The sequence below is a fragment of the Pseudomonas sp. MF6747 genome, from assembly GCF_963890955.1.
GTDB lineage: Bacteria > Pseudomonadota > Gammaproteobacteria > Pseudomonadales > Pseudomonadaceae > Aquipseudomonas.
Genome location: NZ_CAWPSZ010000012.1, coordinates 1 through 57671 on the forward strand (window position 1 = coordinate 1; position 57671 = coordinate 57671).

45 protein-coding genes and 3 pseudogenes (1 of these 48 running past the window's edge) are annotated in these 57671 nt (G+C 56.3%); 20 read left to right on the forward strand and 28 right to left on the reverse strand.

Annotated elements, in window-relative coordinates:
- Positions 1-64 precede the first annotated feature (64 nt).
- The 5 genes from AACW30_RS12745 to aqpZ all read left to right on the forward strand — a co-directional run bounded on the left by AACW30_RS12745 (position 65) and on the right by aqpZ (position 5210).
- Positions 65-988 (forward strand): LysR family transcriptional regulator, encoded by a 924-nt coding sequence (locus AACW30_RS12745; RefSeq protein WP_106576381.1) that lies wholly within the window; start codon positions 65-67, stop codon positions 986-988.
- A gap of 14 nt (positions 989-1002) precedes the next feature.
- Positions 1003-1806, forward strand: coding sequence for an alpha/beta fold hydrolase (locus AACW30_RS12750; RefSeq protein ID WP_106576380.1), 804 nt, complete (start codon positions 1003-1005; stop codon positions 1804-1806).
- Between the two features lie 3 nt (positions 1807-1809).
- A complete protein-coding gene (locus AACW30_RS12755; protein ID WP_106576379.1) occupies positions 1810-2373 on the forward strand; it encodes a peptidylprolyl isomerase in 564 nt (187 codons plus the stop codon).
- 82 nt (positions 2374-2455) lie between these two features.
- Positions 2456-4288, forward strand: coding sequence for an ABC transporter ATP-binding protein (locus AACW30_RS12760; RefSeq protein ID WP_124418203.1), 1833 nt, complete (start codon positions 2456-2458; stop codon positions 4286-4288).
- Between the two features lie 220 nt (positions 4289-4508).
- Positions 4509-5210 (forward strand): aquaporin Z, encoded by a 702-nt coding sequence (gene aqpZ / locus AACW30_RS12765; RefSeq protein ID WP_106576377.1) that lies wholly within the window; start codon positions 4509-4511, stop codon positions 5208-5210.
- Positions 5211-5220: 10 nt separating this feature from the next.
- On the opposite strand, the gene AACW30_RS12770 is transcribed toward aqpZ, so the two are convergent.
- Positions 5221-6345, reverse strand: a complete 1125-nt coding sequence (locus tag AACW30_RS12770; RefSeq protein ID WP_200622661.1) for a GNAT family N-acetyltransferase — start codon at positions 6343-6345, stop codon at positions 5221-5223.
- Between the two features lie 281 nt (positions 6346-6626).
- Between AACW30_RS12770 and AACW30_RS12775 the strand changes: the two genes are divergently transcribed.
- Positions 6627-7949, forward strand: a complete 1323-nt coding sequence (locus tag AACW30_RS12775) for a putative porin (protein WP_106576375.1) — start codon at positions 6627-6629, stop codon at positions 7947-7949.
- 119 nt (positions 7950-8068) lie between these two features.
- Here the strand turns inward: AACW30_RS12775 and AACW30_RS12780 are convergent, their stop codons facing one another.
- The 5 genes from AACW30_RS12780 to aceK form a co-directional block, all read right to left on the reverse strand.
- A complete protein-coding gene (locus tag AACW30_RS12780) occupies positions 8069-8302 on the reverse strand; it encodes an anti-sigma factor family protein (protein ID WP_106576374.1) in 234 nt (77 codons plus the stop codon).
- Positions 8296-8910: an RNA polymerase sigma factor gene (locus AACW30_RS12785; RefSeq protein WP_200622663.1), complete on the reverse strand. Its 615-nt coding sequence runs from the start codon at positions 8908-8910 to the stop codon at positions 8296-8298. The genes AACW30_RS12780 and AACW30_RS12785 overlap by 7 nt, the downstream gene beginning before the upstream one ends.
- Positions 8911-9038: 128 nt before the next feature.
- Positions 9039-10160, reverse strand: coding sequence for a beta-ketoacyl-ACP synthase III (locus AACW30_RS12790; RefSeq protein ID WP_106576372.1), 1122 nt, complete (start codon positions 10158-10160; stop codon positions 9039-9041).
- A gap of 326 nt (positions 10161-10486) precedes the next feature.
- The gene (gene hrpA, locus AACW30_RS12795; protein ID WP_200622665.1) at positions 10487-14398 is read right to left on the reverse strand and encodes an ATP-dependent RNA helicase HrpA; all 3912 of its coding nucleotides are present in this window, start codon (positions 14396-14398) and stop codon (positions 10487-10489) included.
- 124 nt (positions 14399-14522) lie between these two features.
- Positions 14523-16232 (reverse strand): bifunctional isocitrate dehydrogenase kinase/phosphatase, encoded by a 1710-nt coding sequence (gene aceK / locus AACW30_RS12800; protein WP_106576370.1) that lies wholly within the window; start codon positions 16230-16232, stop codon positions 14523-14525.
- 402 nt (positions 16233-16634) lie between these two features.
- On the opposite strand from aceK, the gene AACW30_RS12805 reads away from it, so the two are divergent.
- Both AACW30_RS12805 and AACW30_RS12810 read left to right on the forward strand, forming a co-directional pair.
- The gene (locus AACW30_RS12805; RefSeq protein ID WP_442793471.1) at positions 16635-18245 is read left to right on the forward strand and encodes a methyl-accepting chemotaxis protein; all 1611 of its coding nucleotides are present in this window, start codon (positions 16635-16637) and stop codon (positions 18243-18245) included.
- Between the two features lie 64 nt (positions 18246-18309).
- Positions 18310-19213, forward strand: a pseudogene (locus tag AACW30_RS12810) (DMT family transporter).
- Positions 19214-19280: 67 nt separating this feature from the next.
- On the opposite strand, the gene AACW30_RS12815 reads toward AACW30_RS12810, so the two are convergent.
- The 8 genes and pseudogenes from AACW30_RS12815 to AACW30_RS12850 form a co-directional block, all read right to left on the reverse strand.
- Positions 19281-20231: a WxcM-like domain-containing protein gene (locus AACW30_RS12815; RefSeq protein ID WP_200622671.1), complete on the reverse strand. Its 951-nt coding sequence runs from the start codon at positions 20229-20231 to the stop codon at positions 19281-19283.
- 40 nt (positions 20232-20271) lie between these two features.
- Positions 20272-21156 (reverse strand): glucose-1-phosphate thymidylyltransferase RfbA, encoded by an 885-nt coding sequence (rfbA, locus tag AACW30_RS12820; protein WP_200622682.1) that lies wholly within the window; start codon positions 21154-21156, stop codon positions 20272-20274.
- A gap of 2 nt (positions 21157-21158) precedes the next feature.
- Positions 21159-22055 carry a dTDP-4-dehydrorhamnose reductase gene (gene rfbD / locus AACW30_RS12825; protein WP_200622686.1) on the reverse strand — a complete coding sequence of 299 codons (897 nt, stop codon included), beginning with the start codon at positions 22053-22055 and terminating at the stop codon, positions 21159-21161.
- A 122-nt stretch (positions 22056-22177) separates the two neighbouring features.
- Positions 22178-22849: pseudogene (locus tag AACW30_RS12830) on the reverse strand (ABC transporter permease); the annotation flags it as partial.
- Complete coding sequence (gene rfbC, locus AACW30_RS12835; protein ID WP_119742193.1) at positions 22849-23394, reverse strand: dTDP-4-dehydrorhamnose 3,5-epimerase; 546 nt, start codon at positions 23392-23394, stop codon at positions 22849-22851. The pseudogene AACW30_RS12830 and the gene rfbC, both read right to left, overlap by 1 nt.
- On the reverse strand, positions 23394-24278 hold the full coding sequence (gene rfbA / locus AACW30_RS12840; RefSeq protein ID WP_200622694.1) for a glucose-1-phosphate thymidylyltransferase RfbA: 885 nt from the start codon (positions 24276-24278) through the stop codon (positions 23394-23396). Before rfbA (AACW30_RS12840) ends, rfbC begins: the two co-directional genes overlap by 1 nt.
- Before the next feature lie 2 nt (positions 24279-24280).
- Complete coding sequence (rfbD, locus tag AACW30_RS12845) at positions 24281-25180, reverse strand: dTDP-4-dehydrorhamnose reductase (protein ID WP_200622697.1); 900 nt, start codon at positions 25178-25180, stop codon at positions 24281-24283.
- Between the two features lie 570 nt (positions 25181-25750).
- A complete protein-coding gene (locus tag AACW30_RS12850) occupies positions 25751-26611 on the reverse strand; it encodes a DMT family transporter (RefSeq protein ID WP_200622699.1) in 861 nt (286 codons plus the stop codon).
- 421 nt (positions 26612-27032) lie between these two features.
- Between AACW30_RS12850 and AACW30_RS12855 the strand changes: the two genes are divergently transcribed.
- Positions 27033-27821 (forward strand): CPBP family intramembrane glutamic endopeptidase, encoded by a 789-nt coding sequence (locus AACW30_RS12855; protein WP_200622701.1) that lies wholly within the window; start codon positions 27033-27035, stop codon positions 27819-27821.
- Positions 27797-28905, forward strand: a pseudogene (locus AACW30_RS12860) (IS256 family transposase). The gene AACW30_RS12855 and the pseudogene AACW30_RS12860 overlap by 25 nt, the downstream one beginning before the upstream one ends.
- Before the next feature lie 258 nt (positions 28906-29163).
- Here AACW30_RS12860 and AACW30_RS12865 read toward each other — a convergent pair.
- The 13 genes from AACW30_RS12865 to AACW30_RS12925 form a co-directional block, all read right to left on the reverse strand.
- Positions 29164-29907 carry a hypothetical protein gene (locus AACW30_RS12865; RefSeq protein WP_200622702.1) on the reverse strand — a complete coding sequence of 248 codons (744 nt, stop codon included), beginning with the start codon at positions 29905-29907 and terminating at the stop codon, positions 29164-29166.
- A 470-nt stretch (positions 29908-30377) separates the two neighbouring features.
- Positions 30378-32456: an ArnT family glycosyltransferase gene (locus tag AACW30_RS12870; protein WP_234452452.1), complete on the reverse strand. Its 2079-nt coding sequence runs from the start codon at positions 32454-32456 to the stop codon at positions 30378-30380.
- Between the two features lie 26 nt (positions 32457-32482).
- Complete coding sequence (locus AACW30_RS12875) at positions 32483-32821, reverse strand: EamA family transporter (RefSeq protein WP_200622703.1); 339 nt, start codon at positions 32819-32821, stop codon at positions 32483-32485.
- Positions 32821-33864 carry a glycosyltransferase family 2 protein gene (locus AACW30_RS12880; protein WP_200622704.1) on the reverse strand — a complete coding sequence of 348 codons (1044 nt, stop codon included), beginning with the start codon at positions 33862-33864 and terminating at the stop codon, positions 32821-32823. Before AACW30_RS12880 ends, AACW30_RS12875 begins: the two co-directional genes overlap by 1 nt.
- 312 nt (positions 33865-34176) lie before the next feature.
- Positions 34177-35295 (reverse strand): glycosyltransferase, encoded by a 1119-nt coding sequence (locus AACW30_RS12885; protein ID WP_200622705.1) that lies wholly within the window; start codon positions 35293-35295, stop codon positions 34177-34179.
- 145 nt (positions 35296-35440) lie between these two features.
- Entirely contained in the window at positions 35441-36634 is a 1194-nt protein-coding gene (locus tag AACW30_RS12890) for a glycosyltransferase family 4 protein (RefSeq protein WP_234452459.1), read from the reverse strand.
- An 8-nt stretch (positions 36635-36642) separates the two neighbouring features.
- Positions 36643-37596, reverse strand: a complete 954-nt coding sequence (locus AACW30_RS12895) for a GDP-mannose 4,6-dehydratase (RefSeq protein ID WP_200622708.1) — start codon at positions 37594-37596, stop codon at positions 36643-36645.
- 95 nt (positions 37597-37691) lie between these two features.
- Positions 37692-38726 carry a GDP-mannose 4,6-dehydratase gene (gene gmd, locus AACW30_RS12900; RefSeq protein WP_200622710.1) on the reverse strand — a complete coding sequence of 345 codons (1035 nt, stop codon included), beginning with the start codon at positions 38724-38726 and terminating at the stop codon, positions 37692-37694.
- A gap of 91 nt (positions 38727-38817) precedes the next feature.
- A complete protein-coding gene (locus AACW30_RS12905) occupies positions 38818-41310 on the reverse strand; it encodes a glycosyltransferase family 4 protein (RefSeq protein WP_200622713.1) in 2493 nt (830 codons plus the stop codon).
- Entirely contained in the window at positions 41310-43853 is a 2544-nt protein-coding gene (locus AACW30_RS12910) for a methyltransferase domain-containing protein (protein WP_200622715.1), read from the reverse strand. Before AACW30_RS12910 ends, AACW30_RS12905 begins: the two co-directional genes overlap by 1 nt.
- A complete protein-coding gene (locus tag AACW30_RS12915; RefSeq protein WP_200622717.1) occupies positions 43846-45168 on the reverse strand; it encodes an ABC transporter ATP-binding protein in 1323 nt (440 codons plus the stop codon). The genes AACW30_RS12910 and AACW30_RS12915 overlap by 8 nt, the downstream gene beginning before the upstream one ends.
- A complete protein-coding gene (locus AACW30_RS12920; protein WP_119742162.1) occupies positions 45165-45959 on the reverse strand; it encodes an ABC transporter permease in 795 nt (264 codons plus the stop codon). The genes AACW30_RS12915 and AACW30_RS12920 overlap by 4 nt, the downstream gene beginning before the upstream one ends.
- Positions 45960-46092: 133 nt before the next feature.
- Positions 46093-47535, reverse strand: coding sequence for a mannose-1-phosphate guanylyltransferase/mannose-6-phosphate isomerase (locus AACW30_RS12925; RefSeq protein WP_119742160.1), 1443 nt, complete (start codon positions 47533-47535; stop codon positions 46093-46095).
- Positions 47536-47997: 462 nt separating this feature from the next.
- Between AACW30_RS12925 and AACW30_RS12930 the strand changes: the two genes are divergently transcribed.
- A complete protein-coding gene (locus AACW30_RS12930) occupies positions 47998-49563 on the forward strand; it encodes a methyl-accepting chemotaxis protein (protein ID WP_200622719.1) in 1566 nt (521 codons plus the stop codon).
- A gap of 102 nt (positions 49564-49665) precedes the next feature.
- On the opposite strand, the gene AACW30_RS12935 is transcribed toward AACW30_RS12930, so the two are convergent.
- Complete coding sequence (locus AACW30_RS12935; RefSeq protein WP_124418218.1) at positions 49666-50358, reverse strand: alpha/beta family hydrolase; 693 nt, start codon at positions 50356-50358, stop codon at positions 49666-49668.
- 79 nt (positions 50359-50437) lie between these two features.
- Here AACW30_RS12935 and ccoN (AACW30_RS12940) point away from each other — a divergent pair, with 79 nt between their 5' ends.
- The 9 genes from ccoN (AACW30_RS12940) to ccoG form a co-directional block, all read left to right on the forward strand.
- Positions 50438-51871 (forward strand): cytochrome-c oxidase, cbb3-type subunit I, encoded by a 1434-nt coding sequence (ccoN, locus tag AACW30_RS12940; RefSeq protein WP_106576352.1) that lies wholly within the window; start codon positions 50438-50440, stop codon positions 51869-51871.
- Between the two features lie 10 nt (positions 51872-51881).
- Positions 51882-52490, forward strand: coding sequence for a cytochrome-c oxidase, cbb3-type subunit II (gene ccoO / locus AACW30_RS12945; protein ID WP_065909614.1), 609 nt, complete (start codon positions 51882-51884; stop codon positions 52488-52490).
- 3 nt (positions 52491-52493) lie between these two features.
- On the forward strand, positions 52494-52694 hold the full coding sequence (locus AACW30_RS12950; protein WP_106576350.1) for a cbb3-type cytochrome oxidase subunit 3: 201 nt from the start codon (positions 52494-52496) through the stop codon (positions 52692-52694).
- The gene (gene ccoP / locus AACW30_RS12955; protein WP_200622723.1) at positions 52691-53638 is read left to right on the forward strand and encodes a cytochrome-c oxidase, cbb3-type subunit III; all 948 of its coding nucleotides are present in this window, start codon (positions 52691-52693) and stop codon (positions 53636-53638) included. The genes AACW30_RS12950 and ccoP (AACW30_RS12955) overlap by 4 nt, the downstream gene beginning before the upstream one ends.
- Before the next feature lie 348 nt (positions 53639-53986).
- Positions 53987-55429, forward strand: a complete 1443-nt coding sequence (gene ccoN / locus AACW30_RS12960; protein WP_106576348.1) for a cytochrome-c oxidase, cbb3-type subunit I — start codon at positions 53987-53989, stop codon at positions 55427-55429.
- On the forward strand, positions 55429-56037 hold the full coding sequence (gene ccoO / locus AACW30_RS12965) for a cytochrome-c oxidase, cbb3-type subunit II (RefSeq protein WP_078738505.1): 609 nt from the start codon (positions 55429-55431) through the stop codon (positions 56035-56037). The genes ccoN (AACW30_RS12960) and ccoO (AACW30_RS12965) overlap by 1 nt, the downstream gene beginning before the upstream one ends.
- 5 nt (positions 56038-56042) lie before the next feature.
- On the forward strand, positions 56043-56228 hold the full coding sequence (locus AACW30_RS12970; protein WP_003193169.1) for a CcoQ/FixQ family Cbb3-type cytochrome c oxidase assembly chaperone: 186 nt from the start codon (positions 56043-56045) through the stop codon (positions 56226-56228).
- Positions 56225-57202 (forward strand): cytochrome-c oxidase, cbb3-type subunit III, encoded by a 978-nt coding sequence (gene ccoP / locus AACW30_RS12975; RefSeq protein WP_106576347.1) that lies wholly within the window; start codon positions 56225-56227, stop codon positions 57200-57202. Before AACW30_RS12970 ends, ccoP (AACW30_RS12975) begins: the two co-directional genes overlap by 4 nt.
- 337 nt (positions 57203-57539) lie before the next feature.
- Positions 57540-57671, forward strand: partial view of a cytochrome c oxidase accessory protein CcoG gene (gene ccoG, locus AACW30_RS12980; protein WP_200622729.1) — the 5' end (the start) only. The gene runs 1284 nt beyond the window's last position; only the first 132 of its 1416 coding nucleotides appear in the window; its start codon is at positions 57540-57542; the stop codon falls past the right edge of the window.

A 57671-nucleotide genomic window follows, 5' to 3' on the forward strand; every position in this document is an offset into this window, starting at 1 on the left:
ACAGAATTTTCTCATTCGGCAGTCTCCAATAAGGACCGCCAGCTTAGGACAAGAGGAGCTCATCTTGAAAGCGCCCCGCGTTACCCTCGATCAATGGCGCACGCTGCAAGCCGTGGTCGACCACGGCGGCTTCGCCCAGGCGGCTGAAGCGTTGCACCGTTCGCAGTCTTCGGTGAGTTACACCGTCGCTCGCATGCAAGACCAACTCGGTGTGCCGCTGCTGCGCATCGACGGGCGCAAGGCGGTGCTCACCGACGCCGGTGAAGTGTTGCTGCGCCGCTCGCGGCAACTGGTGAAAAACGCCAGCCAACTGGAAGACCTTGCCCACCACATGGAACAGGGTTGGGAGGCTGAAGTGCGGTTGGTCGTGGACGCCGCCTACCCCAATGCACGCCTGGTGCGCGCCCTCACCGCCTTTATGCCGCAAAGCCGTGGCTGCCGCGTGCGCCTGCGTGAAGAAGTGCTGTCGGGCGTCGAAGAGTTGCTGATGGATGGCATGGCCGACCTGGCGATCAGCGGGTTCATTATCCCCGGCTACCTGGGCACGGAAATGAGCGATGTGGAATTTATCGCCGTGGCCCACCCGGACCATTCGCTGCATCGTTTGAACCGTGAGCTGAGCTTCCAGGACCTGGAAAGCCAGATGCAGGTGGTGATCCGCGACTCCGGCCGCCAGCAACCGCGAGACGTGGGCTGGCTTGGCGCCGAACAGCGCTGGACCGTCGGCAGCCTGCCCACCGCCGCGACATTCGTCAGCAGCGGCCTGGGCTTTGCCTGGCTGCCCCGACACATGATTGAGCGCGAACTCAAGGATGGCCTGCTCAAGCAGCTACCCTTGGAAAAAGGCGGCAGCCGCAACCCGACGTTTTATCTGTACGCGAACAAGGACAAACCCCTGGGCCCAGCCACACAGATCCTCGTGGAATTGCTGCGCACCTTTGACACCGCTCCCCTGGACGCGCCTTACGCCGCTCCCCAGCAAGCCTGAAACGGAGTTCATGCATGGCCTGGTTCGACCATGAAGGCTGCAGCCTGCATTACGAGGAATACGGCCACGGCAGCCCGTTGATCCTGATCCACGGCCTGGGCTCCAGCAGCCAGGACTGGGAACTGCAGATTCCGGTGCTGGCCCGCCATTACCGCCTGATCGTGGTGGATGTGCGCGGCCACGGGCGCTCCGACAAACCTCGCGAGCGCTACAGCATCAAGGGTTTCACCATCGACCTGCTTGCCTTGATCGAACACCTGAACCTGCCGCCTGCTCATGTCGTGGGCCTGTCCATGGGCGGCATGATCGCCTTCCAGTTGGCGGTGGACGAACCTGGCCGGGTCAAGAGCCTGTGTATCGTCAACAGTGCGCCTGAAGTCAAAGTGCGCAGCGCCGATGATTATTGGCAGTGGGCCAAGCGCTGGAGCCTGGCGCGAGTGCTCAGCCTGGCCACCATCGGCAAGGCTCTGGGTGATCGGCTGTTCCCCCAACCGCACCAGGGCGACCTGCGGCGCAAGATGGCCGAACGCTGGGCAAAAAACGACAAACGTGCTTATCTCGCCAGTTTCGACGCGATTGTGGGCTGGGGCGTACAGGAACAACTTTCCCGGATCACCTGTCCAACCCTGGTCATCAGCGCCGACCACGACTACACACCCGTGGCGCAAAAAGAAATCTATGTAAAACTGCTGCCCGATGCGCGACTGGTGGTGATCGAGGATTCCCGCCATGCCACGCCTTTGGATCAACCCGAAGTCTTTAACGCTACCTTGCTCGATTTTCTAAAGACAGTCGAAACCACTACCCAGGATCACTGACCCATGTTGAAAAAAATCGCCTTCTTTGCCGGTTCTGTTTTGTTCGCCGCCAACCTGATGGCCGCCGAGCCCGCCAAGGCGCCTCACGTCCTGATCACCACCACCAATGGCGACATTGAAATCGAACTGGACCCGGTCAAGGCGCCGATCAGCACCAAGAACTTCCTGGCCTATGTCGACAAAGGCTTCTACACCAACACGATTTTCCACCGCGTGATCCCGGGCTTCATGGTCCAGGGCGGCGGATTCACCGCGCAGATGTCGCAAAAACCAACTGAAGCACCGATCAAGAACGAAGCCAGCAACGGCCTGCACAACGTACGCGGCACTCTGTCGATGGCCCGCACCAATGACCCGAACTCGGCCACCAGCCAGTTCTTCATCAACGTCGCCGACAATGCTTTCCTCGATCCGGGCCGTGACGCCGGTTACGCCGTGTTCGCCAAAGTGGTCAAAGGCATGGACGTGGTCGATATCATCGTCAACTCGCAGACCACCACCAAGCAGGGCATGCAAAACGTGCCTATCGATCCTGTTCTGATCAAGTCGGCCAAGCGCATCGACTGAGGTCTGCAGGTAGCTCCGCGCATGGCCCACAAGGTCACGCGCGCATTTGAACAGGAGAGCCCGCCAGGCGGGCGTCAACCTAATGCTCTATCGTCGTTTTGAACAACTGATCGATATTTTCCGCGCTGCCCCCAGCGACGCCCCGCCCGACAAAGTCCTGCCCTTCTACCTCTATTACCTGCGCCAGGTGTGGCCAAGCTTTGCCGCCTTGCTGGTGGTAGGCCTGATCGGTGCGTTGATCGAAGTGGCGTTGTTCAGCTACCTGAGCCGCATTATCGATCTGGCCCAAGGCACACCGCCCGCCAACTTCTTCCAGATTCACAGCGCCGAGCTGATCTGGATGGCCGTGGTCGCCCTGCTGTTGCGCCCGATCTTCAACGGCTTGCATGACTTGCTGGTGCACCAGACCATCAACCCCGGCATGACCAGCCTGATTCGCTGGCAAAACCACAGCTACGTGCTCAAGCAGAGCCTGAATTTCTTTCAAAACGATTTCGCCGGGCGTATCGCCCAGCGCATCATGCAAACCGGCAACTCCTTGCGTGACTCGGCGGTGGCGACGGCTGAGGCCATCTGGCACGTGTCGATCTATGCGATCAGCGCCCTGGTGCTGTTTGCCGAGGCCGACTGGCGGCTGATGATCCCGCTGATCACCTGGATCATCTGCTACAGCCTGGCCTTGCGTTACTTCGTGCCGCGCGTGAAAGAGCGCTCGGTGATCTCCTCTGAAGCGCGCTCCAAACTGATGGGCCGCATCGTCGACGGCTACACCAACATCACCACCTTGAAGCTGTTCGCCCATACGCAGAATGAGCAGGAATACGCCAAGGAAGCGATCATCGAGCAGACCGAAAAAACCCAGCTGGCCGCCCGCGTGCTGACCAGCATGGACGTGACGATTGCCGTCTTGAATGGCCTGCTGATCGTCACCACCACCGGCCTGGCCCTGTGGCTGTGGACCCAGTCGCTGATTTCCGTGGGTGCGATTGCCCTGGCCACCGGCCTGGTGATTCGTATCGTCAACATGTCCGGCTGGATCATGTGGGTGGTCAACGGCATTTTCGAAAACATCGGCATGGTGCAGGACGGGCTGAAAACCATCGCAGCACCGCTGGCGGTCACCGACCGCGAGAATGCCCCGCGCCTGAACGTGCCCCATGGCGAAGTACGCTTTGAGCAGGTGGATTTTCACTACGGCAAAAAGAGCGGGATCATTGGCGGCTTGAACCTGACGATCAAGGCCGGGGAAAAGATCGGCCTGATCGGCCCGTCCGGTGCGGGCAAGTCGACTCTGGTCAACCTGCTGCTGCGCCTGTACGACCTGCAAGGCGGGCGCATCCTGATCGACGGGCAGAACATCGCCGAGGTCGCCCAGGAAAGCCTGCGCGCACAGATCGGCATGATCACCCAGGACACTTCGCTGCTGCACCGCTCGATCCGTGACAACTTGCTGTACGGCAAGCCGGATGCGACCGATGAAGAACTGACGGCCGCCATCCACAAGGCCCGCGCCGATGAATTCATTCCGCTGCTGTCGGACGCCGAAGGGCGTACCGGGCTGGACGCCCATGTGGGTGAGCGCGGGGTCAAACTCTCCGGTGGGCAGCGCCAGCGCATTGCCATTGCGCGGGTGCTGCTCAAGGACGCGCCGATTCTGATCATGGACGAGGCCACCTCGGCGCTGGACTCGGAAGTGGAAGCGGCGATCCAGGAGAGCCTGGAAACCTTGATGCAAGGCAAGACGGTGATAGCGATTGCGCACCGGTTGTCGACCATTGCGCGGATGGACCGGTTGGTGGTGCTGGAGAAAGGGCAAATCGCCGAGACCGGCAGCCATGCTGAATTGCTGGCCCACGGCGGGCTGTATGCCAGGTTGTGGCAGCATCAAACCGGAGGCTTCGTCGGCATCGACTGACCGCTTCCGGGGAAAACACCCTCCCACAGTCGATCGCATTGCATCGCAGCATTGGCCTATCGCGCCAGCACCCAAAGGGTTCTGGCGCTTTTTTATGGCCTGGATTTGCCACAAAAGCCTGCTTCAATCAAAGCAGTGCCCAGACGGGCGCTGAAGTAAATCTGCAGGGAGCATCATTGATTTACTGATTGGGTAGAGCGATCTATCAAGGACGTGTTGCATGTCTTTGTTCAAACGTTCAATCACAGAGGGATTGGGTACGTTTTGGCTGGTGTTGGGCGGTTGCGGGAGTGCGGTGTTGGCCGCAGCGTTTCCCGCCGTCGGGATAGGGCTGTTGGGTGTAGCCCTGGCGTTCGGGCTCACGGTGTTGACCATGGCGTTTGCCATCGGGCACATCAGCGGCTGCCATCTCAACCCGGCCGTATCAGTAGGCTTGGTAGTGGGCGGGAGGTTCCCGGCCAGGGAGTTACCGGCTTATATCATCTCGCAGGTTATCGGCGGCACGGTCGCCGCTGCGCTGTTGTACTTCATTGCCAGCGGCAAACCCGGGTTCGAACTGGCATCGGGCCTGGCTTCCAATGGCTACGGCGAGCATTCGCCGGGCAGTTACTCAATGGCAACGGGGTTTGTCTGTGAGCTGGTGATGACGGCGATGTTCGTGCTGATCATCCTTGGCGCCACTGACCGTCGTGCCCCAGCGGGCCTCGCGCCTATCGCCATTGGCCTGGCCTTGACCCTGATCCACTTGATCTCGATCCCCGTGACCAACACCTCGGTCAACCCGGCCCGCAGTACCGGCCCGGCACTGATCGTCGGCGGGTGGGCGCTTCAGCAGTTGTGGATGTTCTGGCTGGCGCCCATTTTCGGTGCGGTGATCGGCGGCGCGACCTATCGATGGCTGGGCGAGGAGGACCCAGCCTGAGGTCAAGGGTTCAGCCCTGCCGATAAGGCAGGGCTGTCCTCGCCTCTTCGGCATACGCCAGAATCCCTACGCGCTCGCGCTCGAGGAAATCTTCCACGGCGTTTTTCAGACCTGGGTGGCGCAGGTAGTGCCACGACCGGGTGATCACCGGTTCAAACCCGCGAATCAATTTGTGCTCGCCTTGGGCGCCGGCGTCGAAGCGCTGCAAACCGTGAGCAATGGCGTAATCCATGCCTTGGTAGAAGCAGGTTTCGAAATGCAGGCGGTCGAATTCCGCCAGGCAGCCCCAATAACGCCCGTAGAAGCTGTCGCCACCGATCAGGCTGAAGGCCATGGCAACCGGGCGCGAGCCCTGTTTAGCCAGCACCACGCGAATCGCTTCGGGCATGCGCTCGGCCAGCAGGCTGAAAAACGCCCGCGTCAGGTACGGCGACTGGCGGCGCACGGCGTAGGTGTTGGCGTAGCAGGCGTAAACAAAATCCCATTGCGCTTCGCTCAACTCATGGCCTTGCAGCCATTCGAACTCGATGCCCTGCCCCGCCACTTGCTCGCGCTCTTTGCGCATTTGTTTGCGCTTGCGTGAGCTCAAGGCGTCGAGGAAATCCTGGAAGTCGCGATAGCCGCGGTTTTGCCAATGAAACTGACAGCCCAAACGCTGCAACCAACCTGGATGCTGCGTCAAGGCTTGGTCGGCCAAAGGGTCAGTGAAGTTGATGTGGGCGCTGGAGAGCCCTTCGATTTCCAGGTAGCCCGGCAGGCTGTTCAGCAGCTCGAAAGCGTCTTCGGCGCTCCTGGCCAGCAAGCGCGGCCCGCTGACCGGGCTGAACGGCACTGCCGTCAGCAACTTTGGGTAGTAATCAATGCCTGCCCGCTCACACGCATCGGCCCAACCGTGATCAAACACGTATTCGCCGTAGGAATGCCATTTGCGGTAGCTGGGCATTGCCGCCACCAGGCGATCGCCTTCCCAGTGCAGCAAATGCTCAGGTTGCCAGCCCGATTGCGGCCCCAGGCTGGCGCTGTCTTCCAGCGCGCTCAGAAATGCATGCCGCACAAAAGGTTGGGCCTGCGGCACGAGGGCATCCCATACCTGCGGGGCGATTTCGGACAGGGCGTCCAGGCGTTGCAACGGCATCGGCATCCTCACTACTTCAGGGCGTGAAAGCCTGGCGAGTATCGCTTATCGGTGGCTTTCGCACACGCCCAAATGGCAGGACAAAGGCCAACTCAAATAGTTCCTTATTAAATATTTTGTCATCTACATGACATCACTTAGCCACTGTCCCGTCATAAGTGATCGTGATACTGACGCCTGTTTTTAGAGCGCCTGGTTCTAGCAGGCGGCTATTTTCCGTCCGTCATCGGTCGGTTGTGTCCTGGATGGTTTGCCATCCCTCCTCACTTTCGGAGATTGATATGCGTCTTGCTTCCACTAAAACTGCGGCGGCCCTGTGTGGCGGCCTGTTGCTGGCCCTGAGCGTTCCGGCCAGCGCTGCAGTCGACGCTAAATTGCTCGACATGCTCAAGGCCAACGGCCAGATCACCGCTGCGCAGTACACCGAACTGCAGGCGGAATTAGCCAAGGACCAGAAAGAAAAGCAGATCGCACAGCAAGCTCAACAAGAGACCAACGAGCAGATCGCGGCCACCGCGAAAAAAACCAACGACCTGAGTGTGTTCGACCAGAAACTGGCCTGGGCCGCGCGCACTCAGCTCAAGGGTGACGTGCGCTTCCGTCAGGAAACCGTGAAGATCCAGGGCGAATCCAACAACGGCGGGCGTGACAAGGACCGTCAGCGCATCCGTGCCCGCCTGGGCGCCTACACCGAAGTCAACTCGCAGGTCGACACCGGCATTCGCATTGCCACCGGCAGCAGCGACGACGCGCGCTCCACCAACCAGGACCAGGACAACTACTTCGACAAGAAGTCGATCTGGCTGGACCTGGGCTACATTGACTACCACCCGGACCAGATCAAAAACCTGCACGTGATCGGCGGCAAGATGTTGCAGCCGTGGGTCAACATGGGCGACGTGATCTGGGACAGCGACATCAACCCGGAAGGCCTGGCGCTGACCTACAAATACCCACTGGGCAGCAGCGCCGAGTTGTTCGGCAGCATCGGCAACTACAACCTCAAGGACAACGTCGACGGCGACGGCGTGCAATTTCGTCACGACCTGCGCCTGACGTCCGGCCAGTTGGGCACGCGGTTCTCGCTGACTGACAACTTGAAAATGACCCTGGGCGGCAGCGTCTACGCCTACCAGAACGACAAGGACAGCCGTTGCACGACCACCACCACGCCTTGCGCATTGGCGGTCAACGGCAACTCGGCCGACAACCAGTTCCGCCTGTACGAAGGCTTCGCCCAGGCCGACATCGGCGGCCTGGCAGTGCCGTTGGCGTTCTATGGCCAGTACGTGAAAAACAACGACGCGGTGACCGATCAGGACACTGCCTGGTTGATCGGTGCCAAGTCCAAAGTGTTCGGCTTGAACCTGGACTACAACTACCGCGATATCCAGCGTAACGCCGTGGTGGGTGCCTTCACCGACTCGGACTTCGCCAACGGCACCACCGGCTCACGCGGCCACAAGATGAAGGTCAGCTACGACATCGACAAGAACTTCGCCCTCGGCGCCACGTACTTCCTGACCAAGGCAGACTACGCCAGCCGTACGCAGCGTGATGCCAACACCAACACCCTGCAGTTGGATGCTGAAGCCAAGTTCTAATGGGTGTGCAATAAACCTTGGGCCAGGACGGCCCGAGGTGGTTTCAACAGCCTTGCGTGGGTGGGTCGCCCCTCATCATCCGTTCGCCCCACCCACGCGAGTCTGCATTGTTCGCGCTTTTACTGATCTTTCAGCCGCTCGGCTACCAGCCGGTCAGCCAATGCATCCACGTCCTTTACCGGTTCTTCCGGCATGATTTTCAAAGTCGCCTGCATCAGGCGCATCTGACGGATAAATCGCCGGCAGTTAGGGCAAAACATCAAGTGATGACGCACCAGCAAACGTTCGCGAAAGGTCAATTGCCCATCGAGGTAGTCACTGGAACGTGCCACTTGTTCTTTGCAGGTCAACATTCGCCCGTTTCCTCAAAATGCTCCACCGTGGCGAAGACTTTAAGCCGTGCCCGATGCAACAGCACACGGACATTGGAGAGCGAGAGCGTCAGAAGATTACAAATTTCTTCTAACTCCAGGCCTTGGCGCTCACGCAGCACCAGCACGCTGCTTTGCAGCTCCGACAAACTCAGCAACGTATGCTCCAGGCACTTGCGCAACTCATCCTCGGTCAGCAACGCTTCCGGGGTGTCCTGGTGCCAGGCGTACGGGGCCACGGCCCAGTGTCCATCGTCGGGGACGAAGCGATCGTCACCGATGGTGCCGTGAGGTGAGGGCAAATCGTCGAGCAACACTTCCCGGCGATTTTGTTTATAGCGGCCCTTGGCGGAGTTGGCGGTGATGGTCAGCAGCCAGGTCTTGAGGCTGGAACGCCCTTCGAACTTGGCCAGGTTGCGCACCACCGACAACCACGCGTCCTGCACCACTTCGTCGGCGTGGCGCTGGCCGACAATGGCATAGGCCACTGCCCGCATGGCGCTCTGGTAGGTGGTGACCAATTCCTTGTAGGCCCGCTGCTCGCCCTTGAGCAGCCGTTCCAGCAGGTGCGCGTCGTTGGCTGCTGCCATCGTTTACCTCAATCCTGCTGTGGAAATCCGATACCGGTGGGAGCTGGCTTGCCTGCGATAGCGGCGGCGGTCCCACCATCGTCATCGCAAGCAGCCAGCTACCACATTGACCGCATTCTGCCTCGAGATCAGCGTTTGCGCAGGATCACGCTGCCGATCGAGTAACCTGCACCGAACGAACTGAGCACCGCCACGGCTCCTTTTGGCAAGTCGTCCTGGTAGGTGTGAAACGCGATCACCGAACCTGCCGAACTGGTGTTGGCGTAGGTGTCGAGAATCACCGGCGCTTCTTCCACCGAGGCTTCGCGGCCCAGCAGTTTTTTCACGATCAGGTGGTTCATGCTCAGGTTGGCCTGGTGCAGCCAGAAACGCTTCACATCGGCCACATTCAGCTGGTTTTCGTCCAGATGCACGCCGATCAGTTCCGCCACCATTGGGCAGACATCACGGAAGACCTTGCGACCTTCCTGTACGAACAGCTTGTCCGGCGCGCCGATGCCCTCTTCCGCCGTGCGGTTGAGGAAGCCGAAGTTGTTGCGGATGTTGTTGGAAAACTTGGTCAGCAGTTTGGTGCTCACCACATCGAACTGGTGCTCGGAAGTCGCCAGGTCGGCGCGCTCGAGAATCACGGCCGTGGCCGCATCCCCGAAGATGAAGTGGCTGTCACGGTCACGGAAATTCAGGTGGCCGGTGCAGACTTCCGGGTTGACCATCAGGATCGCCCGCGCCTGGCCCAGCTGGATGCTGTTGGCGGCGTTCTGGATACCAAAGGTCGCCGACGAGCACGCCACGTTCATGTCGAAACCGAAACCTTCGATACCCAGCGCTTCCTGGACTTCGATGGCGATGGCCGGGTAGGCGCGCTGCAGGTTGGAGCAGGCCACGATCACGCCGTCGATGTCGGCGGCAGTCTTGCCCGCGCGCTGCAGGGCCTGTTCGGCCGCGCCAACGGCCATCTGGCACAGCACCGACCACTCGTCATTGCTGCGCTCGGGCAAACGCGGGGCCATGCGCTGCGGGTCGAGAATACCGTCCTTGTCCATGACAAAACGGCTCTTGATGCCCGATGCTTTCTCGATAAAGGCTGCGCTGGACTCAGTCAGTGCCTGGACCTCGCCGCGCTCGATGGCGGCGGCGTTGTCAGTGTTGAACTGCTGAACATAGGCATTGAAAGACTGCACCAGCTCTTCGTTGGAGATGCTGTTGGCCGGGGTGTACAGGCCAGTGCCGCTGATGACGACGTTATGCACGGTCGTTCCTCTAAATCTGTCAGGCAGAAGATATTGGTACCGTCGTACCAAACTTTAAGTCGTTCGATTCCGTCCAGCGGGCATCAAACTGGCAACGCTTTATTCCATTGCGCCGCGGCTGCACACCAGCCCATCACGACGATCCCGGCATTTATGACCGCGAAGTTTGCCACAACCTCGGGGATTTGGCGCCATTTCCGGATAAACCCCATGCTGACCGTGGGAGCTGGCCTGCCTGCGATGCAGACACCGCGGTGTATCAGTCAAATCACTGGGATGCCATCGCAGGCAAGCCAGCTCCCACAACCTCGCTAACCGAGAGGGCTTCAGGCCTCCACCTGGCTCCATTGCTTGCTCAAACGCTTATCGGAAATCGGCACTTTGGTGCCCAACTGCTGGGCAAACAACGACACGCGATATTCCTCCAACCACCAGCGATACAGCTCCAGCTGAGGGTCGCGCTTGCCTTCCTGGGCGTGTTTGTTCAGGCGGTTCTGGTACTGCGCCCACAGGCCGCTCAGCTCAGTGCTCCACACTCGGTCCTTTTGCACCTGGCTGGGCAGTTTCTCCAGGCGCAGCTCAATGGCCTTAAGGAAACGTGGCAGTTCCTTGAACCACTGCGCCGGGGTTTCCCGCACAAAACCTGGGTACACCAGATGGCTCAGCTGCTGCTTGATGTCATTCAAGGCCACCGCCTGGGCCAGGTCGATCTTGCCCTTGAAGCGCTTTTGCAAGCCATGCCACAGCTTCAGCACTTCCAGCGTCAGGCGGGCCAGGCGCTCGGCGTGCTCGGTCCAGCTGCCGCGCTTGCGTTCAGCCAGGGCCGCCAAACCTGCACCGTCACGCGGCAAGCTGGCTTCGCCTTCCAGTACGCAGGTGTCGAGGCTGGCCAACAGAATGTCTTCCACCAGTGCATCGACGCGCCCCAGTTCGCGGTACATCAGGCCCAATTCGGTCAGGCCGGGCAATTTGCCGCGCAGGAATTTCGCCGGCTCGGCCAATTGCTGCAGCAGCAGGCGCTGCAACGCGCGACGATGCTGGAACTCTGCCTCGGCGGCCGTCGAGAACCGCCCTTCCTTGACCGTGCCATTTTCTTCGACCAGCGCCGGGTAGACCGTCATCGACAGCCCCGCGATCTTTTGCTGGGTCTTCTCGGCCACCGCCGCAAACACCTTGGCTTGCACCGGTTGCTGGCTTTTGGCGGTTTGCGGCACGGCCAACGCGGCCTGGCTGGCCTCGGCAAAACGCGCGGTCAGCTCGGCCAGGTCGCGCCCTTCGCCGAGGAACTTGCCTTGGCCGTCGACCACTTCCAGGTTCATCTTCAGGTGGTTTTCCACCTGCTGCGCCGCCTCGGCCCAGGCTTCATCGCTGACCCGTGCGCCGGTCATGCGCAGCAGTTCGCGCCCCAGCGCCTGGGGCAGCGAGCCCTGGCCAAATTCGATGCGTTGCAGCGCCGCCTTGACGAAATCCGGCACCGGTACAAAGTTTTTGCGCAGCGCCTTGGGCAGGTTGCGCACCAGGGCAATGCACTTGGCTTCGATCACCCCCGGCACCAGCCATTCCAGGCGCTCCGGCGGCAATGCCGGCAGCAGTGGCGCCGGTACGCGCAGGGTCACACCGTCGCGGGGGTGGTTGGGTTCGAAGTGATAACTCAGCGCCAACTCCAGATCGCCCAGGTGCAAGGTGTCTGGATAATGCAGGGCCGTGACTTCACTGGCCTCGCGGGCCAGCACGTCTTCTTCGCGCATGATCAGCAGTTGCGGGTCTTTCTGGCTGTTGACCTTGTACCAGCTGTCGAACGTCGCGGTCTGGTGGATCTCCGCCGGCAAGCGCGCATCGTAGAAGGCGTACAGGGTTTCTTCGTCCGCCAGGATGTCGCGACGGCGCGCCTTGGCCTCCAGTTCGTCGAGCTGCTCCAGCAGTTGCTGGTTGGCCGCCAGGCACTTGGCCCGCGACTGAATCTCGCCGCGCACCAGGCCTTCGCGGATAAACAGCTCGCGCGACACCACCGGGTCAATCGGCCCGTAATGCACCGGCCGGCGCCCAACCACAATCAGCCCGAACAGCGTGATTTGCTCAAAGGCCACCACTTGGCCGCGCTTCTTCTCCCAATGCGGCTCGAAGTGGTTTTTCTTGATCAGGTGCCCGGCCAGCGGCTCGATCCAGTCGGCATCGATCTTTGCCACCATGCGCGCGTACAGCTTGGTGGTTTCTACCAGTTCGGCGGTCATCAGCCATTGCGGGCGCTTCTTTCCGATGCCCGAGGACGGGTGAATCCAGAAGCGCCGCTGACGCGCGCCGAGGTAATCGCCGTCTTCGGTCTTCTGGCCGATCTGGCTCAACAGGCCAGACAACACAGCCTTGTGCAGCTTGGCAAAGTCCGCCGGCTCTTTATTGACGGTCAACTGCATGTCGCGACAGATCAGGCTGAGCTGGCGATGGGAATCGCGCCACTCGCGCAGGCGCAGGTAATTCAAGAAGTTCTTGCGGCACCAGTTGCGCAACGGGCTGGCGGTCAGCGCCTGGCGCTGCTCCTCAAAACCGCGCCACAGGTTTACCAACCCGGCGAAGTCAGAATCGGCATCCTTCCACTGTGCGTGGGCTTGGTCGGCCGCTTGCTGACGCTCTGGCGGGCGTTCACGCGGGTCCTGGATCGACATGGCACTGGCGACGATCAGCACTTCCTGCAAACTGCCGAGCTTGGCGGCCTCGAGCAGCATGCGGCCCATGCGCGGGTCCACTGGCAGGCGCGCCAGTTGGCGGCCCAGCGGCGTGAGCTGGCTGTTGCGGTCAACCGCCGAGAGCTCTTGCAGCAGGTTGAAACCGTCGCTGATGGCCTTGCCGTCCGGCGGCTCGATAAACGGAAAATCGGTGATTTCGCCGAGGCGCAGGTGCAGCATCTGCAGGATTACGGCGGCAAGGTTGGTGCGCAGGATTTCCGGGTCGGTGAATTCCGGACGGCCGATAAAATCCTCTTCGCTGTACAAGCGGATGCAAATACCGGGCTCGACCCGACCGCAACGGCCTTTACGCTGGTTGGCGCTGGCCTGGGAAATTGCCTCGATCGGCAGGCGTTGCACCTTGGCGCGGTAGCTGTAACGGCTGATGCGCGCGGTGCCGCTGTCGATCACATACCGAATGCCAGGCACGGTCAACGAGGTTTCCGCGACGTTGGTCGCCAGCACCACACGGCGGCCCGGGTGGGATTGGAAAATGCGCTGTTGTTCAGCCGGTGACAGGCGCGCATACAGCGGCAGAATTTCGGTGTGCTTGAGCTGGGCCTTGCGCAGCATCTCGGCGGCGTCACGAATCTCGCGCTCGCCCGGCAAGAACACCAGCACATCGCCAGGGCTGCGCCGCTCGCTGCGTTCATAGGCGGCGATTTCATCCAGGGTAGCAAGGATCGCCTGGTCGACGGTCAAGTCGTCCTCGACGCGGTTGCCCTCCTCGTCCTGCTCCAGGGTCAGCGGGCGATACCAAGTGTCCACCGGGAAGGTACGGCCCGAGACCTCGACGATCGGTGCATCGTCGAAGTGCTTGGAAAAACGCTCCAGGTCGATGGTCGCCGAGGTGATGATGACTTTCAGGTCGGGGCGACGCGGCAACAGGGTTTTCAGGTAGCCGAGCAGGAAGTCGATGTTCAGGCTGCGTTCGTGGGCTTCGTCGACGATGATCGTGTCGTAGCGTTCCAGGTAGCGGTCGTTCTGAGTTTCCGCCAGAAGGATGCCGTCGGTCATCAACTTGATCAGGGTGTTGGAGTCACTCTGGTCTTCGAAACGCACCTGATAGCCGACCAGCGCGCCCAACGGCGTGGCCAGTTCTTCGGCGACGCGGCTGGCGACGCTGCGCGCGGCGATTCGGCGCGGCTGGGTGTGGCCGATCAGGCCGTACTGGCCACGGCCGATTTCCAGGCAGATTTTCGGCAGTTGAGTGGTTTTACCCGAGCCGGTTTCACCGGCGATGATCAGCACCTGATGCTTTTGCAGCGCCTCTTTGATCTCGTCGCGCTTGGCGGCAATCGGCAGGCTGTCGTCGTAGCGAATCACCGGCAGGCTGGCACGCCGCGCCGTGACCTGTGCGCAGGACGCCTGCATGCGCGTGACCCACTGCGCCAGCTTGTCCTCGTCGGGCTTCTTGCGCAGCTCGAGCAACTGGCGCCGCAAGCGGTGGCGGTCGGCGAGCATGGCGTGATCGAGGTTTTTCAGCAGTTGGTCGATAGCGGGCGCTTGGTCAGTCATCAGGTACTTTGAAGGTCGTCATTTATGCACGGCCGGCAAGTGTGGCAGAAAAGCCGCTATCAGCGTCAAGCTTCAAGCGGCAAGTAGACGCAAAACCGCTTACCCGTGGTTTGCCGCTTGAGGCTTACAGCTGCTCTTTTCTGCGGTACGGGAACACGTCGATGACCTTGCCGGCGCGAATCGCTTCCTGCAGGCCTTTCCAGTAGTCGGCGTTGTACAGCTCGCCGTGCAGCTCGTCGAACAGCTTGCGCTGGCCGGCGTCGGCAAACAGGAACGGCGGGAATTCTTCGGGGAACACATCCAGCGGCCCAATGGAGTACCAGGGCTCCGAGGCCATTTCGTCCTCGGGCGTGCGCGGTGCCGGGATGTGGCGAAAGTTGGCTTCGGTGAGAAAGCAGATTTCGTCGTAGTCATAGAACACCACGCGACCGTGGCGGGTGACGCCGAAGTTTTTCAGCAGCATGTCGCCGGGAAAGATGTTCGCCGCCGCCAGTTGCTTGATGGCCAGGCCGTAGTCCTCCAGCGCTTCGCGCACTTGGGCGTCGTTGGCGTTGTCGAGGTAGAGGTTGAGTGGGGTCATGCGCCGTTCGGTCCAGCAGTGGCGGATCAGCACGGTGTCGCCTTCCACTTCGACGGTGCCCGCAGCGACCTCCAACAGCTCGGCCAGGCATTCAGGCTCGAACTTGCTCAAGGGGAAACGGAAATCGGCGAACTCCTGGGTGTCGGCCATGCGCCCCACGCGGTCGACGCTTTTTACCAGACGGTACTTCTCGATGACGGTGGCGCGATTGACGTTTTTCGACGGTGAAAAGCGGTCCTTGATGATCTTGAACACCGTGTTGAAGCCCGGCAGTGTGAACACGCTCATGACCATGCCGCGTACGCCGGGCGCCATGATAAAGCGGTCATCGGTGGTGGCCAGGTGGTTGATCAGCGCGCGGTAGAACTCCGACTTGCCGTGTTTGTAGAAACCGATTGAGGTGTACAGCTCGGCGATGTGCTTGCCGGGCAGGATGCGTTTGAGAAACCCGATGAATTCCGCTGGCACCGGTACGTCGACCATGAAATACGAGCGCGTGAACGAGAAGATGATCGACACGTCGGCTTCGTCCGTGATCAGCGCGTCGATCTGAATGCCGCGCCCTTCGCGGTGCAGCAGCGGAATCACCAACGGCCATTGTTCGTCACGGGTGTAGATGCGTCCTACGAGGTAGGCGCCTTTATTGCGGTAGAGCACCGAGGAAAACAGCTCAACATTGAGGTCCGGATCTTTGCACACCCAGTCCGGCAGGTTTTCGCGCAATTGCGCTTCGAGCCGGCGCAGGTCGGTCGCAAGGTCTGCGTAGGGTTCGCTGAACGCGTAATCGGCGAAGACCTGCGCCAGCATCGCCGTCAGGTCGCCCGCCGGCTGATAAACGCGGGTTTGCGCCGCACGCGCACGGCGCAGGCTCGGCCGCGTGGTGTGGATGAACATGCAGGCATCGCTGATCAGGTCGTGACTGAACAGGCTGCAGAAGATCGAGTTGTACCAGGTCTCGGACAATTCATCGTCAAAGCGCAGGTCGATCAGGCCGATGTAGGCACGCTTCACCAGCGGCCACGCGTCCACTTCCAGCAGCGTGGCCTCGTCGAACTGGGCACGCAGGCGCGCCGTTACTTCAGCGACTTTCTCTTCGTACAAGTTGATCCGCGCCGCCGAAGCCGCCTGCCCTTGCTGCCACTGGGCCTTCTCGAAACGTTCACGGGCGCCGTCAGTGATCTGGCGGAAGTGCTCACGGTAATCGTCGAAGCCATCGAGGATCATGCGGGCGATGGCAAGCGCGGACTGCGGCATACGGGAAACCTCGAACGGGCGTCTGGAAGCCCTGAGCTTAGCCAGTGAACGGGGGCACGAGAAGGATGATTTTTTGGGTCACGCTGTACAACTGTCGACACATTGTAGGGTTTTTTCAAATTTCATGATTCGACCGTATGGTCAGTAAACGCAGCCAAACGCGCCAGCACCTTTGGCTACAGCCCTGCAAGGCCGTGGCTTGACGCCTGCCAGGGTAAACAGCAGCGCGCTTGCGTTTCACAACTTATGTAACCGAATTGATACACCGTAAGGGAAACCCTGATTACCTCCTTAGTGGCACTTTGATATATAGCGCGCCCTCTCCCAGCCTAACAAGGTCTGAAGACCGATCCGGGAACAGGTTCTAATCGCCTAAGGAGCATTGAGATGTCATTGAGGAACATGAGGATCGGATTGCGCGCCAGTCTGAGTTTTGCGCTGTTGGCCGGTTTGCTGGTGATTGTCGGCCTGTTTGGCCTAGGCCAGATGGCTAAGCTGCGAGAAAGCGCGCTGGTCATCGAAGAGTCATGGATGCCGAGCATCGAGAATATCCACGACAGCGCGGCCTATGTGGCCAGTATCCGCTTGGAGGCCTTGCGCCTGGCGACCACCGACGAATCGCGGATTCGCGACAACAGCAAAAGCCTGATCACCCGCCAGAGCACTGAGCTGCAAACGCTGCTGACCCATCACGAAACCCTGACCAGCGGCGACGAAGAAGCCGCTCTGCTGAAAAAACTCAAAGCCGATGTGGGCACCTATCTCGGCATCGTCGGGCAGATGGTGGCCCTGGTGGACAAGGATCAACAGCAAGATGCCATCGACCTGCTGACCAGCCGCCTGGCACCCCAAGGTACGGTCCTCAACAAGAGCCTGGAGGACATGATCACCTTCAATCAGAAAGGCGTCGAAGACGCGGCCAATGCTGCCGCGCAGATGTATGCCAGCGCTCAGTGGGTGGTCGGCCTGATCATCGTGTGCGCGTTGATCGCCACTTTATTGCTCGCCTGGCTGCTGACCCGCAGTATCACCGCCCCCCTCGGCCAGGCCCTGGCCGTGGCACGCACCATCGCCGGCGGCGATTTGAGCCAGCCTGTGGTGGTGAAAGGCACCGACGAACCGGCGCAATTGCTGACGGCCCTGGCCACCATGCAGGACCAGCTGCGAACCACGATCCATGGCATCAGCGAATCGGCGCAGCAACTGGCCTCCGCCGCCGAGGAAATGAGCTCGGTGATGGAACAGAGCACCCGTGGCCTGCAGGCGCAAAACGATGAAATTGAACAGGCGGCGACCGCCGTCAACGAGATGAGCGCGGCCGTGGACGAAGTGGCGGGCAACGCGGTGTCCAGCGCCGAAGCGTCCAAGGCCTCCGATGAAGACAGCAAGCACGGCCACTATCAGATCAGCGAAACCATCAGCTCGATCCAGAACCTGGTGGACGAAGTGCTTGGCGCCTCGAGCAAAGCCGAAGGCCTGGCCGTGCAGGCTCAGGACATCAGCAAAGTGCTCGAAGTGATCCGCGGCATCGCCGGGCAAACCAACCTGCTGGCCCTCAATGCCGCCATCGAAGCAGCGCGCGCAGGCGAAGCCGGCCGAGGCTTTGCGGTAGTGGCCGATGAGGTGCGCTCGCTGGCGCAACGCACCCAGGATTCAACCGAAGAAATCGAACAGATGATCACCGGTATCCAGCAAGGTACCCAGGACACCGTCGACGCCCTCAACAGCAGCGCCGAACACGCCGGCCAGACCCTGCAACGCGCCAACAGCGCCGGCAGCGCGCTGGAAAAAATCACCGCGGCCATCTCGCAGATCAGCGAGCGCAACCTGGTGATCGCCAGCGCCGCTGAGCAGCAGGCACTGGTGGCCCGTGACGTCGACCGCAGCCTGGTGAACATTCGCGACCTGTCCACCCAAACCGCCGCGGGCGCGACCCAGACCTCCGCCGCCAGCCAGGAGCTGTCGCGCCTGGCCGTGGACCTCAATGGCATGGTGACGCGGTTTGTCCTGTAATTAGCCATTGTGTCGGCCAGGCCTCTAGGCAACACTCGCCGCCTTATTGAGGTAGGAGTGTTCCGTGAGACCTGTCGACACCCTGTATTTGCTGGGACTGGCTGCCATCTGGGGCGCGAGTTTCCTGTTCATGCGCATCATCGCGCCGGAAATCGGCACCGTGCCGACCGCGTTCTTTCGCGTGTCGATTGCCGCCGCCGGCTTGCTGGTGATACTCGCAGCGATGCGCGTCAACTGGGACTTCCAGGGCAAGTTCAAGACCGTGCTGCTGCTGGGCGTGATCAACTCCGGCATCCCCGCGACCATGTACTCGGTGGCCGCGCAGGTGCTGCCGGCCGGCTACTCGGCGATCTTCAACGCCACCACGCCACTGATGGGCGTGTTGATTGGCGGGTTGTTCTTCAGTGAACGCCTGACGCCGTCGAAAATCGCCGGCGTCAGCCTGGGCCTGCTCGGCGTGGCCGTGCTGACGCGCGCCGGGCCGGTGGCGTTTGACCTGGAATTATTGATGGGCGCGCTGGCCTGCCTGTTAGCCACCACCTGCTACGGCTTCGCCGGGTTCCTCGCACGGCGTTGGCTGGACCAACGCGGCGGCCTGGACAGCCGACTCGCCGCGCTGGGCAGCATGCTCGGCGCCACCCTGTTTTTGCTGCCGTTTTTTGCCTACAGCGCGATCAGCCATCCGCCCGCGAGTTGGGGTGGCTGGCAGGTTTGGTCATCACTGCTAGGTCTGGGCCTTGTGTGCACGGCGTTTGCGTACATCCTGTACTTCCGCTTGCTGTCGTCGATTGGGCCGGTGAAGTCGATGACCGTGACGTTTATGATTCCGCCGTTTGGGGTGTTGTGGGGGGCGTTGCTGCTGGATGAGCCGTTGTCGATGGCGCATGTGTATGGCGGGGTGTTGATTGGGGGGGGCGTTGTGGTTGGTGTTGCGGGTGGGGACATTATTGTCGGGGAAACGCCGCTGATTGCGTTGGCAACCTCAGCGGCGTGACTCACGGGCAGTAATGGATGGACCGCAGGCAGTTACGGCCATCAAGCGCCGGTGATGAGCATTTTGAATTCGTCGTAATTGCGAATGTAATCGGCAGCATCATAGCGGTGTGAAGCGAACACCATCAGTACCGCGTCCTGGGAATAGCGGTACTGAATCCCCCAGGTCATCGGCGGTAAATACAAGCCCCTGTTCGGCCGATCCAGCACGAATTCCTCGCGGTTCTTGCCATCATCGGCAACCACGTGCACCGAACCTTTCACCGCCACCAGGAACTGATGGCAGACCCGGTGCGCATGTTCGCCGCGTGTTTCTGCCGTCGGCACGTCATATACCAGAAAGTAACGCTCTGACTTGAACGGCACTGTTCGCTCGAACTCGCCCACAGACAGACTGCCGCGAATGTCGGCGACCTCCGTCATGGTGTGCAACGTGACGCCGTTGACAGAAGTGGCGACCGCCCCAGGCGTGCTGGCGACCTTTTCAGCCCCATCCTGGCTTGCATCGACCGGCTTAGTATCAACATAGCCAATGATTTTGGCGGGGTTGCCGACAACGATTGCGTTGGGCGGAATAGACCGTGTGACGACGGCCCCGGCACCAATCATGGCATTGGTGCCAATCGTCAGGCCTGGAAGGATGGTGCAGTTGGCACCCAGCGACGCGCCTTTTCGAACGATCGTGCGGGCAAAGGTCTGCGGATAGACCTTGCTGCGCGGAAAAAGGTCATTGGTAAAGGTTGCATTCGGCCCAATAAAAACGTCGTCTTCAAGGGTGATGCCATCCCACACTTGCACGCCGCACTTGAGTGTTACGCGGTCACCGATGATCACATCGTTTTCGATGAAAACGTTGTCGCACACGTTGCATTCACTGCCCAACGTGGCCCCCGGCAGGATATGCGCGAAGGCCCAGACACGCGTGTCTTTACCGATATTTTCGGATTCGCACAGCGCATGGCTGTGGACGAAAAAGTGTTTGGTACTGCTCATTGTTGTCTCCAGGTCGGTTTGATTATTGACGACAGGCCCATCAAAAAATCTTCTCGAGCAACACACGCTTGAGGTATTGGCCGTAACCGTTCTTGAGCAGCGGTGCGGCCAGGCGCTCCAGTTGCTCTGCATTGATCCAGTTCTGACGGAAGGCGATCTCTTCAGGGCAAGCCACTTTAAGGCCCTGACGGTGCTCCAGCGTGGCAATGAAGCTGCTGGCTTCGAGCAGCGACTCATGAGTACCCGTGTCCAGCCATGCATAGCCACGGCCCATGATTTCGACCGACAGCTTGCCGCGCTCCATGTAGATGCGGTTGAGGTCGGTGATTTCCAGCTCGCCACGTGGCGACGGCTTGATGCTCTTGGCGATTTCAACCACGTCCTGGTCGTAGAAATACAGACCGGTGACGGCGTAGTTCGACTTGGGGTTCAGTGGCTTTTCTTCCAGGCTGATTGCTTTGCCCTGGGCATCAAACTCAACCACGCCATAACGCTCGGGATCGTTGACGTGATAAGCGAACACACTGGCGCCGTCCTGACGCTGCATGGCGCTTTTGAGCAGCTCGTTGAAATCGTGGCCGTGATAGATGTTGTCGCCCAGCACCAGCGCCGACGGATCGTTGCCGATAAAGTCCTCGCCGATGATGAAAGCTTGGGCCAGACCATCCGGGGATGCCTGTACGGCGTAGGAAAGATTCAAGCCCCAGTTGCTGCCATCACCCAGCAGCTGTTCGAAGCGCGGGGTGTCCTGTGGCGTGGAAATGATCAGGATGTCGCGAATACCCGCCAGCATCAGCGTGGTCAGCGGGTAGTAGATCATCGGCTTGTCGTAAACCGGCAGCAATTGCTTGGAGATTGCCAAGGTTGCAGGGTGCAGGCGTGTGCCTGAACCACCGGCCAAAATGATTCCTTTACGGTTAAGCATGTTCATTTCTCTAGAATTTCTTTAAGCATCCGTGCCACGCCGTCCTGCCATTCAGGCAGGCGCAGTGAGAAGGCATTTTGCAGTTTTTGAGTGTTGAGTCGGGAGTTACCCGGGCGTTTGGCCGGCGTCGGGTAGGCCGCGGTGGTGATCACGCCCACGTTGGCCGGTTCGACCTTGAGCTGCACGCCAGCCGCTTGCGCCTGTTCGAGCACGAAGCGGGCATAGCGGTGCCAGGTGGTCTCGCCTGCGGCGGCGAGGTGATACACCCCGCTCAAAGGCGGGTTCGAGCCCAGAGTGCGGATCGCGTGCGCGGTGACGTCGGCCAGCAGGTCCGCCCCGGTGGGCGTACCGAACTGGTCGTCAATCACGTTGAGGCTGTCGCGCTCAATGGCCAGGCGCAGCATGGTCTTGGCGAAGTTGTTACCGCGTGCTGCGTAGACCCAACTGGTACGCAAGATCAGGTGCGCACAGCCGCTGGCCTGGATGGCCTGCTCGCCCTGCAGCTTGGTCGTACCGTAGACGCTCAGCGGGCCGACCGGGTCGCTTTCCAGCCACGGCGTGTCGCCGGTGCCGGCGAACACGTAGTCGGTGGAATAGTGCACCAGCAAGGCATTCAGCTTCAGCGCCTCGGCGGCCAGTACCGCCGGGGCTTCTGCGTTGATACGCAGGGCTTGGGCGGGCTCGCTTTCGGCTTTATCGACAGCGGTGTAGGCCGCTGCGTTCACGATGACGTCAGGCGCAAACCGTTGCACGGTCGCAGCCAGACCCGGCAGATCGTTGAGGTCGCCGCAGTAGTCCGGGCTTTTTGAGTCGAGCGCAAGCACTTGGCCCAAGGGCGCCATACTCCGCTGGAGCTCCCAGCCCACCTGGCCATTTTTACCCAGCAATAGAATCTTCATACCAAACGCTCGGAATAGTGCTTCACAGCCCATTCGCGGCAAGAGCCGGACTGGATATTGATGACGGGTTCATCCGTCCAGACGATTAACGCGCGAGCAACCTACCCCACCGCCCACATAATGGGCACAAGAGGATTCATTTGCATAATTACTTGGTAGTCTTCAGGGAGGGATGATACAGGATAAAATATTGCAGATAGAAACATGAGCATAGTAATCACCACACCGATAACCTGTGATATATCACGCAAATACACGCCTAGGGAAGCAAGCGCCCAGGAAACCCCCATCGAAAAAAAACAATCAATGGAAAAACAACGACGGGGAAATAGAGCACTGTTAAATGAGGAACACCAAAGAATATACAATAAAATATTAGCCATACGAACAGGCTTACCAACCCATGAAACAAGGCAGCCCCGAGTATCACCCAAGGCAAAATCTCCAAAGGAAAAACAACCTTCTTCACATAATTAACATTGGACAACACCAGATCCGGAGCACGACTAGCACACTCAGCAAAATATTAAACACTATGAGACCCGCAAACAGAACAAGAGCGTATTCTGTTTTTGACCCACCACTTCCCGCGCCCCAACGCGCATTGAAAACCACACTAAAAACGAAAGTGTAAACTGCAAGCATTAATATTGGGTTAAAAAATGACCAAAGCAGACCAAAACTTGAACCCCGATATCGCCCTAATATCTCTCGCTTCGTAAGCGTATTAATAAGAGATCGATACGCCAATAACTTGCAACCATTTCTATAGGAGAGTAGGAAAAATTTTGCATCAATCAAAAACCTCAGCCTTAGCCAGTAACGAACCCTGCATATCCTTTGCTGATAGAGCTGGAGGCTCATTTATTGGCCACTTTATAGCTAGAGCCGGATCATTCCACAGAATCGATCGCTCATGCGAAGGTGCGTAGTAGTTCGTTGTTTTATAGAGAAACTCTGCCGTATCCGAGAGCACAACAAAACCATGAGCGAAACCTTCAGGCACCCACAGTTGATTCTTATTTTCCGCAGAAAGATAAGCACCCACCCACTGCCCAAATGTCGCAGAGCTGCGGCGAATATCCACAGCAACATCAAACACCTCGCCTTGTACGACGCGCACCAACTTTCCTTGAGTCTGATGCGTTTGATAGTGCAGACCACGCAATACGCCTTTGACTGAACGAGAGTGATTGTCTTGCACGAATTGTATTGAGCGGCCGATAGCCTCTTCAAAAGAGCGATGGTTGAAGCTCTCAAAAAAGAAGCCACGATCATCACCAAACACTTTCGGCTCAAATAACAATACGTCAGCTATAGCTAATGGTGTGACTTTCATTAGTAAATTCTCTCGTGGAGCAGGCGCTTGAGGTATTGGCCATAACCGTTCTTGAGCAACGGTGCGGCCAGGCGCTCTAGTTGCTCTGCATTGATCCAGTTCTGACGGAAGGCGATCTCTTCAGGGCAAGCCACTTTAAGGCCCTGACGGTGCTCCAGCGTGGCAATGAAGCTGCTGGCTTCGAGCAGCGACTCATGAGTACCCGTGTCCAGCCATGCATAGCCACGACCCATGATTTCGACCGATAGCTTGCCGCGCTCCATGTAGATGCGGTTGAGGTCGGTGATTTCCAGCTCGCCACGTGGCGACGGCTTGATGCTCTTGGCGATTTCAACCACGTCCTGGTCGTAGAAATACAGACCGGTGACGGCGTAGTTCGACTTGGGCTTCAGTGGCTTTTCTTCCAGGCTGATCGCTTTGCCCTGGGCATCGAACTCAACCACGCCATAACGCTCGGGATCGTTGACGTGATAAGCGAACACACTGGCGCCGTCCTCACGCTGCATGGCGCTTTTGAGCAGCTCGTTGAAGTCGTGGCCGTGATAGATGTTGTCGCCCAGCACCAGCGCCGACGGATCGTTGCCGATAAAGTCCTCGCCGATGATGAAAGCTTGGGCCAGACCATCCGGGGATGCCTGTACGGCGTAGGAAAGATTCAAGCCCCAGTTGCTGCCATCACCCAGCAGCTGTTCGAAGCGCGGGGTGTCCTGTGGCGTGGAAATGATCAGGATGTCGCGAATACCCGCCAGCATCAGCGTGGTCAGCGGGTAGTAGATCATCGGCTTGTCGTAAACCGGCAGCAATTGCTTGGAGATTGCCAAGGTTGCAGGGTGCAGGCGTGTGCCTGAACCACCGGCCAAAATGATTCCTTTACGTTTAAGCATGTTCATTTCTCTAGAATTTCTTTAAGCATCCGTGCCACGCCGTCCTGCCATTCAGGCAGGCAAAGGGAGAAGGCGTTCTGCAGTTTTTGAGTATTGAGTCGAGAGTTGCCAGGACGCTTGGCAGGCGTGGGAAAAGCGGCCGTGGTTATCGCGCCGACGGATGCCGAAGCGACTTTGAGCTCCACGCCTGCCGCCTGCGCCTGTTCGAGCACGAAACGGGCATACCGGTGCCAAGTGGTCTCACCGGCTGCCGCAAGATGGTAGATGCCTTGCAATTGAGGGTTCAAACGCGCCGCACGGATGGCATGTGCGGTGACGTCGGCCAGCAAGTCCGCCCCGGTGGGGGCGCCGAATTGGTCGTCGATCACATTCAGGCTGTCACGTTCCGCTGCCAGGCGCAGCATGGTCTTGGCGAAGTTATTACCGCGCGCCGCATACACCCAACTGGTGCGCAAAATAAGGTGCGCGCAGCCGGACGCCTGGATAGCCTGTTCGCCTTGAAGCTTGGTGGTGCCATAGACACTCAGCGGGCCGACTGGGTCGCTTTCCTGCCACGGCGTATCACCCTGGCCGTCAAACACATAGTCCGTGGAGTAATGCACCAGCAAGGCATTCAGCTTTCGGGCTTCTGTTGCCAGCACCGCCGGGGCTTCAGCGTTCACGCGCAGCGCTTGGCCCGGCTCACTCTCGGCCTTGTCGACGGCGGTGTAAGCCGCTGCGTTGACGATTACGTCAGGCGCAAACCGCTGCACGGTAGCCGCCAGCCCTTGCAGATCTTTCAAGTCACCGCAGTAGTCCGGGCTTTTGGAGTGCAACGCCAGGACTTGCCCCAAAGGCGCCAAGCTACGTTGGAGTTCCCAGCCTGCCTGGCCATTTTTGCCAAGCAGCAAGATTCTCCTCATACAGAACGCTCGGAGTAGTGCTTCACTACCCGGCCCAATGCCACGTTTGCACCGATAAAGCCTGCACCGCCGGTTACTAAGATAGTCATTGAGTTAAATCTTTTAAGTAATGTCGCAAGGATGGCCCAGAAGTGTCCATCAACGTCTGCCGATTCACACCGGCCAACCCAAACCCTAGCACTCGTCTGATAAAACCGCCTCGACGATTAACAGGCAAGCAACACGTTGATTGAGCGTGCTTGAAACACGAAGAGGTCGACGAAACGGGGAAAATTAGGCGTTGCACCAACGAAACCGCCACATTGAATACGACGACAGTATAGAGACGGATTTTAAACAAATACGGCCTGCAACCACGACTTTGTCACTAGAGAGAAACCCTCGACAGAAGCCGGCAGCGTTGCTCAGCCCGCCGCCACCTGCAGACGCACCGATTACCCCATATAAAATAACAACTTACAGTCTAAAGGGCGGAATTATTACAGCATTGCCCTACAGGTACAACATGACCCTCTGATGCCCAAGGGGGCGTTTCGGCGTGCGATCTACCGCCCCCTTGATGCTCACCTTCTAGTGTTTACGGAAGACAAACGCCAAGCCGATGATGATCAAAACCATCCCCAGCACACTCAATACCGCGAGCAGATTGCCAAAGATCAGATAGTCCATCACGGCCGTTACCGCCGGCACCAGGTAAAACGGGCTGGTGACATTCACCAGATTGCCTCGCGCAATCAGGCGGTACAGCAACAGCGTCGCCAGCAATGACACCACCAACCCCATCCACAGCACCGGCAGATAAAAGCCGGCGTCGTGTTCAAAGTGGAAGGGCTGGAATGGCACAAATACCGAGCACAGCAACAGTCCGGCCAGGTACTGCACCGGCAGCGTGCCCAAGGGGTTGTCAGTAATGCGCTTCTGCATGATGGAACCAAAGGTCATGCTCGCCAGCGCCAGCAGTCCGAACAGCATCCCTGCCAGAGACATGCCCGACAGCCCAATGCCCTGGTAGACCACCATGATCAACCCCGCCAACCCCAGCGTCAGGCCGAACATGCGGCTTAACGAACGCTGACGCTCCATCAGCACCACCGTCAGGATCGGCTGCACGCCCATGATGGTTGTCATCACGCCGGGCGTCACTTTGAGGTCCATGGCCAGCAGATAGAAAATCTGATAGGCCCCCAACAGCACCAACCCGGTTGCCGCCGCATACAACATCGGCTTGCCGGGGCGGGGCAATTTCAGCTTGAGGATCGGCACCAGGATCACCAACCCTGCCAGGGCGAGGGCAAAACGGATCAACAGAAAGGCAAAGGGCGAAGCATGGGCCAGGCCCAACTTGGAGAAAATCGCCCCGCTGCTCCACAGCAGCACAAACAGGCTCGTCGAGGCCGCCGCGGCCACGGATTGTTTCGAAAGAACAGACATGAATACCACCTGTCATCAGGCAAAAAAGCCAATTCAGCTAAGGCTGAAACTCAGTAGGTTTTTTCAGGCGGGCACAGGGGAACAGCGATTCGCTGATCAGCCCGAAATGCCGACACCCGGCGGTGATACGACTGCGTACGCCGGCGTGCTACTGACAGGTGGGGGGTAGTGACTGATCTGCGCAGGCTGCTTACTCGCGCGCGGCACGACCACAGCGTTGACCGCTGAATCGACTACCGCTATGCGAGGGGAAGCAGGCATGGGCTGATCTTGTGTGAAGGGTTTGAGAGCGCCGACTATAACCAGCCGTCGACATAATTTGCAATCACCCGCGCAGCAGCCTATTCGCGTGGAGGAGTTTTCACTTTGAGACAAAGACACATCGTTATAATGTCGACCAGTTTTTATCCAAGGATTTCACATGCTCGCTCTGCCCTGGCTGTACCTGGCGCTTCTCTCCATTGGCTATGTACTCGCCTTGACCTATGGACAACTCGGCGCGCTGGCGGCGGTGTCAGTCGCCTTGCTGCTGATCGCTGGCTACGTCGTGCGCCAGCAGCGCACACCTTGGGCGCGTTACGTCGGTCATGGGCTGTTCATCGTACTGGCCCTGGGCTTGGCGATGCACTGGCTGCCCGGCTTCTACAATGGGCGAGCAATTGACCCGCAGCGCTTTACACCTGACGCCGTACCGTTCTCGATGTACCTGAACCAGGACAAACCGCTGATTGGCTTCTGGCTGTTGCTGGCCTGTCCATGGATTGTGGCGCGGCGCTCATTGCGCCTGACGATTTGCGTTACGGCACTGGCCTTGAGCCTCACAGCCGTCGCCGCATTGGGCGGCGCGGTATTGTTGGGGATCACCAACTGGGCACCAAAGTGGCCGGAACAGACGTGGATTTGGGTGCTGAATAACCTGCTGCTAGTTACGTTGGTAGAAGAGGCGTTATTTCGGGGCTATATCCAGGGTGGCTTGAGCCGACGCTTCAAGCAACTGCCTTACGGGGAGAACCTGGCCCTGCTATTGGCTTCACTGTTGTTTGGGCTGGTGCATGTCGGCGCCGGGTGGCAGTGGACGTTGTTGGCTGGGATTGCCGGGGTTGGGTATGGTTTGGCGTATAGATTTGGCGGGTTGGGAGCGGCGGTGGTGACGCATTTTGGGGTGAATTTGCTGCATTTTGGGCTATTTGTGTATCCGATGGTTGGTTGAAGGGCAAGCTTTGGGCATTCATTCCCAAAGAGCTGGTCGACCAGTTCGTCAGTGGCCCGATGAGTGCTGAAGCCATTCAGGATGCCTCGATGGCGTTCAAAAAGGCGCTGATTAAGCGAGCCCTTGGTACCGAGCTGGGTCACCACCTTGGCTATCCTGATCCCGAAGCACGAGCGCCGCTTTACGGGCTTCGACGACAAGATCATTGCGATGTATGCCCGAGGCATGACGGTTCGTGAGATCCGTGCATTTTTATCTGAACAGTACGGAACAGACGTCTCTCACGACTTCATCAGTTCAGTTACCGATGCGGTTTTAGACGAAGTCACTGCCTGGCAACAACGACCGCTTGAACCGATGTACCCGGTGATTTTCTTCGATGCGTTGCGAGTCAAAATTCGCGACGAAGCTTGGTTCGCAACAAGGCAATCTATTTGGCGCTGGGTGCCTTGCCAGATGGAACCCGAGACATCTTGAGTATTTGGATTGAAACAACCGAAGGTGCGAAGTTTTGGATGAAGGTTTTCAACGACCTCAAAATCCGAGGTATCGAGGACGTTTTGATCGCAGTAACTGATGGCCTCAAAGGTATGCCTGAAGCGCTGAGCGCGGTATTTCCTGAGGCAACGTTGCAGACCTGCATTGTGCATTTGATCCGCAACAGTCTCGACTATGCGCCTTGGGATAAGCGCCGCGAGCTGGCGAAAGCGTTGAAGCCGACCTCGCTGACGCCGCTGAATAAGCGCTGTTAGCTTTCGAAACCGGCCCTTGGGGCAAGCAATATCCAACGGTTGCAAAGGCCTGGAAGCGTGCCTGGGATCGGTTTATCCCGTTCTTCGTGTTCCCCCCGGCCGTACGTAAAGTGATCTACACGATGAACGCCATCGAGAGTATCAGTGCTCAGTTGCGCAAGATCATCAAGGCCAGAAGCCATTTCCCGACGGATGATGCTGCGACGAAGCTGATTTGGTTGGGATCACGCAATATCACCGCGAACTGGGGCAGTGCAGCCCATGACTGGAAGATCGCGATGAATCAATTTGCGATCCTGCACGGAGATCGATTTATCAGGCCGACCTGGTAAAGCTAAGGCCTGCCTGACGGCAGGCCGTTACCGGCCCGCACGCAAAAAATCTAACACTCTCTGGGCATGCAGAAATCACCTAGTCGTGCAGACTTTTTAATTAACTCCCAATTACGCTAATTAAGAAGACGGGGCTACTACCCCGGCCTTGCTGCTATTACATTTCGGAATAAAAAGTAAACCCCTTAAGACCCCAGCCCAAAGATCATCTATATTGCTCAGAAAAAACTTATAAACGCAGCCAGAAAAAATCGCGTTCTAAAGGACGCCATCTCCACTATTAATTTCTCGAACAGACTTACGAATTGCTAACAATCTACGATCAACAACCAAAACCAAGAGAACGCTAACCAATATAGTTAGCACTGCACCAACCAAAAAGACATTAACCGAACGGACAGCGCTACTTTCACCCGCAATCTTCCACGCCAGAAACCCAAATACATACTGCCCTAAGAACATTGGATAGGCCAAATCGCCGAGCCATCTATCAACCTTCCCTATTTTGCCTTCAAACCGTGACCTATTAATAATTAATACTGCAAAAAATGCAAGTACATCATTAACGTAATAAAAAATAGACCCAATGAACTTAGATTGCGACAGAGAAAAAAACCAATTAATCATAAAAAGCAAAATCACCAAACCCGTGAAAAAGCTAGCATGGCCTACCGAAAGTTTCCACACACGAAAACATTTCATAGCATGGTAAGCGAGAGCACCCAGTGAGAAGGGCAACATCGCCGCGGGAACCGGAAAGTAGGCTAGCATCTGGTTAACAGGTGAATGCAATATATAAAACTGCCAAACGCAAGCCGCCACTATAGAAAAGATAGTAGACCATAAATATCTTGCAGAAAAAAACCATAATAAAAAATAACAAACTATTTCCACCCCAACCGACCACGTTGAGGGAACTAGTCGAAAATGCGGCGTGACACTGTGTAAAAACTCAAAGGATGTAAAGTTTACAGGAACTATATCGTCCGCAAAAAAGCCCAAGGAAATATCAAAATATTACCCATAAAGTCTTGAATTGACGTTGAGACACTCCACGAGCCATGAAAGTCTGCATACCCTTCTAGAGCCAGAGCAAAAAGCATACTAATAAAAGCTATGACAAAATAAGATGGATAAAGCCTAAGAAACCGATTAACAGCGAAAGGAATAAATCTGAATCTATAGGTTTCGTGGAGAACCAGAGTAATCAAAAAACCACTAATCACATAAAAAAGTTAACCGCCAGCAAACCAATATTAGGTATCGACGCAGTTAAGTGAAAAGCAATAACGCTGAACGAAAGTAAAAATCTAATAATACCAAGCATAATAAACCCCACCCAGCAAACAAGACGACCTGACTAAAAACTTAAACCCGATAAAAGACATTCAAAAATATAAAACTCGCAATCCAACTTAGCAAACATAAAAAACGGGAGCAATTTAATTGCTCCCGACTACTCACATACGCAACTACTGTATTTTAGAAATTTCCACTTTCTCGATACCTATGCCTAAAATCCTTGCATCTTCACTCATCCCCAGCTGTTTGGGAGAAGTTGGAAATGGGACGACCACAGACAACACATTAACGCTATTTGGATTTTCGATATTTACCTTATACTCACCACTCGTCGCACTCAATTTAACGGGGTAACTGCGCCCATCAATACTCAGATTAAACACCTTACCGTCATTAGGGCCGAATGCTTTAGCATTTAAAATCAGCTCAAACTTTTCTGGTAAAGGCTTTACAAATTTCATAGTTACAACGGACGCGCTAGACCAGGCGCCCCAGTTTTCCGAATGCGACATACCACTAACATGCGATACTGAATAAGGCAAAAAGCCGCTACTAAAATCAATAATTATTGGATATGCAGATCCCTTTCTTGCCAATGAAAACCCGTTCAGCTGCTTTACTTCAAAGTCGTCTTTCGCAAAATCGACATCACCAACAGCCAATACCCATTTTTTATTAGGAGGCATTTGAGCTGCGGTGTATGACACACCCGGGATATAAGAAGCATCACGTACCGCGTCCACATTATCCAAATGAAATAAAACACGAAATATCGATGATACATCGTCACCAACAACTACTAACTTTGCCAACTCATTACTCGGAACATAGTTTTTCGTGAAAATCCCCGCCTTGTCATAGGTGTCAATCGTCATCCTTGACCTTAGCTCGACATTATTATAAATCGTCGTAACAACTACAGACAAAGGCAGGTATAAAAACATGAAAAAGAGAGCCCCGTCGCGTGCAGACCTAACCCACAACACCACTGAGAACACGGACAAGCCTGCTAACACCATGAAGAGCTTAGCATTTAACGTGTAACCACGAATTTCTGGTCCATCGACATAACTAGGCATGAAAGGAAGCATTTTTGTCGTCGCTGCATAGCATATTGCAGCTATGACGAGGACGGCGGATGCATAACGCCAATACTTTAAGTACTCTTCATGAGTACGACGAATTTGAGATCCAATTGCAACGAATAACAAAGGGAAGAGAAAATCGTAGTAACGCATGTGCAGTCTAAACGCTGTTTCATAAAGAGTAGTGCCTGCAACTGAAGCGGTAAACAATGCTACTACTGCAATCAAATTCAACAACAACATCGCAATACAAAAAGCCAGCTTATCTTCCGGCTTGCTGATCTTGCGTGCGAATGATCTAACAACGCCAAACATTACAACCGCAACCGCAGCACCAAACATTAGTATCGTGGCAAGCATATGGCCAACCACCAAGGGCGGGCTTGCAGAAATAATATCGAGATATCTCTGAAGCGAAGATGCATTTGATTCTAAATTGGACGTATAAAAATTACCGAATAAAGTTAGCCCAGCTTTTCCCGCTATTAGATAACCGATAACGAATTTAGTCAGAAAGACAAAGACCCCAAAAATCGAAGAATCTATAATGCCTTTAACAAACCAATTCTTTACTGAATCATAATAGGAAAAAAATATAATGGAGACACAAAACGCCGGAACCATGAAGAGCGCGTGTGGTTTTATTAAAGAAGCAGCCCCGACCATAGCCCCTAAGATAACAAATCTTCTTAGAAGAGCAGGACTCTCAAAATTTAGAAAATAAGCAATGGCAACCCAAAAAGACAAAAAGAATAATGCCTCTGGCATATAGTACGCCGTGTAACCATTGACTGGCCCCAGCATACTTATGACAACAATCAGCAAAGAAATTCTAAACCCACAAAAACGTCTAGCAACAAGATAAATAAAAGGAGCAGAACATACGAAAAATAGCGTATTTAAAATCCGAGCACATTCAAGGTATCCATCACCACATAGACTGGTTAATCTAAACACTGAGAGATATAGATAATCTGGAATTTCAGCGGAGGCGATCGGCTTTAAGCGCGACATAGTATTATATATGTATTCGTCCGCCATAATACTAGGATAAAGCCCGGCAGATCGCATGACTAGCAAGATTAGAGCAGCAACCATAACTCCGCCAACTAAAAGCGTAGCTGCTGACTGCTCTCTACTTAAAGATCGCATAATTTTCCCCATACAATTAAACCATTTTTTTTATGAAACTATGACCTTATCGCCAACACTATCCCCACGATAATAAATAGCACACCTATAAAATATTGCGTCTGAAAACGTTCCCCTAAAATAAAATAGCTGCCAATAGGCACTAAAATAAATGCCATCGCCATGAGGGGATAGGCTTTACCTAACTCAATTTTCTGAAGAACCCACACCCAAGCCAGCGTGGTAAAACCATAAAGAGCAAATGCAGAGCCTAATATAAGTATAGTTTTCAGGTCAAACAACGTGCCCGCTCGCTGCATAGCACTAGCGCTTAATTTAAACATTATTTGTCCAGCGGCGATGCCAAACACGCACAAGACAGCGATTGCATAAACCATCAGCGATTACCTGCTTTGGGTTTGGATTTCAGTTTTGACAAGTGAAAAGCCCTCCTGGGCACAGAGGCGATATCTTGACCTAAAAATGCCAAAATAAACTGGATGCCCAAAATGATTGGCAGGGCTGATAGCATAACAGTGCCGGCCGGTGTAGGAAGGCCAGTGTACATCGAGTTTATCCAGTGAGAGGTACCGAATATGACACCGCTTACCAGCATCAGCAGACCTACGGGCAGTTCGATTGACGCTAACGACATGTCACGGAGGTAGTAGTTATAAAAAATGCGCTTGCCAAAATTTCGCACATGCTTGACAAAGAACTCCCCCACAACTTTAGATATCTTCAAATTACTTACTTCATCACCGTACTTGGCATCCATTGGTATATCTACGACTACCGCGCGAAGCGTGTTCAACCTGAACAAAATATCCGTCTCGAAAAAGTAGCGTCGACTAATCTTGTTAAAGGGCAAGTGCTTGGCGACATCACGATGTATCGCAGTGTAACCATTTGTTGGATCAAACAGATCCCAATAACCGGAAGAAAATTTTGTCATGAACGAAAGTACAGCATTACCAAATAGGCGAATCTTCGGCATCGCTCGGATTTCTTCGAGGTCGTAGAAGCGGTTGCCCTTTGTGTAATCTGCCTCACCATCGAGAATTGGATTCACAAAGTTCAACAGCAACCCTGGGTCCATTTGGTCATCGCCATCAATTTTGACAATGATGTCCATTCCGTCGTCCACAGCAGCCTTATAACCATTCATCACCGCGCCGCCAACACCCTGATTCTCAGGATTGCGCAGAACCACAACTCGCCCATCAGTACAGTGTTGTTCCACGTAGGCCCCTGAACCTTCCGGACAGCAGTCATCAACAACATAAATGCGTTCGACTTCAGGACCAATTGCTGCGATCACATTCAAAATGTGGGCGATTACCTTATAGCAAGGGATCACCACAGCGATCTTATTACGCTGATCCGCTTCAACTGCGCCGATGAAGCTTTGCTCAAACTGGTCTTGGTGGGCGGTGGTCATATTTCAGTTTCCCTGCTGGTCTCAGTCTACTAATGGATCAAATTTACAAAAAATAAAATGCCAAGTGACAGAGGTAAACGCGCTCAAGGGCGGTCGACTCTGAAATGCATTGGCTGGGCAGCCCATATCCGTAGGACCGAGCGGTGTAAACCTGTCACAAAATTATAACGGATTGAATCATGAGAGGGTGACGGCATGCTGAATAATCCCCCCCATGGCCCTGAATAACCCGCTGATTTACCCGGTCTTTCACTGGATTTCACTCCCTTGGCAACAACCGAGGCCCGCTAAATACGCTTAACACGCGTCTCTTTAGTTATTTGCTGGGGAGCTTAAAAGCTCAGCATATTTTTTCATGTATTCTTCCCCCATCTTACGAGAAGTAAAAACTTCCAAATAGCGCTCCCTTGCAGCTAGTCCAAAACGCTCAGCGAGCACTGGCGACTCCCATAGCTGCGTCATCGCTGCCCGCATTGCAAGTGCGTCCTTGGGTGGCACCACAAGGCCGGAAATCTGGTGCTGATTGATGTAGCTGGTCCCCGTGCCTATTTCGCTGCATACCATGGGTTTACCAAACATGGATGCCTCTAAGAGGCTTATACCAAACGCCTCCGAGCGAAGGTGTGATGGAAAAACCACCGCGTAGCAGGCGGCCAATAAATTGACTTTTTCCTGCTCACTCACCTGCCCAATGAAGTGCACATGATGCAGCTTCCTCTCGGCTGCCACCCTCATCAATTCCTGCTCCAACGGCCCGGCGCCTACTATCAAGAGAGGCCAGTCTCTGCCCTCAACTGCCTGAAGCAAAAACTCTAATCCTTTGTAATAACGCAACACTCCGACAAATAAGAAGAAACGGCCACGTTGCAACTTTAATTCAGCCACTTTTTCTGGCTGAACCGGTAGATACATAGACTCTTCCAGGCCGATCGGGATTGCGCTGGTCTTATTCGGATATTTCGCTAAAATCGGCGAACTTTTCAGGTAGTTTGGGCTCGTGGCTACAATAGCATCAACACTATTTAGAAATGCATTTTGCAAGGGCGTATAAAAGCATTTTAGTACTTTCTGGCGAACAATATCAGAGTGATAAGTTACGATCGTTGGTTTCTTCAGGCGCGTGGCAAAATGCACGACGTCCATAAACGGCCACGGAAAGTGGTAATGGATAATATCCGCTGACTTGCCGAGCTCAGCAAAAACCTTGAAAGAAGACAGCGAGACACCCGTAGATGCCAGATTAAAGTCTTCCTTGGCATGAACCAGTCGATAAGCCGGTCCTTCCTCCGACGACGCCCCTTCCGGTGCTAAAGAAAGCACAACGTTTTCACACCCTTGCTGACTTGTTGCATGGGTTAGATGGCGAATAAACATTTCCACGCCCCCATGTTGGTGGGCGGCAAAGGTTTTGTAAAAATGTAGTATCTTCAAACAGCACCTATATCGGCTTGAGGAACATCTTGCATAGATGTCAGCTCATTCGCCTTTCGTTTCGTAGACGTCGTAAAATATTCAAACGGACGTGGTTTTCAAATAGCATTGCGCTGGTATCTGCATCCGCAGCGGAGCTCTTTTACTATAATGAATTCAATGGGTAAGCAGAGCCCTTCGCCTTCACGTAGGCCTTTAGGGTTTCCTGCGCGCAACGCGACCAGGAAAATTCACTCGCGCGGATCTTGCCGTCGTAGGCCATGCGGGTACGCAACGCCGGATCCTCTATAAGTTCAGAGATGGCCGTCGCCAGTACCGCAGCATCTTCGACGTCGAATAACCTGCAGGCGCCATTGGAAAATTCGGCCATTGAAGTTCCTGCCCCACAAATAACGGGTACACCGCTGGACATGGCTTCTAGTACGGGCAAGCCGAATCCTTCATAAATGGATGGATAGATGAAGGTAGCAGCACCCGCATAGATAAATGGCAAGTCGTGTGAACTAACATATTGAAGAAAGCGAACTTCGCCTTTCGCTTGCATCGCCAAGATGCGATTGATCAAATCCGCATTCCGCCAGCCTGGTGCGCCGGCAATGACCAAAGGCCAATGGCGACGAAGTACCTCGGGCAGGCGATCCCATGCATCCAGCAATACGGAAAGCCCCTTACGCGGTTCAATTGTTCCCACAAACGCCAAATAGCGACCATGTACCAAGTCATACTTGGCCAACACCGATCTGGTCGCCTCTTCATTACGTGCTATAAAGCGGGAATCGGCGCCAAGATAGATAGCTGTCACCCGATCAGGCGCTACGCTGAATTGCTCAATCAACTGCGCGCGCACAACTTCTGAGTCAGTAATAACGAAATCCGCACGGTCGAGCGTGCGCGGGAGCTGGCGATTCAACCAGGCCACTCGCTCCGCTGGGTGGAATTCAGGATGACTGACGAATGAGAGGTCATGAATGGTGGTTACGCTAGGGCCGTCATGAGGTTTGAGAATGAAATTGGGCTCGTGATAGACAAAGTCTCGACGCGTACGGCTACCCTGCTTGAACCGCGATTCAGACCACGCCGCCTTGAGGCGATAAGCCAAAGGTAACGAGCGTAGAGAACTGCGTAGTTTGCTCTTCCATCCGCCATTGGGGCTGACGACGGGGGCAGGCTGCGTGAAGCAGTCGTGCCCCTTCAAGACCTCTGAAGCGGGAGAGAATCTATCACCGTTAAAACAATCCACGGCCTCGATAACCTCGAGCGTGTTAAATTCTCTCAGCAAGTTGAGCGTGTAATTGCCAATACCGGTCAAGGGAGGCCGCAACGACTCCGTGCCCATCATCACTTTCACTATTCAGCCACCACACGCAAACGCCAGTCAGCCAGCAACGAAGCCAGGGTGTCTTTCAGCGGGGTAGCTGGTTGCCAGCCGAGCACGTTGCGGATGCGGTCACAGTTACCCACCGCAAACGGAATATCAGACGGCCGCAAGCGCTGTGGGTCGAGCTCCACGGAAATACTGGCGGCGCTCTGACTGATCATCTCATCAAGAATATCGCGAATTTTGCGCGCCTGCCCCGATGCGATATTGAACAGCCGTGGATGATCACGACCATCGCTCAATTCCAGCAACTGCAAGTAAGCGGCACACACATCACGCACATCGAGAAAATCACGGCAAGCTTCAAGGTTGCCGACTTGCATGATAGGGGCCTGTTTGCCACTTTCGATCAGCGCAATCTGGCGAGCAAACGAAGCGGTCACAAAGTCGGGCGACTGGCCGCTGCCGATGTGATTGAAGGGCCTCGCAATGACACCTCGAACGCCCTGCTTGAAGTATTGCTCAAATGCCAACTCCGCAGCCAGTTTGCTGGCGGCGTAAGGGTTCATCGGCAAGCACGGGCTACTTTCGTCCAGCGCTACGCCGGCCTTAAAGACCTCTCCGTACACTTCCGAAGAACTGGCAAACACGACGAATGCATCCGGTGCCTTCTGCTTAATGGCTTCGAGCAGATTCAGGCTACCAATCACATTGGTATTCCAGGTCAGCAGAGGGTCGCGAAAACTGGTCGGCACATGGGAAATGGCGGCCAGGTGGATAATATGGGTTGGGCTTAACCGCTCCAGCGTCGCTGCACAAGCGCTTGGATCTCGGATATCCAATACAACCTGTTCGACACCTGCACGGGGTGACACGCTAGGCGTAGTACAAGCACAGCTTACTCGGTAGCCTGCAGCCAATAGTTGGTCGAGCAGTACTTTACCGACAAAGCCATTAGCTCCGGTCAACAGAACATGTTTCACCGCAATTCACCTTTGGCCTGAATAACATGAGTAGGACGGAGCGGGTTCGAACACGAACCCGCCCGCTTACAACGCAAGTGATTGCGCTTTTGGCCTTAGAACGAAAAGCCTTGTTCGTTACGGCGCAGGTCTTCCTGCACCATCATCCGGCACAGTTCCTCCAGATTGGTTTTTGGCTCCCAACCCAGTTTTGCCTTAGCTTTTGCCGGGTCGCCGATCAGCAGTTCCACTTCAGCCGGGCGGTAGAACTTCGGATTCACCTGCACCACCGTCTTGCCGCTTTCTGCGTCAATCGCGTGCTCTTGGTCACCCTCGCCTTTCCAATCGAGGTTGATATCGACAGCTTTGAAAGCCAGCGATACAAAATCACGTACCGTTTCAGTACGGTTGGTCGCCAGAACAAAGGTATCCGGTTCATCGGCTTGCAGCATGCGCCACATACCTTCCACGTACTCTTTAGCGAAACCCCAATCGCGCTTGGCGTCCATGTTGCCCAGCTCCAGGACGTTCAGCTTGCCCCGGGTAATCTTGGCCACGGAGTCGGTGATCTTGCGGGTTACGAACTCACGACCGCGCAGTGGCGACTCGTGGTTGAACAAGATACCGCTGGCACCAAAGATACCGTAGGACTCACGGTAGTTGATGGTCATCCAGTGCGCGTACAACTTGGCAACGCCATAGGGGCTGCGTGGGTAAAACGGCGTGGTTTCGATCTGCGGAATCGCTTGAACCTTGCCGAACATCTCCGAGGTAGAGGCTTGATAGAAGCGCACTTTCGGGTTAACGATACGGATGGCTTCCAGCAAGTTGACCGCGCCAAGACCAGTGATTTCGGCAGTGGTCACCGGCTGGTCGAAGGACACGCCCACGAAGCTTTGGGCCGCAAGGTTGTAAACCTCGGTGGCTTCGGTGGTCTGCAGCAGGCGAATGCTGGAGGACAGGTCGGTCAGATCGTATTCAACCAAGTGCAGGTTAGGGTGCTGGGTGACACCCAGCTCATCCATGCGCCAAAAGTTGACAGAGCTGGTACGGCGGTAGGTGCCGTAGACGGTATAGCCTTTTTCCAGCAAGAGCTGAGCAAGGTAGGCACCGTCTTGGCCGGTGATGCCGGTGATAATTGCTTTTTTCACGTGTAGCTCCCTATTAAGCCTGTATGTAACCTGAAATTCTGGATTTGTCCCCCTAACAGAGGGGGCATTTTCATAAAAATGCGAAGCATCATCACTGGAAGATGGAATGCTTCAGTTGATGGGCACTCTGCTCCCACGTAAGCCAAGGCATATTTACTGAGAGTGGATGTTCACCCGCATTAAAAAGCACTAACCACTCTCTTACGCACTGCGCCAATGCGTTTGGTGCGAGCCCTTCGAAATAGAAAGCATGATCACCTGCGACCTCTCGAAACACAGGGATATCACGTGCAATCATCGGCACGTGATGCTGTGCTGCCTCGATCAGCGGTAGACCAAAACCCTCACCTTCAGATGCGGCAATCAAGCAAGTGGATACGCCATAAACTTTTTCCAGGTACTCATCACTGATCCCTTCAAGCCAAAAAAGTCGCACGTTCAGAGCTGGGTGATTTTCGATTGCGCTGATCAAAGAGTCGACCAGCCAGCCGCGCTTCCCAACAATTACCAAGTTCGCGTCAACATCCTCAGCCCACAGCGTCTCAAAAGCAGCGATGGTCTGTGCATGCCCCTTACGGGGCTCAATAGTACTGACCATCAAAAAGCTGGGGCGTGCCTGCAACTGAGCGAGCACATTCTGAGCATTTTTTGGAAACCCAATCGACGGCATACTGCTAGCAATGTCGGCACCCAAATGGAAGCTTTTGACGTGAGGCCCACCATCACAACGAGCGGGTGGATTATTTGCAATCCATTCTCTTAACTCTTGGGCAACTGCCTCGGAAATGCAAATTAGCCCCGCTCCGACATCCGTTATTCGTTTTAGCCAATTTGTAAAATAATCCGCAGTCGGTGCCGGCCACCAATCCGGCCTCTGCACAAGCAGAAGGTCATAGACGATGAAGTTGACATCGACTCCGGCAGATCGCATTTGCGCATGCAGAGGATAAAGCTCGTCGGCCAAATGCATCGTCAGATCGAGCGACAAGTAGATATCGCCTTGCACATAATCAATCGGCGCGTCGGCCCCGCCTGCGCCGTCGGCACTTGCCGAAAAGACGCGAGCGACGAACTCATTGGCATAGAAATACCCACCCGCACGATAGAAAATTGGCCGAACAACAAGCCCTGCAGGCGGAGAATTAAACAGTTCCTGTAAAAGACTGCGAACCACTCGCTGTATACCCGACTTTGCGTCCGACTGAACGATGCTGGACACGTCTAAGAGCAGTTGCTTTTCAGCCCCTCCCAGCATGTTGAACGCTATACTTTTCGCTACTTGAACAAGTTGACTATCGGTGGGCCTAGCGTCAGGTAAACGCCCCAAGTTCTCAAGCAACGCCTGCTGTGAAAACTCATACTGTATTATTGGGTTTACCTCACTTACCACTTGTTCTAAAGCAGCGATAGCCTTGAGCGCGGACTCATCCCAGGAAAATTTTGCTGCTTGAATCTCGGCATGCTTTACCAACCTTTGCCGCAATGAGTCACTTTTCAGTACTTCACTGATCTTATCGGATATCGATGCTACCGACAGCGGATCAAAAAGCGCCTCGTCCAGACCAATAACCTCAGGCACACTGCTGCAATTGGAGCCAATAACCGGTGCTCCGCAAGCCATCGCTTCCAATACCGGCAGGCCAAAGCCTTCATGGGTGGAAGGAAAAACAAATAGCGATGTCAAGGAGTAGAGCGCGATCAGATCCTCGTCCTCAACATAACCTGTTAAGACCAGCTCGTGAATTTCGAACCCGAACTTCTCTTTGAGATCCAACAACTCGATCCGCTGCTGTTCATGCAACCTGCTGGCGATTACCAACTGATAATGCGATCTGAGCTCAGGTTTAAGCCTACTATAAGCCTCGAGCAAGCGAGCGAAGTTTTTCCGCGGATCAAAGCCGCCAGGCGCGTATAAAACAAACTTTTCTTGCACGCCCATTCGCTGGAGAAACTTATCAGCCTCTTGCTTCGAAAAAACCCGTGGATAAAATTGCGCTCCGATCGCAGCGGAAATATTCGGGACATTTTCTCGCGACACATTTAAATACTCTACCGCCTCATCGCTAGACGATTGAGAAATGGCAAGCAGAGCATCTGCACGCTCTAGCCAGCCAATTTTTTTGCTGTAATAGTCTCGGAGCGCCTGTGTCGGCAAATACACATCTTTGTTTAGCAAGGGTATTAGGTCATAAAGAACAACCGCCGTTTTGTGGCTGTTAGCGATCGCCCCTACGGACGTCACTGCGCCGGCACCCGGGTCTTCAAAGAGGCTGCTGATCAACACCACGTCGGGCTCAAGCGAGCGAATAAACTCTTCCCTGACTATCTCTGCTGCACATAGCACCCAGGGAGAGTCTAAGTCATCAGGCACGTCAAATATGCGAATTCGCTCTTTGGGAATTAGCGCCGAAAAAGCGTTCCGGATGTCCAAAATGCTTTCCGGCATCCTCGCGTTAAGAACGATCCATATTTCATGATCACCCGCGTTTTTAGCGATAGCTAATGCCAAAGAAAGCGAATAACGGCCAATACCACGAAACCGGCTTTCAGACTGAGCGCCCTGAAGATCAATAACTATCCTCATCAGTAAGTACCCTTACGCTCTATAACTGCTTTCAGCTCAGAATAAACCCTGGATACTCGAGGGCTCAGCGCTGCCACAGTGACCTCGACTGGCGTTGCAGACGTCGCTTGCACATTCGTTGACGGCTGCGGCGCTGGCCCTGCAACAAGTCCGCGATGTACTGCGAACTGCCTTAAATGTCCCCAGAAACGTGGATATTTCTTCACAACGTGGTTAAGCCGTTGATGAACAGCCGGCCGACGAAGTACGAAACGTAGCGCCCTCATCAAAACTGAGCGCACCACGAATTTTACGGCGCGAAAGGGCAGCTTGACCAACCAGGTTCCTGCTCTCATACAGAGGCGCAGCGGCGAAGTAACTTTCCAGGACGTGCTTTTGAGCAATGCATTCACGTGCTCTTCGTGTGCGACTGCTTTCAACCACCAGTGATGAGTATCGGTCATGGCAGCATCGAGGCGGTGGCTGAGCGCATGTATCTGGGCTTCAAGCTCGCGTACGCGCGCGCGATGGGAGTGGTGATCCGCTTCCAAGTGACGCTTGTGCTCTTCCGAACGCAGAAGCTGTTCAGTCAGGGTCTCCACCTGCAAACCGAGATGCCTGGGATGACCTTCCAGATATTCAACCTGCGCGTGAGCCCCTTCAGCGTCCACACGCAGTGAATCACGCTCCATCTCCAGTTCACCAGCGCGATGCTCCAGCCCCTTGATCTGATCCTCAAGGGCTATTCGGCGCTGTTGCTCCATTTCGTATTGCAGCGCAACCTGCTGATGCCCTTTATAAAGCTCCAGCAATTCGTTAGTTGCCTGCCTGGCTTGATCACGCAATACGTCGTTTAACGCTTCAGCCGACAGGCGCTTGAGTTCCGCCTGCGTTGCGCGATTTATACTCTCCCGCAATGCTATTTCAGTCTCCTGGCTGCGGCGCTCGGCTGATTGAATCCGAAACCCCGCCTCCTGGAGTTGAAGGCGTTGTTGCTCAGCAACGGTTTCGCTGTAGATCGCACGGCGCTCGAAATCCCTCACCCCCCCTTGGGCATCAAAAGCGATTTCGGCGACCTGCTCCAAGCGACTTCGCACTTTTTCAAGTTGCGCTTCCATTTCGTAACTATTCCCTAGCAATTTGCCATCTAAGTTTTTTATATAGCCACTGTGCTGACCAAGCGCTTCTTCAATCGCTTGCATCCAAAGATCTTCTGTCTTTTCTGCACTACCATCAGCGGATGCTTCACTTAAAGCATCCAGATGCTCAAGCATGAGTCGGAAGCTCCATTGCTGTACCGGCACCACCCACAATCCCGTTGCCCAGCTACGAAAAGGCTGCGGCAAGTTAAATGGCGCGATCGTGATTTGCCGGATAGGCGCCGGATCAACAACGTGCCCCGTTGCCAACTCATGTACAAAGACCATAAAGGACAAATAAATATTATGAGGCCAGACACAGTCTTTGAAATCTTCAGATATCGCACCATAGTCTATAACCCGCGCACCTGAATCCGGTGTGACGACGATATTCCAAGCACGAAAATCACTGTGATACAGCCCAGCAAGCTCAAGCTTTGTCAGTTGATCCAATACTTCTCTGAGTACCTTCTTTCGGTCTAAGGACGGATCATTCAATACATCGAGCAAAAGGTCGCCCTGGAACCTCTGCATGACCACCCAGCCTTCGCTTTCACTTTCAGAACTTGCAAAGACCTCGGCAACCGGGTATTCCAGCGGTGCGCTGGTCAAAAATGCTTTTTCTCGATGAAACTCGACACGGTTGTGTTCGGCACGCGTCCCGATGAAACGATAAAGTTTAACGACTTCTCGTTCGCTGAAAAAATAACGACGTGTTCCCTCATGCGTATTTTTTGCTAACGCGTGGGACTCGGTGCTCCACGTATCAAACTTCCCCGCTTTACCCTCCACGGTCCAGTAATGGTTACTGGCGAAATACAAAGGGCGCTGCACACTGGTCAAGTGGGTCTGACAGCGAGCCATTTCACGAACACAATGGACAGACTCCAACAACACCATAGGGTCTTCAGGCTGGGAAGTTGCCCAATACAAGTCGCCCTCTCGCAATGCAATCTCAAGAATCAGCGCACCACACATCTCAGCAGCACGCTGAAAAAGCCGCTTGACCTCGTCAATACCACGCTCATGAATGACGTGATGAAAAACACTCAGCCCCAACACGAGGTCGTATTGCCCAGACTCAAGACGGTCAATAACGTCCTCAACACGTCCTACTTCAAAAACGGCGTCCAATTCGGAATGCTCGTCTGAAAGCGCCGAACATACGTCGACATTCTTATCGAGAAAGTCCACACCTCGAACCGACGCGCCTCGGCTGGCAAGGCTAAGACTGAAGTAGCCTTGGGCACAGCCCAAGTCCAGCACTTTAAGGGGGCGGCCGAGATGGGCTTGCAGCGCCTCATAAATGCCAACGATAACGTCCAGCCTGTCTGCACACGGCCGTGACACATGATCAGAAAGGTCTGAATGGCCAAAGATCGGCTGATAAACTTCAGGTAAATCGGCTACCAATTGTTCAATCATTTACAACAACCTCAACGCCTAACGCATCCTGATACTCAACATTAAACGTTGCGCCCATATCAGAAATCCCCCAAAACTGAACAGCCCTGCTGATTTTCAACATAACCGAATCATAACGCCGATCCAACGGTATTAGGTCGCCTGCCAGCGGGTCACCGGACGACACACCAAACGACACGAGAAAGTCTCCGGCATTCAAATTGAGCGGGAGAGAAAACTTAAACATCCTGATATCACCGGCTTTCACTGAAATGACCGCCTGACCCCGGCTCGACACAAAGGAGTTAGTCCCGTACAAAAAGATGCCGTCCAGCGTCTTGATCAAAAACCCGGGCACGACACTTTCAAAATCCGCATCAAACTTGACCTTGAAATAAAAATCACCATTGGAGTTGCTTTCGATACGTGACGGAAAACGCTCACCGTCAACGATCAGCAAATAATCCAGAATCGAAGCACCGCCATGTCCCCATCGGTATTCAGATGGGTTGTACCCACCACGGCTGGCAAACACATCGCTGGTGTTCAAGAAGTCTTCATGAACGAGGCCTGGGCTGGCGACATCGGCTTGGTGCCCTGCGCCTTTTTTCTTGCCAAACAGCTCATCCAGGTAACGGTTAGTGACCTCCCGAGAAGGGCCGTCAAGCTCGACGTGGCCATTCTTCAACAAGATAGCTCGTTCACAATGCCGAACAATGTCATCAGCACTGTGCGAGACCAGAATCAGGGTCATGCCCTCATCGCGATATTGCTTGATGCGCTTAAAACACTTGGCTTGAAAGTAACTGTCGCCGACAGAAAGGGCTTCGTCGACGATGAGGAGATCGGGTTTGAACGCTGTCGCTACTGCGAAAGCAACACGCATTTGCATGCCGCTGGAATAGGTTCTCACCGGCTCATCAAAGTACTCACCGATTTCGGCGAAGGCCTCGATATCTGGCATCGCCTCCTCGATCTCGAATGCGCTGAACCCCATCAAGCCTGCTGAGTGATATACGTTCTGGCGCCCACTCAGTTCCGGAGTGAACCCCATGCCTAATTCTAAAATGGCAGCGATACGCCCATTGATCTGCACACTGCCCTCTGTGGGTTGCAGTGTACCGGTGATCATTTTGAGCAACGTGGATTTACCCGCACCATTCTGGCCCACAATGCCAATAGACTCGCCAGGGCGTATTGTAAAATTCACCCCCCGCATTACCCAGTGCTCTTCACTGGGTTTTATTGGCAAGCCAAACCAACGACCGATGCGTTGAAACTCTGAGGCATAAACGCGGTAAGCCTTGCCCAGGTTGCTGACACTTAAAAGGCTCATAGCACATCCACCATTTCTGGCGCAGCACGCCTGAACATCATTAAGCCTAACAACATCAACAAGATCGCAATAACCGTAGGAACTATCAGCCCATCGAGGTTCGGCATCCGCGCGTGTACCAGCGCGTCATGGTAAGCAGTGACAACGGGGTACATGGGGTTGTAGTCCATCAAGCCTTTGAAATCGTCGGGAATAATGTTGTCCGGGTAAACGATCGGGGTAAACCAGAACCAGGCCTGCAGGACAATAGGCACAACTTGGCCGGTGTCGCGTACAAATACATTCAATATACCAAGCACCAGGCCAATACCCACCGCTAAGGCAGTGACGACGACCGTCAGCGGTATGACCCACAGAATTTGCACGCTCAGTGACTGACCGAGGAGCGCAAAAACCAACAACAATGCCACGAAGAGCAGCCCGTAGTTGAGCAAGCAGGAACCCACCGTAATCACCGGCAAAGTGATGCGCGGAAATCGCATTTTCTTCATCAGGTTTCCCTGATCGATGAATAGCGTCAAGCAACGACCGATGATTTCAGAGAACAGGCTCCAGGCCAGAACGCCGGCCATCAGATAAAGCGCATAGGCATATTTATTATCAATACCCGGCAACTTCGCCGCCAGCACGTTGGACAGCACCAGCGCATAAATCGCAACCTGCGCCAGCGGGTTAATAATCATCCACAGCCCGCCCAAACGACTTCGGGCAAAACGGGCAACGAACTCATTACGAATGGACGACCAGACGAAGCCGCGGTACTCCCAAAGGCTTCTAAACAACCCCAACATCGCTGACTCCTGAAAAAAAGGTCAGGCGTACGCCTGACCTACTGCAACACCTACCACCGGCTCCAAACCCTCATGCTTCAAGCATTAAGAGTGCAAAACACGAGCCACTAGCCATATCTCTTCGGGCGCCTGATCAGCCAGCAACCCGGCCGTAGATATCCTCAAACCGGACGATATCGTCTTCACCTAGATAATCGCCGCTCTGCACCTCGATCAACACCAGATCGATAACACCTGGGTTCTCCAGGCGATGGGTATGACCTGCCGGGATGAACGTTGATTCATTTGTGTTGAGCAAAAATTCGCGATCGTTGTTAACAACGCGCGCCATGCCGCTCACCACAATCCAATGTTCGCTCCGGTGATGGTGCATCTGGAGTGACAGCGATGCTTGGGGCTTGACCACAATGCGCTTGATCTTGAAGCGCTGGTCTTCTTCCAGTGTCGTGTAAGCGCCCCAAGGACGGCGGACCGTGGTGTGATCGAGGTGCGAGCAATGCCCGTTCTGCTTCAACTGCGCCGTGATCGCTTTGATGTCTTGTGCGTGGTCTTTGTGTGCGACCAGCAGTGCATCCGGCGTATCGACGATGATCAGATCCTCAACCCCTACCAACGCTGCCAGACGACGCGGGCTACGCACGTAGTTATTGGAGGAGCCGTGAAAAATGACTTCACCCTCAACACGGTTACCTTGCTCATTAGCTGGCGACAGCTCGCTCATGGCGTTCCAAGAGCCGATATCACTCCAGCCGATATCACAAGGCACCGTTGCTACCTTGCTTGAGCGTTCCATCAGTGCGAAGTCGATGGAAATATCCGGAACCTTGGCAAAGCTCTCGGGCTCCAGGTGCAGGCTGCGATGGCTGGTGCCAGTCATCGTGCCGGAACCTGCCAGGCACAGGTCTACGGCACTGGATACATCCGGTGCGCAGAGGGCCATTTCTTCAATCAGGGTACCGGCGCGGAAACAGAACATGCCGGAGTTCCAGAAGTACTCACCTGACGCCAGATAGCCTTGGGCAGTTTCCAGGTCTGGCTTCTCGACGAAGCGCTTGACCTTGAAGCCTTTGCCGAGGGGGCTGTCGTTGTCTTTCTGGATATATCCGTAACCGGTTTCCGGAAACTCCGGCTTTACGCCAAACGTCACCAGCCAGCCATCTTTGGCCAACGCGGAGGCGGTAGAAACCGCATCGGCAAACGCCGCTTGATTTCCGATCAGGTGGTCAGCTGGCAGCACCAGCATGATGGCATCTGCCCCGTGAGTGCGCGCAACTTCTTGAGCAGCCAGCGCAACGGCCGCTGCAGTATTACGCCCAAAGGGCTCAAGAACAAAACTGAGGTTCGTGAATTGAGGTGCTTGTGCGCCGTATTCATCGAGCGTTTTGAAATAGAGATCACGATTGGTGATCGTCAGCACTTCGCTGACTGCGTCCAGCGCCAAGGCACGCCCGTAGGTTTTGCGAATCAGATTTCCGCCATCCGGCAATTCGATGAATGGCTTAGGATGCGCTGAACGAGAGACAGGCCACAGGCGGCTGCCCGCACCGCCGCAAATAATAACTGGAACAAATGTCACTTTTTGTAGCTCCTTTACGTACTGCAACTTCATGTCGACTGCCGCTCTCGCCCCCTCGGCGCGACAAATTCGAAAACAAAGTAGCGTAGAGACTTTCAGCTATATAAGGTCAGATCGCAGAGGCGCTTTGGGGGAAATAGAGTATTTTTCGTACAAATTAGCCTTAATATTCTTAATTATATTGTCATTTATGTCTAGGACAACACGGATTAATCCGACAGCTAAAGCTATTTTTCTTCTCCATAAAAACGCTTTCTGCCTGAAACGTGTCACTTTTCTTCCCGACACGCTTATTCACCCGCTCAACCGGCGTCGAAACCTTTAGCCCACCCTGGTACAGACCTTTCGCAGATGCTGTCGTTTTTCAGTGTGCGACTCTGACTCCACCGCAGCTCAGAAAATTCCCTCAATAATTACCGAAACGTGCCGATACCCCATCAAAGCCTTGCGGATTGAACAATCATGCGTAATAACCAACCCGTTACCCAGCGCGAACGTACCTTCCCCGCTCAGCAACGGTTGATCTCCACCACAGACGCCAAAGGTGTGATCACCTACTGCAACGACGCCTTTGTCGAAATCAGTGGGTTCACCCGTGACGAGTTGATCCGTGCCCCGCACAACCTGGTGCGTCACCCGGATGTGCCGTCGGCCGTGTTCGCGCACATGTGGTCCACGCTCAAACAAGGCTTGCCATGGATGGGCATCGTCAAGAACCGCTGCAAGACCGGCGATCATTACTGGGTTAACGCCTATGTAACGCCGGTTTTCGATGGCAACCAGGTGATCGGCTACGAATCGGTGCGCATCAAGCCCACCGCCGAGCAGATTCGCCGGGCCGAAGCGCTCTACCAACGCATCAACCAGGGCAAGTCGGCCGTGCCTCAGCGCGACAAATGGCTGCCGGTGCTGCAAGACTGGCTGCCTTTTATTCTGGTCAGCCAGCTCAGCTTCATGATCGGTGCGTCGCTCAACTCCCACTGGGGCTTTGCCCTGGCGGCGGGGCTGTCGGTGCCACTGGGCCTGCTGGGCCTGAGCTGGCAGCAACGCGGCCTCAAGCGTCTGCTGCGCCTGGCGGAGCAGACTACGTCCGACCCGCTGATCGCGCAGATGTACACCGACAGCCGTGGCGCACAAGCGCGGCTGGAGATGTCGATTCTCAGCCAGGAGGCGCGTCTGAAGACGTGCCTTACTCGCTTGCAGGATACGGCCGAGCACCTCAACGATCAGGCAGCGCAGTCCTACACCCTGGCGCACAACAGCTCCAGCGGCCTGGAACGCCAGCGCGTGGAAACCGAGCAGGTCGCCACCGCCGTCAACCAGATGGCAGCGACAACCCAGGAAGTGGCCAGCCACGTGCAGCGCACGGCGGACGCTACCCAGGAAGCCAATCGCCTGACCGGTCGCGGTCGCGACATCGCCGGGGAAACCCGTGAAGCGATCCAGCGCCTGTCGGTCGCCGTGGGTGAAACCGGTGTAACCGTCACCCAGCTGGCCAAGGACAGTGATGAAATCGGCGGCGTGGTGGACGTGATCAAAGGCATCGCCGACCAGACCAACCTGCTGGCATTGAACGCCGCCATCGAAGCCGCCCGTGCCGGCGAAATGGGCCGTGGCTTTGCAGTGGTGGCTGACGAAGTCCGTCAACTGGCGCAGCGTACCGCCGAGTCCACCGGGCAGATCCATGCCCTGATCGCCAAACTGCAGCAGACCGCCGCTGCCGCCGTGCAAACCATGGACGCCGGGCATCGCCAGGCCGAAGAAGGTGTGGCGCGCGTGATGGAGGCGGATCAGGCGCTGGTGGGCATCAGTGAAGCGGTGGCCAACATCACCGACATGACCACGCAGATTGCCGCCGCCACTGAAGAGCAAAGCGCCGTGGCCGAAGAGATCAGCCGCAATATCAGCACGATTGCGCTGTTGGCGGATCAGACCTCGGAGCAAGCGATGAACTCGGCGCAGTTGAGTGAAGAGCTGACGCATACCGCAAATACCCAGTATTCGCTGGTGGAGCGTTTTAACCGGTAAACCGCTATCGCGGGCAAGCCCGCTCCCACATTGGATGGGGTTCACATATTTCTATTTGTGAATACATTCAAATGTGGGAGCTGGCTTGCCGGCGATGAGGCCCTAAAGGCCGGCGAGAAACTCGGAGACCTTCAGCGCCGCAGCCTCCAAATGCTGCTCATGACTAAACCCCGAAGCCTTCAACGGCTTCAAATCATGATCCCCCGCCACCAGCCACATCACTTCGATGCTCGGCGACAACGCATACCCCTCCACCGCCGCCCGATTGCCCAGCGCATCGCGCTCACCCTGCACAATCAACGTCGGCGTCTTCAGACCGGCCAGATGCTCAGTGCGTGGTTTCTCGGGTTTGCCCACCGCGTAAAACGGATAACCCAGGCACACCAACCCGTCTGCACCCAATTCATCCGCCAGCAAACTGGCCATCCGCCCGCCCATGGACTTGCCGCCAACGGCCAGTGGGCCAGCGACATGGCGTCGCACCTCGGCATACACCTCGCGCCAGGCTTGCAATAGTTTCGGCGCCGGATTCGGCGGACGTTTGCCGCCGTCCAGGCGGCGCTGGGCCATGTAGGGGAATTCAAAGCGCAATACGTTCACGCCATGCCCGGCAAGGCGTGCAGCCATGTCGTTCATAAACCCCGAGTCCATGGGCGCACCGGCACCGTGGGCCAGGATCAGCGTCACCGGCGCACGCGCGCTGGTGCCCGTCGCCGCATCCCACAACCAGCCGCGCTCGCGCACACACTGCGCCCATTGATCCCCGTCAATACTGGCCTTGTGCTCTTTGCCCATGCTTGCCTCGCTTTTTAGTCTGCCTATAACTCCAGCCCAAGTGCCGCATTGGCTTGGGTTGAACCGTGGATGGGGAACCATGAACACTACTTTAAGTACCGCCTATAACTACAAGGTGGTCCGCCAATTCACCATTATGACGGTGGTGTGGGGCATCGTCGGCATGGGGCTCGGGGTTTTTCTCGCCGCCCAATTGGTTTGGCCTGCACTCAACTTCGATTTGCCCTGGACCAGCTTCGGCCGCTTGCGCCCGCTGCACACCAACGCGGTAATCTTTGCCTTCGGCGGCTGCGCGCTGTTCGCCAGCTCGTTTTACTCGGTGCAGCGCACCTGCCAGACACAGCTGTTCGCGCCGAAAATCGCCGCGTTCTGCTTCTGGGGCTGGCAGCTCGTCATTCTATTGGCCGCGATCAGCTTGCCGCTGGGCTACACCAGCTCCAAGGAATATGCCGAGCTGGAATGGCCAATCGACATTCTGATCACCATCGTCTGGGTGGCCTACGCCATCGTGTTCTTCGGCACGATCATGAAGCGCAACACCAAGCACATCTACGTCGGCAACTGGTTCTTCGGTGCGTTCATCATCACCGTGGCCATTCTGCACATCGTCAACAACCTGGAAATCCCGGTCAGCCTGACCAAGTCCTACTCCCTCTACGGCGGTGCGACGGATGCCATGGTGCAGTGGTGGTATGGGCACAACGCGGTAGGCTTTTTCCTCACCGCCGGTTTCCTCGGGATGATGTATTACTTCGTGCCCAAGCAAGCCGAACGTCCGGTGTATTCCTATCGCCTGTCCATCGTGCACTTCTGGGCGCTGATCACCCTGTACATCTGGGCCGGCCCGCACCACTTGCACTACACCGCGTTGCCGGATTGGGCGCAGTCACTGGGCATGGTGATGTCGCTGGTACTGCTGGCGCCGAGCTGGGGCGGCATGATCAACGGCATGATGACGCTGTCGGGCGCCTGGCATAAGTTGCGCAGCGACCCGATCCTGCGCTTTTTGGTGGTGTCGCTGGCGTTCTACGGCATGTCGACCTTCGAAGGGCCGATGATGGCCATCAAGACGGTCAACGCCCTCTCCCACTACACCGACTGGACCATCGGCCACGTACACGCCGGCGCGCTGGGCTGGGTGGCGATGATTTCCATCGGCGCGCTGTACCACATGATCCCCAAAGTGTTTGGCCGCGAGCAGATGTACAGCCTCGGCCTGATCAACGCGCACTTCTGGCTGGCCACCATCGGCACCGTGCTCTACATCGCCTCGATGTGGGTCAACGGCATCGCCCAGGGCCTGATGTGGCGTGCGGTCAACGAAGACGGCACCTTGACCTACTCCTTCGTCGAAACCCTGGTGGCCAGCCACCCTGGCTACATCGTGCGACTGGTGGGCGGTGCCGTGTTCCTCAGCGGCATGTTCCTGATGGCTTACAACACATGGCGCACCGTGCGCTCGGCGCCATCGCTGCAAGCCGCCGAACCCGCCACCGCCGCGCAAATGGCCTGAGGAGTCCGTGATGAAACACGAAACGATTGAAAAGAACGTCGGCCTGCTGATGCTGCTGATGGTGCTGGCCGTGAGCATCGGCGGCCTGACCCAGATCGTCCCGCTGTTCTTCCAGGACGTGACCAACAAGCCGGTCGAAGGCATGAAGCCCTACACCGCGCTGCAATTGGAAGGCCGCGACATCTACATCCGCGAAGGCTGCGTGCAGTGCCACTCGCAGATGATCCGCCCGTTCCGTGCCGAAACCGAACGCTACGGCCACTACTCGGTGGCAGGCGAAAGCGTGTGGGACCACCCGTTCCTGTGGGGCTCAAAGCGCACCGGTCCGGACCTGGCCCGCGTCGGCGCGCGCTACTCGGACGACTGGCACCGCGCGCACCTGTACAACCCGCGCAACGTGGTGCCGGAGTCAAAAATGCCGGCCTACCCATGGCTGGTCACGGCACCGGTCGACAGCAGCCACACCGAAACCAAGTTGAAAGTGATGCGCACCCTCGGCGTGCCCTACACCGACGACGACATCAGTGGCGCCGTTGCCAGCCTCAAGGGCAAGACCGAGATGGACGCGCTGGTTGCGTACCTGCAAGTGCTCGGCACTGCCATCAAGAGCAAGAGGTGAGCCATGGGATTTGAATTTGACGCGGGCACCATCCGCGGCCTTGGCACGCTGGTGGTCGCCATCGCTTTTATCGGCCTGTCGCTGTGGGTGTTCAACAACCGGCGCAACGCGGAATTCGAGCAGGCCCGCCTGCTGCCGTTTGCCGATGAACCTACTCCATCCGACGCTCAAGAAGAGCCTGCAACAAGGAGCACTCGCCCATGACGACCTTCTGGAGTACATGGATCTGCGTATTGACCCTCGGCAGCCTGATCGGCCTGACCTGGCTATTGATCGGCACCCGCAAGGGCGAAACCAAGGGCAGCGTCGACCAGACCATGGGCCACGCCTTCGACGGCATCGAGGAATACGACAACCCGCTGCCGCAGTGGTGGTTCATGCTGTTCGCCGGCACCCTGGTGTTTGCCGTCGGCTACCTGATCCTCTACCCGGGCCTGGGTAACTGGAAAGGCGTGTTGCCGGGCTATGAAGGCGGCTGGACCCAGACCAAGGAATGGGACAAGGAAATGGCCAAGGCCGACGCCAGGTTCGGGCCGATCTTCGCCAAATTCGCGGCCATGCCGGTGGAAGAAGTCGCCAAGGACCCACAGGCACTGAAAATGGGCGGCCGCCTGTTCGCTTCCAACTGCGCGGTGTGCCACGGCTCGGATGCCAAGGGCGCGTATGGCTTCCCCAACCTGGCGGACAAGCTCTGGCGCTGGGGCGGCTCGGCGGAGGCGATCAAAGCGACGATCATGAATGGTCGCCATGCGGCGATGCCGGCCTGGGGTGAAGTGCTGGGCGAAGACGGTGTGAAGAACGTCGCCGCCTATGTGCGCCACGACCTGGCCGGGCTGCCCTTGCCGGCCAACAGCACCGCCGACCTCGCCGCCGGGCAAGCGGCATTCAGCACCACCTGTGTCGCCTGCCACGGTCCGCAAGGCCATGGCGTGGAAGCCATGGGCGCGCCGAACCTGACCGAGCCTGCCGGCTTTATTTACGGCACCAGCCTGGCGCAGCTGCAGCAGACCATCCGCCACGGCCGCCAAGGCCAGATGCCCGCGCAGGACGTGCTGCAAGGCAATGACAAAGTGCACCTGCTTGCGGCCTATGTGTACAGCTTGTCCCATAACGCTGATGGCGCAACGCCAGAAAGCCCAGCCGAGTAACCGCAGACTGCCGCCCCAACCTGGGGCGGCAGCCCTGTGTCTCTAAGCGACCAAGTGTCGCACCCCTCCCCGCCCCAACTTTCCCCTGCTGCCATTCGGGTCTACGCTTGCCCAACAGTGACCGGTTTTGGCGTATCAGGCGACTGCCGTTGCGACCTGAAAAAATTCCTGTCCACTCGATCAGCTTTCGATTTCTGATTTTGTCCTTACGCCAAACATGGAAAGGGCGCAGAATCTGGCCCGGAACGCATTGATACAGGTCAGCCATTGCGTTGCAATGGCCCCTCGGTTTGTCCATACTTGCGGCCGATTTCAACTATAAAAAAACCTAAACCGTGGAACCTTAGAATGAGCACAGCAATCAGTCCGACTGCTTATAACTATAAGGTAGTCCGCCAGTTCGCCATCATGACGGTGGTCTGGGGGATCCTTGGCATGGGGCTCGGGGTGTTCATCGCCTCGCAACTGGTTTGGCCGGAATTGAATTTCGGTTTGCCATGGACGACCTTCGGCCGCCTGCGCCCGCTGCACACCAACCTGGTGATTTTCGCCTTCGGCGGATGTGCATTGTTTGCCACCTCCTACTATGTCGTGCAGCGAACCTGCCAGACGCGACTGATCTCCGACGGCCTCGCCGCCTTCACCTTCTGGGGCTGGCAAGCCGTGATCCTCGGCGCCATCATCACCCTGCCGCTGGGCTACACCACCACCAAGGAATACGCCGAGCTGGAATGGCCCATCGCCATTTTGCTGGCCATCGTCTGGGTGACCTACGCCGTGGTGTTCTTCGGCACCATCGTCAAGCGCAAGACCAAGCACATTTATGTGGGTAACTGGTTCTACGGTGCCTTCATCCTGGTCACGGCGATGCTGCACATCGTCAACCACGCGTCCTTGCCGGTGAGCTGGTTCAAGTCCTACTCGGCCTACGCCGGGGCGACGGACGCGATGATCCAATGGTGGTACGGCCACAACGCGGTGGGGTTCTTCCTCACCACCGGCTTCCTGGGGATGATGTATTACTTCGTGCCCAAACAGGCCGAGCGTCCGATCTACTCCTATCGCCTGTCCATCGTGCACTTCTGGGCGCTGATCACTCTGTACATCTGGGCCGGCCCGCACCACCTGCACTACACCGCGCTGCCGGATTGGGCGCAGTCGCTGGGCATGGCGATGTCGATCATCCTGCTGGCCCCAAGCTGGGGCGGCATGATCAACGGCATGATGACGCTCTCGGGCGCCTGGCATAAATTGCGCACCGACCCGATCCTGCGCTTTTTGGTGGTGTCGCTGGCGTTCTACGGCATGTCGACCTTCGAAGGGCCGATGATGGCGATCAAGACCGTCAACTCGCTGTCCCACTACACCGACTGGACCATCGGCCACGTCCACGCCGGCGCGTTGGGCTGGGTGGCGATGATCTCTATCGGTGCGCTGTACCACATGATCCCCAAACTGTTCGGCCGTGCGCAGATGCACAGCGTCGGGCTGATCAACGCGCACTTCTGGCTGGCCACCATCGGCACCGTGCTCTACATCGCCTCAATGTGGGTCAACGGCATCACCCAGGGCCTGATGTGGCGTGCGATCAACGATGACGGCACGCTCACCTACTCCTTCGTCGAAGCGCTGCAAGCCAGCCATCCGGGCTACATCGTCCGCGCCCTGGGCGGTGCGTTCTTTGCCAGCGGCATGCTGTTGATGGCCTACAACGTCTGGCGCACCGTGCGTGCCTCCGACCCTGTAGAGGCTGAAGCCGCCGCCAAGATCGCCGTTGTGGGAGCTCACTGATGAAGCATGAAGTAGTCGAGAAGAATATCGGCCTGCTGGCCTTCTTCATGGTCATCGCCGTGAGTATCGGCGGCCTGACCCAGATCGTTCCGCTGTTTTTCCAGGACGTGACCAACAAGCCGGTCGAAGGCATGAAGCCGCGCACCGCGCTTGAACTGGAAGGTCGCGACGTCTACATCGCCAACGGTTGCGTGGGCTGCCACTCGCAGATGATCCGCCCGTTCCGCGCCGAAACCGAACGCTACGGCCACTACTCGGTGGCCGGTGAAAGCGTGTGGGACCACCCGTTCCTGTGGGGTTCCAAGCGCACCGGCCCGGACCTGGCCCGCGTCGGCGCACGTTACTCGGACGACTGGCACCGCGCGCACTTGTATAACCCGCGCAACGTGGTGCCGGAGTCGAAAATGCCGGCTTACCCGTTCCTCGTGGAAAACAAGCTCGACGGCAAGGACACCGCGAAGAAGATGGAAGTCTTGCGCACCCTGGGCGTGCCCTACACCGATGAAGACATCGCCGGTGCAGCCGCAGCCGTGAAGGGCAAGACCGAAATGGACGCACTGGTGGCCTACCTGCAAGGCCTTGGCACCATCATCAAAAGCAAACGGTGATCTGCATGGATATCGGGATGATTCGTGGCCTGGGCACCGTTGTGGTGATGGTGGCCTTTATCGGCCTGGCGTTGTGGGTGTTCAGCCCCCGCCGCAAGTCGGAGTTTGACGACGCGACCATGTTGCCTTTTGCGGATGATCCCGAAGCCATCAAGCACGTCGAGCAAGCGTCTAGGAGTAACAAAGAATGACTACGTTCTGGAGTCTGTACGTCACAGTCCTCAGTCTGGGTACCATCTTCGCCCTGACCTGGCTGCTGCTGTCGACCCGCAAGGGCCAGCGCACCGAGCAGACGGACGAGACCGTCGGCCACTCGTTCGATGGCATCGAGGAATACGACAACCCGCTGCCCAAGTGGTGGTTCATGCTGTTTGTCGGCACCATCATCTTCGCCCTCGGCTACCTGGCGTTGTACCCCGGCCTTGGCAATTGGAAAGGCCTGCTGCCGGGCTACAACTACCTCGACAACGACAAGCAAACCCCCTTCGCCAACGGCCAGACCGGCTGGACCGGCGTGCACGAATGGGAAAAGGAAATGGCCAGGTCGGATGCCAAATTCGGCCCAATCTTCGCCAAATTCGCCGCGATGCCGATTGAAGACGTTGCCAAGGACCCGCAAGCCTTGAAGATGGGCGGCCGCCTGTTCGCCTCCAACTGCTCGGTGTGCCACGGCTCCGATGCCAAGGGCGCCTACGGGTTTCCCAACCTGACCGACGCCGATTGGCGCTGGGGCGGCGAGCCGGCGACCATCAAGGAAACCATCATGAAAGGCCGCCACGCGGTGATGCCGGCGTGGGCCGAAGTCATTGGCGAGCAAGGCGTGGCTGACGTGGCGGGTTTTGTGGTGACCAACCTCGACGGTCGCAAACTGCCGGAAGGCGCCAAGGCCGATGTGGCCAACGGCGCGAAACTCTTCGCCGCCAACTGCGTGGCCTGCCACGGTCCTGCCGGTAAAGGCACGCCGGCGATGGGCGCGCCAGACCTGACGCACCCGGGTGCATTCATCTACGGTTCGAGCTTCGCGCAGCTGCAGCAGACCATTCGTTATGGCCGTCAAGGCCAGATGCCTGCGCAGGAGTTGCTGCAAGGCAACGACAAGGTGCACTTGCTGGCAGCCTATGTTTACAGCCTGTCCCATGGCGACAAGCCGGCTGAAGAGCAGTAAGACACACAAGCAAATGGTACGAGGGGCTTGCCCCCGATAGCGGTGGTTGAGTGACAGTTGTATCAACTGACATGCCGCAATCGGGGGCAAGCACCCTCCCACATTTGGAGCGCACTGCACTGCCTGCAAATCTGCAACACAGCCAAAACCGACCATACTTCACAAGTCAATTGATCCAGATCACTTACACCATCAATTGATTTCCCCCAACGCGACCAAAGGTCGCACCCGTGCAACACTGCCGCAGGCGTATCATTACGCCACTGCAAGAGCCTATTTTTGACCCCGGTTGGCACGTACTGGCCGAGGCAAATCTCCACCGCCGTGGGATGCAATGATGAGCAACCAAATACCGGTACATGACGTTACCCCGCCTGCCAAAAACGCCAGTCAGTCCGTCGACCTGTATGCGTCGCGAGAGAAAATCTACACCCGCGCCTTCACCGGCTTGTTCCGCAACTTGCGCATG

Bases quoted from the DNA above. Each gene is read 5' to 3' on its own strand.
- AACW30_RS12750 (WP_106576380.1), top strand. From the start codon at position 1,003: ATGGCCTGGTTCGACCATGAAGGCTGCAGCCTGCATTACGAGGAATAC.
- AACW30_RS12755 (WP_106576379.1), top strand. From the start codon at position 1,810: ATGTTGAAAAAAATCGCCTTCTTTGCCGGTTCTGTTTTGTTCGCCGCC.
- AACW30_RS12760 (WP_124418203.1), top strand. From the start codon at position 2,456: ATGCTCTATCGTCGTTTTGAACAACTGATCGATATTTTCCGCGCTGCC.
- aqpZ (WP_106576377.1), top strand. From the start codon at position 4,509: ATGTCTTTGTTCAAACGTTCAATCACAGAGGGATTGGGTACGTTTTGG.
- AACW30_RS12770 (WP_200622661.1), bottom strand. From the start codon at position 6,345: ATGCCGTTGCAACGCCTGGACGCCCTGTCCGAAATCGCCCCGCAGGTA.
- AACW30_RS12775 (WP_106576375.1), top strand. From the start codon at position 6,627: ATGCGTCTTGCTTCCACTAAAACTGCGGCGGCCCTGTGTGGCGGCCTG.
- AACW30_RS12780 (WP_106576374.1), bottom strand. From the start codon at position 8,302: ATGTTGACCTGCAAAGAACAAGTGGCACGTTCCAGTGACTACCTCGAT.
- AACW30_RS12785 (WP_200622663.1), bottom strand. From the start codon at position 8,910: ATGGCAGCAGCCAACGACGCGCACCTGCTGGAACGGCTGCTCAAGGGC.
- hrpA (WP_200622665.1), bottom strand. From the start codon at position 14,398: ATGACTGACCAAGCGCCCGCTATCGACCAACTGCTGAAAAACCTCGAT.
- aceK (WP_106576370.1), bottom strand. From the start codon at position 16,232: ATGCCGCAGTCCGCGCTTGCCATCGCCCGCATGATCCTCGATGGCTTC.
- AACW30_RS12805 (WP_442793471.1), top strand. From the start codon at position 16,635: ATGAGGATCGGATTGCGCGCCAGTCTGAGTTTTGCGCTGTTGGCCGGT.
- AACW30_RS12815 (WP_200622671.1), bottom strand. From the start codon at position 20,231: ATGAGCAGTACCAAACACTTTTTCGTCCACAGCCATGCGCTGTGCGAA.
- rfbA (WP_200622682.1), bottom strand. From the start codon at position 21,156: ATGCTTAACCGTAAAGGAATCATTTTGGCCGGTGGTTCAGGCACACGC.
- rfbD (WP_200622686.1), bottom strand. From the start codon at position 22,055: ATGAAGATTCTATTGCTGGGTAAAAATGGCCAGGTGGGCTGGGAGCTC.
- rfbC (WP_119742193.1), bottom strand. From the start codon at position 23,394: ATGAAAGTCACACCATTAGCTATAGCTGACGTATTGTTATTTGAGCCG.
- rfbA (WP_200622694.1), bottom strand. From the start codon at position 24,278: ATGCTTAAACGTAAAGGAATCATTTTGGCCGGTGGTTCAGGCACACGC.
- rfbD (WP_200622697.1), bottom strand. From the start codon at position 25,180: ATGAGGAGAATCTTGCTGCTTGGCAAAAATGGCCAGGCAGGCTGGGAA.
- AACW30_RS12850 (WP_200622699.1), bottom strand. From the start codon at position 26,611: ATGTCTGTTCTTTCGAAACAATCCGTGGCCGCGGCGGCCTCGACGAGC.
- AACW30_RS12855 (WP_200622701.1), top strand. From the start codon at position 27,033: ATGCTCGCTCTGCCCTGGCTGTACCTGGCGCTTCTCTCCATTGGCTAT.
- AACW30_RS12870 (WP_234452452.1), bottom strand. From the start codon at position 32,456: ATGGGGAAAATTATGCGATCTTTAAGTAGAGAGCAGTCAGCAGCTACG.
- AACW30_RS12875 (WP_200622703.1), bottom strand. From the start codon at position 32,821: ATGGTTTATGCAATCGCTGTCTTGTGCGTGTTTGGCATCGCCGCTGGA.
- AACW30_RS12880 (WP_200622704.1), bottom strand. From the start codon at position 33,864: ATGACCACCGCCCACCAAGACCAGTTTGAGCAAAGCTTCATCGGCGCA.
- AACW30_RS12890 (WP_234452459.1), bottom strand. From the start codon at position 36,634: ATGATGGGCACGGAGTCGTTGCGGCCTCCCTTGACCGGTATTGGCAAT.
- AACW30_RS12905 (WP_200622713.1), bottom strand. From the start codon at position 41,310: ATGAGGATAGTTATTGATCTTCAGGGCGCTCAGTCTGAAAGCCGGTTT.
- AACW30_RS12910 (WP_200622715.1), bottom strand. From the start codon at position 43,853: ATGATTGAACAATTGGTAGCCGATTTACCTGAAGTTTATCAGCCGATC.
- AACW30_RS12915 (WP_200622717.1), bottom strand. From the start codon at position 45,168: ATGAGCCTTTTAAGTGTCAGCAACCTGGGCAAGGCTTACCGCGTTTAT.
- AACW30_RS12920 (WP_119742162.1), bottom strand. From the start codon at position 45,959: ATGTTGGGGTTGTTTAGAAGCCTTTGGGAGTACCGCGGCTTCGTCTGG.
- AACW30_RS12930 (WP_200622719.1), top strand. From the start codon at position 47,998: ATGCGTAATAACCAACCCGTTACCCAGCGCGAACGTACCTTCCCCGCT.
- AACW30_RS12935 (WP_124418218.1), bottom strand. From the start codon at position 50,358: ATGGGCAAAGAGCACAAGGCCAGTATTGACGGGGATCAATGGGCGCAG.
- ccoN (WP_106576352.1), top strand. From the start codon at position 50,438: ATGAACACTACTTTAAGTACCGCCTATAACTACAAGGTGGTCCGCCAA.
- ccoO (WP_065909614.1), top strand. From the start codon at position 51,882: ATGAAACACGAAACGATTGAAAAGAACGTCGGCCTGCTGATGCTGCTG.
- AACW30_RS12950 (WP_106576350.1), top strand. From the start codon at position 52,494: ATGGGATTTGAATTTGACGCGGGCACCATCCGCGGCCTTGGCACGCTG.
- ccoP (WP_200622723.1), top strand. From the start codon at position 52,691: ATGACGACCTTCTGGAGTACATGGATCTGCGTATTGACCCTCGGCAGC.
- ccoN (WP_106576348.1), top strand. From the start codon at position 53,987: ATGAGCACAGCAATCAGTCCGACTGCTTATAACTATAAGGTAGTCCGC.
- ccoO (WP_078738505.1), top strand. From the start codon at position 55,429: ATGAAGCATGAAGTAGTCGAGAAGAATATCGGCCTGCTGGCCTTCTTC.
- AACW30_RS12970 (WP_003193169.1), top strand. From the start codon at position 56,043: ATGGATATCGGGATGATTCGTGGCCTGGGCACCGTTGTGGTGATGGTG.
- ccoP (WP_106576347.1), top strand. From the start codon at position 56,225: ATGACTACGTTCTGGAGTCTGTACGTCACAGTCCTCAGTCTGGGTACC.